The 55945-nt window shown below is 68.6% G+C and carries 49 protein-coding genes and 7 pseudogenes; 25 read left to right on the top strand and 31 right to left on the bottom strand.

The features are described 5' to 3' along the window. Positions 1-134: 134 nt before the first annotated feature. Positions 135-830: a L,D-transpeptidase gene (locus ACGF4C_RS24435; protein ID WP_393568942.1), complete on the top strand. Its 696-nt coding sequence runs from the start codon at positions 135-137 to the stop codon at positions 828-830. 164 nt (positions 831-994) lie between these two features. Here ACGF4C_RS24435 and ACGF4C_RS24430 read toward each other — a convergent pair whose 3' ends face one another. Then, positions 995-2113 carry a hypothetical protein gene (locus ACGF4C_RS24430; protein WP_393568941.1) on the bottom strand — a complete coding sequence of 373 codons (1119 nt, stop codon included), beginning with the start codon at positions 2111-2113 and terminating at the stop codon, positions 995-997. Between the two features lie 245 nt (positions 2114-2358). Here ACGF4C_RS24430 and ACGF4C_RS24425 point away from each other — a divergent pair, with 245 nt between their 5' ends. The 3 genes from ACGF4C_RS24425 to ACGF4C_RS24415 all read left to right on the top strand — a co-directional run bounded on the left by ACGF4C_RS24425 (position 2359) and on the right by ACGF4C_RS24415 (position 6880). Further along, positions 2359-2700, top strand: a complete 342-nt coding sequence (locus ACGF4C_RS24425) for a hypothetical protein (protein ID WP_393568940.1) — start codon at positions 2359-2361, stop codon at positions 2698-2700. A gap of 704 nt (positions 2701-3404) precedes the next feature. Further along, positions 3405-5864 (top strand): SdrD B-like domain-containing protein, encoded by a 2460-nt coding sequence (locus ACGF4C_RS24420; protein ID WP_393568939.1) that lies wholly within the window; start codon positions 3405-3407, stop codon positions 5862-5864. Positions 5865-6199: 335 nt separating this feature from the next. Next, positions 6200-6880, top strand: a complete 681-nt coding sequence (locus ACGF4C_RS24415; RefSeq protein ID WP_393568981.1) for a hypothetical protein — start codon at positions 6200-6202, stop codon at positions 6878-6880. Between the two features lie 7 nt (positions 6881-6887). Here ACGF4C_RS24415 and ACGF4C_RS24410 read toward each other — a convergent pair whose 3' ends face one another. Continuing rightward, complete coding sequence (locus ACGF4C_RS24410) at positions 6888-8099, bottom strand: right-handed parallel beta-helix repeat-containing protein (protein WP_393568938.1); 1212 nt, start codon at positions 8097-8099, stop codon at positions 6888-6890. Between the two features lie 252 nt (positions 8100-8351). Between ACGF4C_RS24410 and ACGF4C_RS24405 the strand changes: the two genes are divergently transcribed. Then, positions 8352-9503, top strand: a complete 1152-nt coding sequence (locus ACGF4C_RS24405; RefSeq protein ID WP_393568937.1) for a Dyp-type peroxidase — start codon at positions 8352-8354, stop codon at positions 9501-9503. A 153-nt stretch (positions 9504-9656) separates the two neighbouring features. On the opposite strand, the gene ACGF4C_RS24400 is transcribed toward ACGF4C_RS24405, so the two are convergent. Next, positions 9657-11207, bottom strand: a complete 1551-nt coding sequence (locus ACGF4C_RS24400; protein ID WP_393568936.1) for a hypothetical protein — start codon at positions 11205-11207, stop codon at positions 9657-9659. A gap of 189 nt (positions 11208-11396) precedes the next feature. Between ACGF4C_RS24400 and ACGF4C_RS24395 the strand changes: the two genes are divergently transcribed. From ACGF4C_RS24395 to ACGF4C_RS24385, 3 genes and pseudogenes are all read left to right on the top strand, one after another. Beyond that, complete coding sequence (locus ACGF4C_RS24395) at positions 11397-12815, top strand: PucR family transcriptional regulator (protein WP_393568935.1); 1419 nt, start codon at positions 11397-11399, stop codon at positions 12813-12815. Between the two features lie 568 nt (positions 12816-13383). Continuing rightward, a pseudogene (locus ACGF4C_RS24390) lies at positions 13384-13743 on the top strand (VOC family protein). Between the two features lie 122 nt (positions 13744-13865). Beyond that, the gene (locus ACGF4C_RS24385) at positions 13866-14237 is read left to right on the top strand and encodes a helix-turn-helix transcriptional regulator (RefSeq protein WP_393568934.1); all 372 of its coding nucleotides are present in this window, start codon (positions 13866-13868) and stop codon (positions 14235-14237) included. 121 nt (positions 14238-14358) lie between these two features. Here the strand turns inward: ACGF4C_RS24385 and ACGF4C_RS24380 are convergent, their stop codons facing one another. Further along, a complete protein-coding gene (locus ACGF4C_RS24380) occupies positions 14359-14502 on the bottom strand; it encodes a hypothetical protein (protein WP_393568933.1) in 144 nt (47 codons plus the stop codon). A gap of 81 nt (positions 14503-14583) precedes the next feature. On the opposite strand from ACGF4C_RS24380, the gene ACGF4C_RS24375 reads away from it, so the two are divergent. Continuing rightward, positions 14584-15069: an iron chaperone gene (locus tag ACGF4C_RS24375; protein ID WP_393568932.1), complete on the top strand. Its 486-nt coding sequence runs from the start codon at positions 14584-14586 to the stop codon at positions 15067-15069. A 411-nt stretch (positions 15070-15480) separates the two neighbouring features. Here ACGF4C_RS24375 and ACGF4C_RS24370 read toward each other — a convergent pair whose 3' ends face one another. Further along, complete coding sequence (locus tag ACGF4C_RS24370) at positions 15481-15771, bottom strand: isochorismatase family protein (protein WP_393568931.1); 291 nt, start codon at positions 15769-15771, stop codon at positions 15481-15483. Between the two features lie 100 nt (positions 15772-15871). Here ACGF4C_RS24370 and ACGF4C_RS24365 point away from each other — a divergent pair, with 100 nt between their 5' ends. Further along, complete coding sequence (locus ACGF4C_RS24365) at positions 15872-16138, top strand: hypothetical protein (RefSeq protein WP_393568930.1); 267 nt, start codon at positions 15872-15874, stop codon at positions 16136-16138. A gap of 35 nt (positions 16139-16173) precedes the next feature. Here the strand turns inward: ACGF4C_RS24365 and ACGF4C_RS24360 are convergent, their stop codons facing one another. Beyond that, on the bottom strand, positions 16174-16752 hold the full coding sequence (locus tag ACGF4C_RS24360; RefSeq protein ID WP_393568929.1) for a restriction endonuclease: 579 nt from the start codon (positions 16750-16752) through the stop codon (positions 16174-16176). A gap of 263 nt (positions 16753-17015) precedes the next feature. Between ACGF4C_RS24360 and ACGF4C_RS24355 the strand changes: the two genes are divergently transcribed. Then, positions 17016-17177 carry a hypothetical protein gene (locus ACGF4C_RS24355; protein ID WP_393568928.1) on the top strand — a complete coding sequence of 54 codons (162 nt, stop codon included), beginning with the start codon at positions 17016-17018 and terminating at the stop codon, positions 17175-17177. Positions 17178-17474: 297 nt separating this feature from the next. Here ACGF4C_RS24355 and ACGF4C_RS24350 read toward each other — a convergent pair whose 3' ends face one another. Continuing rightward, entirely contained in the window at positions 17475-18017 is a 543-nt protein-coding gene (locus tag ACGF4C_RS24350) for a DUF4265 domain-containing protein (RefSeq protein ID WP_393568927.1), read from the bottom strand. After that, positions 17989-18828, bottom strand: a complete 840-nt coding sequence (locus ACGF4C_RS24345; protein ID WP_393568926.1) for a polymorphic toxin-type HINT domain-containing protein — start codon at positions 18826-18828, stop codon at positions 17989-17991. Before ACGF4C_RS24345 ends, ACGF4C_RS24350 begins: the two co-directional genes overlap by 29 nt. Between ACGF4C_RS24345 and ACGF4C_RS24340 the strand changes: the two genes are divergently transcribed. Together ACGF4C_RS24340 and ACGF4C_RS24335 are read left to right on the top strand one after the other, a co-directional pair. After that, positions 18815-20059, top strand: coding sequence for a tetratricopeptide repeat protein (locus tag ACGF4C_RS24340; protein ID WP_393568925.1), 1245 nt, complete (start codon positions 18815-18817; stop codon positions 20057-20059). The genes ACGF4C_RS24345 and ACGF4C_RS24340 overlap by 14 nt on opposite strands. Positions 20060-20234: 175 nt before the next feature. Next, positions 20235-20642 carry an STAS domain-containing protein gene (locus ACGF4C_RS24335; RefSeq protein WP_393568924.1) on the top strand — a complete coding sequence of 136 codons (408 nt, stop codon included), beginning with the start codon at positions 20235-20237 and terminating at the stop codon, positions 20640-20642. Here ACGF4C_RS24335 and ACGF4C_RS24330 read toward each other — a convergent pair. From ACGF4C_RS24330 to ACGF4C_RS24315, 4 genes and pseudogenes are all read right to left on the bottom strand, one after another. Next, a pseudogene (locus ACGF4C_RS24330) lies at positions 20637-21568 on the bottom strand (IS481 family transposase). The gene ACGF4C_RS24335 and the pseudogene ACGF4C_RS24330 overlap by 6 nt on opposite strands. Before the next feature lie 392 nt (positions 21569-21960). Next, positions 21961-22300 (bottom strand): annotated as a pseudogene (locus ACGF4C_RS24325) (DNA polymerase III subunit alpha); the annotation flags it as partial. Positions 22301-22520: 220 nt separating this feature from the next. Beyond that, positions 22521-22808: a hypothetical protein gene (locus ACGF4C_RS24320; RefSeq protein ID WP_393568923.1), complete on the bottom strand. Its 288-nt coding sequence runs from the start codon at positions 22806-22808 to the stop codon at positions 22521-22523. A gap of 590 nt (positions 22809-23398) precedes the next feature. Further along, positions 23399-24595, bottom strand: coding sequence for a PP2C family protein-serine/threonine phosphatase (locus ACGF4C_RS24315; RefSeq protein ID WP_393568922.1), 1197 nt, complete (start codon positions 24593-24595; stop codon positions 23399-23401). Between the two features lie 756 nt (positions 24596-25351). Here ACGF4C_RS24315 and ACGF4C_RS24310 point away from each other — a divergent pair. Then, positions 25352-25519: a hypothetical protein gene (locus ACGF4C_RS24310; RefSeq protein WP_393568921.1), complete on the top strand. Its 168-nt coding sequence runs from the start codon at positions 25352-25354 to the stop codon at positions 25517-25519. A gap of 14 nt (positions 25520-25533) precedes the next feature. On the opposite strand, the gene ACGF4C_RS24305 is transcribed toward ACGF4C_RS24310, so the two are convergent. The 7 genes and pseudogenes from ACGF4C_RS24305 to ACGF4C_RS24275 form a co-directional block, all read right to left on the bottom strand. After that, complete coding sequence (locus ACGF4C_RS24305; protein ID WP_393568920.1) at positions 25534-26937, bottom strand: cytochrome P450; 1404 nt, start codon at positions 26935-26937, stop codon at positions 25534-25536. Then, positions 26934-27533: an ATP/GTP-binding protein gene (locus tag ACGF4C_RS24300; RefSeq protein WP_393568919.1), complete on the bottom strand. Its 600-nt coding sequence runs from the start codon at positions 27531-27533 to the stop codon at positions 26934-26936. The genes ACGF4C_RS24305 and ACGF4C_RS24300 overlap by 4 nt, the downstream gene beginning before the upstream one ends. Then, complete coding sequence (locus ACGF4C_RS24295; protein WP_393568918.1) at positions 27511-27873, bottom strand: DUF742 domain-containing protein; 363 nt, start codon at positions 27871-27873, stop codon at positions 27511-27513. Before ACGF4C_RS24295 ends, ACGF4C_RS24300 begins: the two co-directional genes overlap by 23 nt. Continuing rightward, the gene (locus ACGF4C_RS24290) at positions 27870-28304 is read right to left on the bottom strand and encodes a roadblock/LC7 domain-containing protein (RefSeq protein ID WP_393568917.1); all 435 of its coding nucleotides are present in this window, start codon (positions 28302-28304) and stop codon (positions 27870-27872) included. The genes ACGF4C_RS24295 and ACGF4C_RS24290 overlap by 4 nt, the downstream gene beginning before the upstream one ends. Then, positions 28301-29698, bottom strand: coding sequence for an ATP-binding protein (locus ACGF4C_RS24285; RefSeq protein WP_393568916.1), 1398 nt, complete (start codon positions 29696-29698; stop codon positions 28301-28303). The genes ACGF4C_RS24290 and ACGF4C_RS24285 overlap by 4 nt, the downstream gene beginning before the upstream one ends. Before the next feature lie 216 nt (positions 29699-29914). Next, positions 29915-30418: pseudogene (locus tag ACGF4C_RS24280) on the bottom strand (FGGY-family carbohydrate kinase); the annotation flags it as partial. 937 nt (positions 30419-31355) lie between these two features. Further along, positions 31356-31937: a TetR family transcriptional regulator gene (locus ACGF4C_RS24275; RefSeq protein WP_393568915.1), complete on the bottom strand. Its 582-nt coding sequence runs from the start codon at positions 31935-31937 to the stop codon at positions 31356-31358. A gap of 160 nt (positions 31938-32097) precedes the next feature. Between ACGF4C_RS24275 and ACGF4C_RS24270 the strand changes: the two genes are divergently transcribed. From ACGF4C_RS24270 to ACGF4C_RS24250, 5 genes and pseudogenes are all read left to right on the top strand, one after another. Then, the gene (locus tag ACGF4C_RS24270) at positions 32098-32448 is read left to right on the top strand and encodes an antibiotic biosynthesis monooxygenase family protein (protein ID WP_393568914.1); all 351 of its coding nucleotides are present in this window, start codon (positions 32098-32100) and stop codon (positions 32446-32448) included. 139 nt (positions 32449-32587) lie between these two features. Continuing rightward, positions 32588-33127: a hypothetical protein gene (locus ACGF4C_RS24265; RefSeq protein WP_393568913.1), complete on the top strand. Its 540-nt coding sequence runs from the start codon at positions 32588-32590 to the stop codon at positions 33125-33127. A gap of 34 nt (positions 33128-33161) precedes the next feature. Then, positions 33162-33590, top strand: a complete 429-nt coding sequence (locus ACGF4C_RS24260; protein ID WP_393568912.1) for a DUF4267 domain-containing protein — start codon at positions 33162-33164, stop codon at positions 33588-33590. Positions 33591-33622: 32 nt separating this feature from the next. Beyond that, positions 33623-33793, top strand: a pseudogene (locus ACGF4C_RS24255) (helix-turn-helix domain-containing protein); the annotation flags it as partial. A gap of 649 nt (positions 33794-34442) precedes the next feature. Then, positions 34443-36839, top strand: coding sequence for an Orn/Lys/Arg decarboxylase N-terminal domain-containing protein (locus tag ACGF4C_RS24250; RefSeq protein WP_393568911.1), 2397 nt, complete (start codon positions 34443-34445; stop codon positions 36837-36839). 459 nt (positions 36840-37298) lie between these two features. Here ACGF4C_RS24250 and ACGF4C_RS24245 read toward each other — a convergent pair whose 3' ends face one another. Next, positions 37299-38054, bottom strand: coding sequence for a helix-turn-helix domain-containing protein (locus ACGF4C_RS24245; RefSeq protein WP_393568910.1), 756 nt, complete (start codon positions 38052-38054; stop codon positions 37299-37301). A gap of 385 nt (positions 38055-38439) precedes the next feature. On the opposite strand from ACGF4C_RS24245, the gene ACGF4C_RS24240 reads away from it, so the two are divergent. Beyond that, positions 38440-38718: a hypothetical protein gene (locus ACGF4C_RS24240; RefSeq protein ID WP_393568909.1), complete on the top strand. Its 279-nt coding sequence runs from the start codon at positions 38440-38442 to the stop codon at positions 38716-38718. Positions 38719-39015: 297 nt separating this feature from the next. On the opposite strand, the gene ACGF4C_RS24235 is transcribed toward ACGF4C_RS24240, so the two are convergent. Beyond that, complete coding sequence (locus ACGF4C_RS24235) at positions 39016-40269, bottom strand: hypothetical protein (RefSeq protein ID WP_393568908.1); 1254 nt, start codon at positions 40267-40269, stop codon at positions 39016-39018. A gap of 566 nt (positions 40270-40835) precedes the next feature. On the opposite strand from ACGF4C_RS24235, the gene ACGF4C_RS24230 reads away from it, so the two are divergent. Further along, positions 40836-41747 carry a hypothetical protein gene (locus tag ACGF4C_RS24230; protein WP_393568907.1) on the top strand — a complete coding sequence of 304 codons (912 nt, stop codon included), beginning with the start codon at positions 40836-40838 and terminating at the stop codon, positions 41745-41747. Positions 41748-41774: 27 nt separating this feature from the next. Here the strand turns inward: ACGF4C_RS24230 and ACGF4C_RS24225 are convergent. From ACGF4C_RS24225 to ACGF4C_RS24215, 3 genes and pseudogenes are all read right to left on the bottom strand, one after another. Then, positions 41775-41936, bottom strand: a pseudogene (locus ACGF4C_RS24225) (IS982 family transposase); the annotation flags it as partial. Positions 41937-42159: 223 nt separating this feature from the next. Then, positions 42160-43383, bottom strand: a complete 1224-nt coding sequence (locus tag ACGF4C_RS24220; protein WP_393568906.1) for a hypothetical protein — start codon at positions 43381-43383, stop codon at positions 42160-42162. Beyond that, complete coding sequence (locus tag ACGF4C_RS24215) at positions 43368-44477, bottom strand: hypothetical protein (protein ID WP_393568905.1); 1110 nt, start codon at positions 44475-44477, stop codon at positions 43368-43370. The genes ACGF4C_RS24220 and ACGF4C_RS24215 overlap by 16 nt, the downstream gene beginning before the upstream one ends. Positions 44478-45112: 635 nt before the next feature. Here ACGF4C_RS24215 and ACGF4C_RS24210 point away from each other — a divergent pair. After that, positions 45113-46270, top strand: a complete 1158-nt coding sequence (locus ACGF4C_RS24210) for a protein-L-isoaspartate O-methyltransferase (protein WP_393568904.1) — start codon at positions 45113-45115, stop codon at positions 46268-46270. Between the two features lie 141 nt (positions 46271-46411). Here ACGF4C_RS24210 and ACGF4C_RS24205 read toward each other — a convergent pair. From ACGF4C_RS24205 to ACGF4C_RS24195, 3 genes and pseudogenes are all read right to left on the bottom strand, one after another. Beyond that, a pseudogene (locus tag ACGF4C_RS24205) lies at positions 46412-46597 on the bottom strand (transposase); the annotation flags it as partial. A 296-nt stretch (positions 46598-46893) separates the two neighbouring features. Continuing rightward, positions 46894-48309: a DEAD/DEAH box helicase gene (locus ACGF4C_RS24200; RefSeq protein WP_393568903.1), complete on the bottom strand. Its 1416-nt coding sequence runs from the start codon at positions 48307-48309 to the stop codon at positions 46894-46896. Between the two features lie 343 nt (positions 48310-48652). After that, complete coding sequence (locus tag ACGF4C_RS24195) at positions 48653-49654, bottom strand: ArsR/SmtB family transcription factor (protein ID WP_393568902.1); 1002 nt, start codon at positions 49652-49654, stop codon at positions 48653-48655. A gap of 160 nt (positions 49655-49814) precedes the next feature. On the opposite strand from ACGF4C_RS24195, the gene ACGF4C_RS24190 reads away from it, so the two are divergent. Beyond that, positions 49815-50381, top strand: coding sequence for an RICIN domain-containing protein (locus ACGF4C_RS24190; RefSeq protein ID WP_393568901.1), 567 nt, complete (start codon positions 49815-49817; stop codon positions 50379-50381). Between the two features lie 495 nt (positions 50382-50876). On the opposite strand, the gene ACGF4C_RS24185 is transcribed toward ACGF4C_RS24190, so the two are convergent. The 3 genes from ACGF4C_RS24185 to ACGF4C_RS24175 form a co-directional block, all read right to left on the bottom strand. Beyond that, entirely contained in the window at positions 50877-51143 is a 267-nt protein-coding gene (locus ACGF4C_RS24185; RefSeq protein ID WP_393568900.1) for a hypothetical protein, read from the bottom strand. Positions 51144-51184: 41 nt separating this feature from the next. Further along, positions 51185-51472: a hypothetical protein gene (locus ACGF4C_RS24180; RefSeq protein WP_393568899.1), complete on the bottom strand. Its 288-nt coding sequence runs from the start codon at positions 51470-51472 to the stop codon at positions 51185-51187. Between the two features lie 783 nt (positions 51473-52255). Beyond that, positions 52256-52993, bottom strand: a complete 738-nt coding sequence (locus ACGF4C_RS24175) for an SDR family oxidoreductase (RefSeq protein WP_393568898.1) — start codon at positions 52991-52993, stop codon at positions 52256-52258. 92 nt (positions 52994-53085) lie between these two features. Between ACGF4C_RS24175 and ACGF4C_RS24170 the strand changes: the two genes are divergently transcribed. Continuing rightward, on the top strand, positions 53086-53970 hold the full coding sequence (locus ACGF4C_RS24170) for a LysR family transcriptional regulator (protein ID WP_393568897.1): 885 nt from the start codon (positions 53086-53088) through the stop codon (positions 53968-53970). Positions 53971-54244: 274 nt separating this feature from the next. On the opposite strand, the gene ACGF4C_RS24165 is transcribed toward ACGF4C_RS24170, so the two are convergent. Beyond that, positions 54245-55234 (bottom strand): helix-turn-helix transcriptional regulator, encoded by a 990-nt coding sequence (locus ACGF4C_RS24165; protein WP_393568896.1) that lies wholly within the window; start codon positions 55232-55234, stop codon positions 54245-54247. Positions 55235-55326: 92 nt separating this feature from the next. On the opposite strand from ACGF4C_RS24165, the gene ACGF4C_RS24160 reads away from it, so the two are divergent. Then, positions 55327-55725, top strand: coding sequence for a VOC family protein (locus tag ACGF4C_RS24160; protein ID WP_393568895.1), 399 nt, complete (start codon positions 55327-55329; stop codon positions 55723-55725). The last annotated feature ends 220 nt before the right edge of the window (positions 55726-55945 follow it).

The following is a 55945-nucleotide window of genomic DNA, read 5'->3' as shown; positions in this document are numbered from 1 at the left end:
CTGGCCGCAGCGGCATGCCCGCACAGGCAGCCACCGACCAGCCCACTCGACGGCCTGCCCGGGCTGCCTCTTCCGCTGGCGCCCAGTAACTTCTGAGCAACCGTCCCTCCGTCCCTCTCCCTTCGGGGGTTGCCGTGGCCGTCGTACCTGCTGGCGTCGCGCTCTGCGCCGTCCTGTTCACCCTGACCTCGGACGGTAGCGGTCAGCCGCTGCCCGATCAGCTGGCCGACACCGGCGGAGGCGGCCAGCTGATCACCGCCGTCGCGCCCCGCCCCGGCGCCACGACGGGGACGCTGACCTGGTGGGACCGAAGGGACGGCAAGTGGGTCGTGGCCGGCACCGCGCCCGCCCGGTTCGGGGCGAAGGGGCTTGTCGAGGGCGGCAAGCGCAGACAGGGCACCGACACCACTCCCACCGGTCTGTACGACCTTCCCTACGGCTTCGGGATCAAGGCCGCGCCGAGCGGGACCTCGGCGTCGTACCGCCGGGTGAACCGGAACTCCTGGTGGTGCCAGGACAATCGTTCGCGTGCCTACAACCGCTGGGCCGAGCCACTGCCCGCCGACTGCCGCGCCGCCGAGTCCGAGCACCTCGCCGACTACGGCACCCAGTACGCGCACGCGCTCGTCATCGGCTTCAACTACCACAAGCCGGTACGCGGCCGGGGCGCGGGCATCTTTCTGCACGTCAACGGGCGGGCGGCAACGGCCGGTTGTGTCTCCGTGCCTGCGGATGCCATGCGCCGGATCCTGACCTGGGCAGAGCCCCGGCAGCGGCCGCACATCGCGATCGGGACCACTTCCGGGCCCACCGCGATCACTCGTTACTGAGGTTGTCCCGTAATCCCCGGCGGGGCGCGCGACGACGCTGCGGTGCCTGGCCGCGTTGTCGGGTCGCCGCCCGCATACGCCCAGTCTGACGATGTCCGTGCGCCTTGCGTTGCACCGCAGCTGACTTGGCGCCCTGTGGTCCACCGGGGACTGCAGGACGGCCCTTAGCCCAGAGCGCAGGTCCAGATCACGGGGTGCGGGGCGCCGGCGCCGTCGTACGGATCACCGTCGTAGGCCCAACCGCCCGCCCTGGCCTCGTCATTGATCGCCTCGGCGCCGGCCGGGCCGTCGGGGGCGAGGCTGGGGAGGGCTTGAACGGGGCCGGAGCCCGGCCAGATCTGGGCCTGGTCGATGGGGGTGGTCGGCGGGATGCCGTACGGGAACATCGCGGTGCCGACGGCGACGCCGCTGCTGGGGCTGATGTCGTTGAGCCAGCCCTTGCCCTCGTGAGCGGGGAGCCCCGGGATCTGGACGCCGTCCTTGGTGTAGGGGGCGTCCCAGTAGGTCTCGGCGGCCAGGTCCTGGTGGTGGTAGGTGCGTGCACCGACGACGCGCCCGTGGTTGTCGATGGCGGACGGGTACCAGTCCGTGTCGGTGTTGATCTCGATGGGTTTGAGATCCCGTCCCGGACCTGTGGTGCCACCGGGCCAGACCAGCCCGACGCTGCCGCTCACATCGCTCGTGCCGTCCCAGTACCAGGAGTATCCGATCACCGTGCCACGGGAGTTGATGCCACGTATGCGTACGCGGGTGTGGCCGGGTTTGACGGTGAGGGTGCGGGTGAGGGTGGCGCCGGTCCAGAGGTAGGCGGTGTCCGAACTGTCGTTGCCGCCCGCGACGGTCCCGAGGTCGTTGACGTCGGCGGCATAGGTGCCGCCGGGGAGGATACGGACCGCCGAGGCACCGGCCCGGTAGCTGAAGGCGGCGACACCCACCGGGCCCCGGATGCTGCCCACCATCAGGCCGCGGCGGTTGACGGCGGCGACCGAGCCGCTGTCGTACCCGGAGGGGAGTGGGACGCGGTGCACAGTGCTTCCCGTCCAGTAGGCGGGCAGCCCCGCGGACTGACCGACGGACAGGCCGCCGGAGCCGAAGTCGTTGACGCTCTCGCTGCCCCAGGACCCGGCGCCGGTGCCCGGCAGCCGGTCGAGGACATGAAGGGCAGGGGTGCAGCGGGAGATCGTGCCGGGGCCTTCCGCGGCGGTCGCCGGAAGAGCTGTGGTGATCAGTGCTCCCAGTGTGAGTGCGGTGGCGGCCATGGCTCTGCTGCGGCCTGGTCTCATGGAGGAGCCCCCTTCGTCGCGACGGGTTCGGTCCCGCCGGCCGCTCATCCTCGGCCGCCGGTACCGGCGGACGGGGAGGTTCCACGCGCAATGGCCTAATCAGGCCGAACTCAAGGGCCGCCGTCCTGTAATTCCCAGTCGATCAGCGTGCGGCGCCAGATCCGGCGCCTCGCAGGGCGGAAGGTGGTGCTCGTAGTCAGCGTATTCGGGCGATCCGGCAACGCGACGAGGTGTTGGGCTATGACGTGTACATCACGCGGCGTACGCCGTGGTGGGAGGAAGCGGGTGCGCTGATCGCCGCGCAGGAGTGGGAGGCGGTGGTCGCTGCCGACCCTGAACTGGAGACGGTCCAAGTAGCCCGGGCTTCTCCGCGCGGCCAGGACGCGGTGTGGGAGTACCGGTACAAGTGTCTGGCGCAGATGGCCACACACCCTGAACGGGACACTCATGGCGCCTGGTTGGACTGGCGAGAAGGTCGGGTCGTGGTGAAGAACCCGGACGAGATTCTGCTCAAAAAGATGCGGGAGATCGCTGGGTTGCTGGGGGCGCGTGTCCAGGGCGACGACTGTGACTACTTCGACGAGTGATCGCTGTCGGCCTGCAGCAGGAACAGCCACTGCGTGATCATCGGGGGTTGTGTGGGCGAAGATCATGCGCTGCCCGTGGGCCCTTAAATCGGCCACATCACCGTGTCACCGCAGGTAATTGGATCTACCTCCTGGCACGAGGCTTTTGCGTGATGTTCCAGACGCGTCATTCGGGCCCAGTCGCTCGCCGGGACCGGATTCGGCCGACACCGTCGCTGCCGCATTTCTTCCGTCTGCCATTCTCTGGGGACTTGGGGGCTATCGCGGGTCCTGTTGGATTTCAGGGTTCTGCTGGTGGCGGCGAGACTTCAGCGCATAGAATATCGCGCGCTGCTCGCGATGGCGGTCGGTGAGGTTGGCGGGGGGCGAGGATACCGTGGTTGAGCTGCAAAAACACTCAATGAACGGCGATGCCGCCCAGGGTCCTGAACGCACGTTCGTTTTTTCTGGCCTCCGCCACTTACGACTCATCGGTAATATCGCCAAAAGATCACCACGAGGCGGCCCACGCAACAGCAGTGGGCCCTTTTCCTTTTCCGTGGTGTGCGCGACAGGCTTCCGCTCCTGGGTCCGTGAAGTGGACGTGCAGCGAGAAGCGGGCGCTTCGTTTTCCTGACAAGAGAAGTGTGGAGTGTGATGCCGTGAATCGAGTCGGCAGAGACTCTCGCCGGTCGGCCTGCAGGCTTGCAGGGCCGCTGGCGCGCATGGGGTTATCCGTTCTGTTAGTGGCAGGCGGTGCCGTCGGGGCGACGGCTTCACCGGCCGACGCTTCGGCCGCCGACGGCACGTTGACGGTTGAGGTGCTGCGCGACTTCTTCGGCACCGGCGTGATCAACGCGACGATGGACGTGCCGCAGCGGGGCATGAAGGTGCAGATCTCCGACCCTGCTGGGCACGAGGTCACCGGCGTCACGGACGCCACGGGGAAGGTTGTGGTGTCGCGGTCGACCGTGCTGAGCGGCGGCCGATACCGCGTCGACGTCAGCGTCCCGGCGCCGTACAGCGGCTATCTGCGGGCGGCGCCTGCGTCGACGGCGGACAACCACTTCGACAGCTTCACCTCGTTCGTGGACGTGTCGGACGGAAAGAACGCCTCGGTGGTGACGGGGGTGTGGGACCCGGCCGACTACACACTGCCGGACTCCCGGTACTTCGTACCGGTCCACAACGGCGCCAACGGAACCGACACCCGGGCGTTGGTGGCGTTCGGGACGAAGGTCCGAGGCACGTGTCCTACCGGTGTGTCGTGTCCGGCCACGCTGGCCACCCAGGCCCAGGTGGGCACGACGTTCGGGTTGGCGTACGACAAGTTCCGCAGCCGGCTGTTCCAGAGCGCGTTCGCCCGCCGCTACGCCCCCTACGGGCCGAAGGGCGGTGGCGCGATCTACACGGTGCCGGTCAGCGGCTCGGGTGCGCCGGAGCTGTTCGCGCGGGTGCCGGGCGCTGCGGTGACGCCGCACGATGCCGCCAACCTGAACAAGGATCCCGGGTTCACCGACACCCCGGGCAAGGAGAGCATCGGTGGCCTGGCCCTGTCGGAGGACGGTTCCACGCTGTACGCGGTGAACCTGCGGACCCGCAGCCTGGTGAGCTTCCACGCGACAGGAGCCACCGCTTCGGAGCCCAAGGCGACGGTGCGTATTCCGGACCCGGGGTGTGCGAGCCCAGGCGACTGGCGGCCGTTCGGGCTCTCCGTCCACAACAACACGCTGTACGTCGGCGGGGTGTGCAACGCGGAGAGCACACAGCAGCGCGCGGATTTGAAAGCCGTCGTCTACACCTACGACGGCAAGCGGTTCACCACGGTGCTGACCCACTCGCTCACCGACAAGCGCGGTAGCGTCTTCGGTTCCGGCGACAAGGCCACCCACTGGAACCCGTGGAACACCAGCCTGGACACGTGGGACGACCGGAAGGCAGGCGGCGTCTTCATCGATCCGCAGCCGGAGTTGGCCTCCCTGGCCTTCGCCCGCGACGGCTCGATGATCCTGGGTTTCCGCGACCGGTTCATGGACGTGCTCAGTTGGGGAGGGCTGGACCCCCGCCCGGGGACCGACACGCCGGAAATGGGCATGTCCGGTGGTGACATCACCATGGTTTGCGCCACTCCCACCGGTGAGTACCAGTGGGAAGGCACGGGGAGCTGCCCCAACCACGCCACCCCCGCGAACAATGGCGGCCAGGCCGCCGATGTCGTCGAATACTTCCCGGGCGACTTTTACGCCAACGCACACCAGGAGACGGCGCTGGGGTCGGTGGCCTATATCCCGCAGCAGCAGTGGGTCGTCAGCACGGAGTTCGACCCGGTCGTCAACGTCGCGACCTCAGGGACCGGGTACCACGACATCACGAGCGGTCAGGGCCCGGGCAACAACCCGACCGCCAACGGGTTCCAGTTCGTCAGCCAGCAACAAGGCGGGTTCGGCAAGGCCGGCGGCCTCGGTGACATCGCGTACGCGGCGGCGAACGCGCCGATCCAGATCGGTAACCTCGTGTGGTTCGACGGCGACCACAACGGCATCCAGGACCCGGCGGAAGTGCTGCTGCCGGGAGCCACGATCAACCTGCTGGACGCGGGCGGCAAGCAGGTCGCCACGACCAGGACCGATGCCGCCGGCGAGTACTACTTCGGTGGTGTCGGCGCCGCGTACCAGCTCACACCCGGTGCCAAATACACGGTGCAGTTCGACGTGTGTACCGCGGACACCAGCAAGGTGCCCAGTCAACCTGCGGCGAGCGAGCTGCGGTTCACGCTCCCGCGGGCCGGTGCCAACCGTGCGCATGACTCCAATGTGAGCCCGCCGACCACCGGGCGGTTGTGCAACGGCTTCGCGCCCGTCACGGCGCCGGACAAGCCGGGCGGGGTCGATCACACCATCGACGCAGGGGTGTACATCCCCAAGGCAACCCCGACACCAACACCGACCCCGACCCCGACTCCGACGCCGAGCCCGAGTTCGCCGCCGGTCTCGCCGCCGGCTTCTATGCCGCCGTCGCCCGCGCCACCTGCCAACAAGCCGGGCCCGGACGGTGGGAGCACGGGCTCGCTGGCGCACACCGGTATGACCGGGCTGCCAGGCATGATCGCCCTGGTCGGCCTGCTGGTGGGTGCGGGCCTGGTCGTCACGGTCATGAGCCGGAAGCGTCGCGCTCGGAACCACTGAACGAACCGAACATCAACAGTCATCTGCCTGCCCGCGGTCCAAACCATGGTGCGGTCGGGCAGATCACCGTCCGGCCGGCCCGCAAGGGCCGGCCTTGGCGTCGTGTGTCACTGGACTGCCAAGTGTCGCCGCGACGGCGCGGCGGCCGGGCAGTGTGGTGGTGGAGAGGGTGAACCGGAAGAGTGCCACTGTCGAGCCGCGTGCGGAGCGGGAGAATCCAGCGAAATCAGCGAATCCAGCGAATCCAGCGAGCTCGACCGGGCCGTGCGGCCGGCCGGCGCCGATGGCTGCGGCCACGTTGGGTGGCAGCGGTCCTCGGCACAGCGGCCGTCGCGGTGGCCGCAGTCCTCCTTGTCGGTCACGGCTCCGGCTCCAGCGGTCCGCGCGCACTGACGCCGGATGAGGCGAACCGGCTGGCGATCACACGGTTCCGTAACTTCCAGGCGCACGGCCGCGCGGTGACGATCACTGTGCCTGGCACCGCCGGTGGGCTGAAGGTCACCGGGTCGGTCGACTACCAGAAGAAGGTCGGTTACGGCGTGGTGCACGGTACCGGGCGCGACACCTCCAGTGACGGGCTGATCGAGTGGAGCGCCACCTCGGTGTTCGTTCACCCCATGGGCAACGCCCCGGCGTACGCACCCGCCTCGCCGCCCCGCTCGGGCTGGTACAGCCGTCCGCTGCAGTTGTCCGGCAGCGCGCTGGACAGTTCGCTGGCCATCGCGCTCGGTCTGGGCAGTGACCGGCCGGACAACGCCGAACTGCTGCCGCAGAACGGCGCCGCCTGGTGGGGGCCGGACCAGGTGGACGGGCATCGGGTGGACGTCATGACCGGGCCGTCTTCCCGCGACCGCTCCGCCACGGCGGGCAACGTGCGCTACTGGGTCGGCTCGGACGGCACCATGTACCGGGTCCGTGTGAGGGTGGGTTCCCAGTCGCAGCCGGTAGTCATCGATTTCGACACTCACGAGTACGTGCCGGTCAGGCCGGTGCCTGGAGTCACCCCGACGCGATAGCCGCTGCTCAGGGTGTCTTCACTCGCGCGTTCGCGGCGAGCAGGGACGCGGACGGCAGTGGGATGCCTGCCGTATTCGGCAGGGTCGGAGCAGCCGGGACGGCGGTGGCGCCCGTAGTGGTGGCGTGGGGGAACTGCGGCTGTGGACCGGGTGCTGCGACCTCGGTGAACGGGATGCCGCCGGGCGCCGTCGGCATCGCCCACCTGCCGGCCGGCGAGGGCGAGTGGGCCGCAAGCGGGCAGGACGCGGTGGTGGCGAGGCGGGCGGGCACGGTGGTGCTCAGGTCGTTGCCGCGCAGGCAGTTGCCCCGTCCCCGCGTGGCGGTGGGGAACGTCCAGCCGATGTCGATGCCGTTGCCGGTGAACGTGTTGTCCACGATCTGGTTGCCGATCGCAGGCAGGTCGGCGGTTGCGGTGACGACCAGGCCGGCGTTGCGGTTGTCGGTGATGCGGTTGCGGAGGAAGTGGTTGTCGCTGCCGCCGTCGATGCCGATGCCGGTACCCCATCCGCCGTCGGCCTGGGCCGGGGTGGCCGTCTGCTGGTTGGCGGCGATCAGGTTGCCGGCGACGATGGCGCCCTGCTGGGGGAGTAGCTTCTCCTGGTGGTCGGAGTTGGTGGTCAGACCGACCCGGTTGCCGACCAGGCGATTGCCGATGACGTACATGTCGCCGCTGGCGTTGGTGCCTTCGTAACCGATCGCGTTGAGTTCGGCGACGTTGTTCCGCACCACGATGTGGCAGGGCTTGCACTGTCCGACGTAGATGCCTGAGTCGGCCCCGCCTGAGGTGTACGAGTGCTCGATGACGCCGTTCTGCGCGGAGAATGCGTAGATGCCGTACAGCCCGTTGCGGGTCGCGGTCACGTAGGAGACCAGGAACGACTTGAGGAAGGTGACGGGTTCATGGCCGGTGTCGTAGCCGCCGCTTTGCCCCGGTAGTCCGGCGGCTGCTTTCGCCGAACCGGTGATCAGGACGCCGTTTTGGGTGTTGTTCTTGACGGTCAGGTTCTGCACGGCCACGCCGGGCGCGGTGACGACGATGCCGTTGGGTTGCTGCAAGCGCCCGTTGATGACGACCTTGTCCCGGGACGCACCACGAAGAGTGACACGAGGTGTGGAGACCTTCACCGACTCGTGGTACACGCCCGATGAGACCAGCACCAGGTCACCGGGGTGGGCGAGAGCCACCGCGTCCGAGATTGTCGGGGCATCAGCGGGCACTGTGATTGTTACGTGCGCGCCGGTTGGGCGCCGGCCGTGGCTGGATGTGTCATCGCTGGGCCCGCAGCCCGCGAGTGCGCCTGTCAGTGTGCTCAATAACGCGACCATCATGCGAAGACGGAGACGAGGCATGGCCTCATCCTGGCATGAAGTCCTACCTGTCCGGAGGTCAACCAACTCGCCTTCGCCAAAAGGGATATGGCATTCGACGAACTCGCCCCGCGAGGGAAGGGATATGGCATTCTCCACACCGTGAGCCGAGCCGACTCCTCTCCATCACGCCGCGCGTTCATCGGTGCCACCGGGGCCGTGGCGGCCGCCGGGCTCACCGTCGGATGCGATTCGCCCGCACCGAAGCCGGACCGGCACCCTTCCCCCGCGTCCCCTACGCAGGTGTCGCCAACCGGCCGCCATCAGGCAGGCATCACGCTCCCGCAACCGGCTCAGCCTAACCTCCTGGCGGTGGTGGCCGACCTCGGCGACGCCGTGGCCGTCGGCCCGCTGCTGGCCGAACTCGGCCAGGCCGTCCGCACGCTCACCGCGGGGACCGATCCACGACTGCTGGGCCTGGCGCCGGGCGATCTGACCGTGACGATCGGGGTGGGCCCACGACTGGTGCGCATGGCCGATCCCGCCCTCCCCGGTGCGGCAGACCTCCCCCGCTTCTCCCGCGAGCAGATCGCCCCGCAGGCACGCGGCGGGGATTTGTTGATACAGATCTGCGCCGGCGACCCGTTGCTGTTACCGGTCGTGGCCGCCGCGCTTGTGCAGCAGGCCGGCCACCGGATACGTGAACGCTGGCGGCAGTCCGCACGCCGCGGTCCGAACGTCGCCGTCCACAAGGACATCTCCGCGCCACGAAACCTGCTCGGTTTCATCGACGGCATCGTGGGTCCGCGCACGGCGGCCGAACACCGACGCGATCTGTGGCTGGCCGGCCCGGATCCCGTCGCCGGCGGCACGATCGCCGTAGTACGGCGCATGGAACTCGACCTGCCGCGGTTCGCCGCGCTCTCCGTCGCCGACCAGGAGGCGGTCTTCGGCCGGCGCAGAGCCACCGGGGTGCCCCTCTCCGGCGGGACCGCAGCCGGGGACCCGAACCTCGGCGCCAAAACACCGGACGGGCGCTACCTCGTCCCGGCCGACGCCCACATCCGCCGGGCCAACCCCAACGTGGTCGGCGTCGGCCTGATGCTCCGCCGCTCCTACAGCACCGACGAGCCCCCTCCCGGCCTGCTCTTCATCAGCTTCCAGAACGACATCCGCACCTTCACCCACACCCTTGCGCGGATGGACGATTCCGACGCACTGCTGCGATTCACCACTACCACCGCCAGCGCCACATTCCTGATCCTCCCCGGATTCGACCAGCACCATCCGCTCGGCGCCCAGATGTTCCACTGAAAGGCCTCCGGGCGTGGGCCTCGGGAGGTGCCGTGGGGCTGCGAACCGACGCACCAGCCCAGCCCGTTGACCGTCGATACCGCCCCTTTGTGGGCAGGGGGCGTGTGTGGACTGGGGTTGGGCTGGGCTGGGCGAGGTGGGCCGGGCGGTGGCTCAGGCCGGCGGCAGCTTTCCGTGACCGAAGAGCTTGCGCTCATCGTGCAGGGCGAACGGCGTGGTCCTGAGGTCGACGATCTGGATGCCGAAGACCTTCAGTTGCAGCATCAGCTGGGTCTTGAGGTCGTAGCCCGCGCTGAGCGCCCACGCCGGGGCGCCACCGCCGGAGCCGGTGGCGGCTGCGGCCCGTCCGGTGAGGTGGACGGACAGGTCGCCGCCGACGCCTGCGGTGTCGTAGAGGAACACCTGGGCGTGTGCGCCGATGCGGGCCGTCGCGGTGGCCGCGCCTTCGACGTGGGGCGTGCCGCCCTTGGTCTGCTGGTGCGCCTCGTTCAGCGGCTGCCAGCCGTGGCCTCGGTCGTACTTCGCGCCGACGGCGAAGGAGCCGGTGGTGCGCTGGTCGGCGTCGAGGACGATGCGACCGCCGGCGGTGAAGCGGTAGTTGAAGGTGACCTCGGTGCTGACCACGACGGGGACCGGGCCGACCCAGAAGACGTGCCGGCCGGTGACAGCGGCCAGCGGCACCGAGACCTGTCCGGTGTCGGCGGTGCCGCGCACCTTGCCGTGCACCTGCCAGCCGTAGCTGTAGGAGCCGCCGAGCCCGATGGCCGCGCGCTCCGGCAGCAGGTTGATCCCGCCGCGCTTGTTGTACTGGAAGATCAGCTCCGGCCGGAACGTCACCTCGCCGGAGAGACGGGCCGGGGACTTGCTGGTGGCTTCAACGCCCTTGGGGAGCGGCACATTGATGCCCAGGCGCAGGGTGGTGAGCTTCTTCCGCGCCTCGGGCGACAGCGCCTCGCCCGGAGCGTTGGCGGCCGCACCGGCGCCGGTGAGTCCACTGCGCGGCGTTCGGGAGGCGGTGGCGGCGTCGGAGGCGGTGGCCGACGGGCTCGGCGAGGCTCCGGCCGATGCGTCCGGGCCGTTGTCGGGGGGCGTGCTCGACTCGCCGGAGGGCGTGCTCGCACCGTCGGACGGGGCGTCCGGGCCGCCGGTGCCGGGGGAGGGGTTGCGCACGCTGACGCCGGACGAGAGCGGCTTGACGGTGAGTTCGCCGGGCCGCAGCGCCGCGCGCCGGTCCACCTTCTGGTCGCCGAGCAGCTCCGGGAGGGTGGCCGGGACGGTGGTGACCTGGACCTCGCCGCCGTGGGAGCCGGTGACCTTGCCCACCTTGAACAGCGCCCCTGAGGGGGCGTGCCGGTTGGGCGCGGCGGCGATGACGTCGCCGGTGCGCACGCTCTTGCCGGCGGACGGCTTGAGCACGGCCTGCTTGCGCTGGGCGTCGTAGGACGCCAGCTGTACCGAGACCGAACGCCCGGTGCCGGCAGGCGCGTTGGACGGCTTGGCGACGACGGCGCCCTGCGGGCCGGCGGCTGCGGCACCGTCGTCCGCTGCGGCCTCCGGGTCGGCGGTCCCCGCGGCCTGTATGCCGGCCGGGGGTGTGCCGGGGACGTTGGAGTCGGTGAGCAGGGCATGGGTGCCGAGGGCGGCGGGGACGAGTACGCCGACCGCGGCGGCGGGCACCGCGATACGGCGCCAGGAAACAGCCATGAAAATCCTTGAAGGTGCGGGGGGTGTGGGAAAAGAGCGGGCCGCCTACCGGTCCCCGACGGATCCTGACGACGGCACAGAGGTCGTCCCCAGATCGAACGTCTGTAGGGGTTCGGGCGGCTTCCTCGTAGCATGGCGACGAATGATCGCTTTCGCCATGGGGAAATACATCGAGTCGGGAGGGGACGGGTGGAGACTTCCACAAGGGTGCCCAGGGCCGTTGCCGCACTGCATGCCGCAATCGACGCCCTGACCAACGAGGTCATCCACGCCCTGCGGGCCCAACTCCCCTCCTACGCGGCACTCTCGCCCGACCAGCTCCGGCCACGGGTGACGGTCTCGCTGCGCAACGGCCTGGCTCTGGTGCAGCACTGGTCCGGCCAGAGGCACCGGCCACTCCAGGGCGCGGTACACGGCAGCGGTCCGGCCCACGACCTCCCGGCGTATGATCTTCCGGGCTCCCACCTCCCGGGTTCCAACCTCCGGGCGCATGACCTCCCGGGTTCCAACCTCCCGGCGCATGACCTCCCGGCGTACGACCTTCCGGCCGGGCACCTCGCCGAAGTGACGGCCCTGGCGCGCTCTGTGCCCGTCGAGGACATCATCTCGGCCTACCGGATCGGCTCGGACATCGTCTGGCGGCGGTTCAGCGAGGAGATGGCAGCCCGGCAAGGCACCGCCGAAGACCTCCTGCCGATAGCCGAGACCCTCCGCGCCTGGACAGCGGCGACCACCTTGCGCATCGTCCGCAGTTGCCGGACCGACCTTCAGCGAAGAACGATGACCGACCGCCGGCGGGCGGCACTGGTCCGCGCGCTGCTGCTCGGCGAGACCCGGTGGGCCGACACCGGCACCGACGGCCGATCGCAGGACGGAGCGCCGTACGGAGAGTTGGGCGGGGAGCTGGACGGCGCCTTCGACCGCAACGCACTCCACCTTGCGTTCCGGGCCCGACTGCCTGCCCCTTCCGGGCCCGACGGCCCGGCCTGCCCCCCGACCCCCGGCCCCGCTCCGAGCGCACCCGGGCACCCCGACTCCGCCGACGGCACCCTGGCCCGCACCCTCGATCTGTTGCGCCCCTGGCTCGCCCGGGACACCTCGGGCAGACCCCTGGTCACGACGATGGACGGGGAGGTGGCGGGGCTGCTGGCGGCGCGTCCCGAGGGACTGTGCCGCACCCTGGTGGTGGGACTGGGGGCACCTGCGCCCGCGTCCAGACTCGCCCCGGAGTTCGTCCGGGCCACCCAGGCCCTGCGCGCAGCGGTCGGCTCCGGGCTGGTGGGGGTGTTCACCCACGAGGAACTGGGGCTGCGGGCCACGGTCGTGGCGCTGCCGGACGTGGGCGAACAGCTCGTCCGGCTGCGTCTGGCGCCGCTGACCGAACGGGGCGAGGACGGCGCCCAGTTGGAGGAGGCCGTCGCCGCCTACCTACGGCAGGGCATGCGGCTGGAGGCCGCCGCGCGCGCCCTGTACGTCCACGCCAACACGCTGCGCAACCGGCTCCGGCGCTTCGAAGAGATCACCGGAACCAGCCTGCGCGATCCGGCCGACCTGGCGGAGGTCTGGTGGGCGTTGACCCACCGCCGCATCCACGGCCCGACGAGCTGAGGCTGAGCTTGCGGCTGTGGACGGGGCGCTCGCTGCGGGGTGAGCCCGGCCGGCAGGCAACCACCGTGCAAGCATCGGGAAACCCTCGTGCAACCTTGTGGCACACGAGCGGGGGAGGCTCTCTGTTTGTGCAGAAGGCCCCCGGCAATCGGCCGTCAGGCACTCATCGCCCACACCAGCGCCCCGAGCCGCCAGCATGAGCCGCAGACAGACCTCGAGGACCCAACGGAATCCGTCGACGACCGTGTAGTGATCAACCGCCCGCTGCGAGGCCCGGCCAGCAGGCAGACACAACGCCGCTGCGACAGCTTTTCCCGGCACCACGATAGGGCGGTCCCGGGACGGAGCCACCCCACCTGCTCACCCCGACGACGAGAGCCGGCCAACCTAGGCTCCTCCCTCCTCCCTCTCTCCGTGGACGGCTGACGGGCTGACGGGCTGACGGGACGTCGGCGCATGCGCGGGAAACAAGCGCCTCCGCGCTCACCTGCCGGTGACGGTTCGAGCGTTTCCAGAGCGATCAGGAATCAAGAAGCACGGTCACACAGCCGCCTCTAACCTTCTGGTCATGGACATTTCCCTTCACACGAGTTCTCTCCCACCCGACGCCCCGGATGCCTCGTTCGCCTTCCATCGCGACGTCCTCGGCTTCGAAGCCCGCAAACGACCTCGGGCAGGCAGATGGCGCTGATCAGCCTCGGCCCGGCCAGTCAGCCCGACCCGTCGATTCTTGCGGTGCCACCGGACGTTGGCCAAGGGCGCCTACGGCTACATCACACTGACCACTGCGGCACCGCGCACCGCAGACCTCCACGCCACGTCCGAGCAGGCGCAGGCCAGAGATAGCGAGGTCGTGCAGCAGCCGTACGGCATCCGCGACTGCGCCTTGCGCGACCCTGCGGCAACCAGGAGCTGCGCTGATCGGTAAGCACCCAGATGCTCGCAGACGTCGACGAACCACGAACACGAACCACGAACACGAACCACGAACACGAACACGAACACGAACCACGAACGACGAACGATAGAAGAAAGGGGGGGAGTTGTCTCATGTGCCTGCCCGAGTGGGGGCGTGCGCGCGTCCAAGCGCAGCGCCTGGCTGATCTGACGCGACTGCGCCGTGTCCGCGACCGGATCGATGGGCAATACGCGCAGCCGTTGAACGTGGAGGCGCTTGCCCGCGAGGTGAACATGTCCGCCGGCCACCTCACCCGGCAATTCCGGGCCGCCTATGGTCAGTCGCCCTACGCGTACCTGCTGACGCGTCGCATCGAGGAAGCGAAGGCGCTGCTGCGGCGGGGCGACCTTGACGTCACCGAGGTCTGCTTCGCGGTCGGCTGCGCGTCGCTGGGCACGTTCATCTCCCGCTTCACCGAGCTGGTCGGTATGCCGCCGGGGGCATTCCGGTGCCAGGCGATGTAGGCGGCCCGCCATGCCGACACTGTGGACGCAACCCACGCAGTCCGCGCAGCCCACGATGCGACCTCTGCGATGACAGTCGCGGTGACACCTACCCGTGTGGCGAAGCAAAGGACAACACCCGTCAGGAAACGAGAAGCCCCGATCGCCAAGCAGCTTCCAACGTGATGGCCATCGAAACAATCACGGCTTCCACCGCATCCGTCATGCCGACCGCATCCGCTATGCCCACCTCATCCACCATGTCCCTCGCATCCGCCTCGCTCATCCCTACGCCGTCCTGATTCGGCAGCTCTTGGCACTACCGCCCCGTCCCACCCCACCCACCCCGTACGAGAGGAACCCCGCCATGCAGTCCACGAAGTCGTCCACCCAGACCTCCGCCACGACCGCCGAGCAGTACAACGGATTCACCGCCGAAGAGCGCGCCGCGATGAAGGACCACGCGCAGGAGCAGAAGAAGGCGGCCGCGCGGCGCGGTGCGTCGAGGAAGGAGAAGGAGGCGGCAGCGGAGCGGGACGTGCTCGCGAAGATCGCCGAGATGCCGGAAGCCGACCGCGTCCTGGCCGAGCGGATCCACGACATCATCACCACCGCCGCTCCCAGCCTCACGCCCAAGCTCTGGTACGGGATGCCCGCCTACGCCAAGGACGGCAAGGTGCTCTGCCACTTCCAGAGCGCGCAGAAGTTCAAGTCGAGGTACGCCACGCTCGGCTTCAGCGACCAGGCGGCACTCGACGACGGTGCCATGTGGCCGACCGCCTTCGCCCTGAAGCAGCTGACCGCAGCCGACGAACAGCGCATCAGCGAGCTCGTGAAGAAGGCGGTGGGCTGAGGCCGGCCGGACGAGTCACCCCTCGGCGGGACCGGCTTGCCTGTTCCCGGCCATCGAACACGGCGAGGCCTGCCTGTCCCACCTCGCCATCACCCCCGCCGGAACCATGTGGAGCCGGGCGGCCTGTCCTGAACAACGACCACCTCGCCGGTCGCCCCGCCAAAGCCCGAGCTGCGCCCACCGAGGAGCCCAACGCCCCACCCGAGCCACTCGAGCCACCCGTGAAATGCCAGGCGATCAGGGCGCAAACCACGCCGCCAACAGGCTCCGTACCTGATCCAGGACCTGGGAGGCACCGAAGTGCCATGCAAGGTGGCGCGAGCGCCCCGTGACCGGTTCGGAGAGCTATCTCACGATCGCCTCCCTCGCAGGAACACCTGCTTGCCGAGCTCTGAGACGCAGGCGGTGGTCTTACTGCGCTGCCTCGATCATGGCGAGGACCTCTGCCGTGGGGCGCACGTCACCGAAGGAGCGGTAGATCGTGGCGAGCGTGGCGTTGTGGTCCTGATCGCGACCTGTCGCGTTGGCGTCGGCCACCATGACCACCCGGTACCCAAGCGTGGATGCGTCGCGGGCCGAGGACTCACAGCACACCTGGGTGACCGTGCCGGTGATCAGGACGGTGTCGATGCGGTGCTCTTCGAGGATGTCCGGGAGCGAGCAGCGGCCCGGGAAGAAGGCGCTCGGTACGCCCTTCTCCACGAAGACGTCGCCGGGGCGGGTGGCGAGGCCACGGCCACAGCCGGCCAGGCAGCGGCCCGTTACCGCCGGAGTTACGGAACATCTCGGCCGCCTCGGGGCCGTGGAACTCGTCGCTGACCGGGGTGCGTTCGGTGCGCGCGGGCAGCACCCAGGCGACCGTCCCGCCGGCCGCACGCAGCCGGTCGGCGAGCCGCTGGATGTTCGGGACGATGCCACGCGCGTGTGGGTTGGCGTCGACGAAGAACGGCACCATGTCGACGACGACCAGCGCAGTGCGGGCGGGTGTGAGGTGGGGATAGGCGAAGCGGCGGCCGCGCCGTTGCTCCTGGCGCCGGTACTCCCGCTCTTCGATGCGCCACGCGTGTAAGCGGGGCTCGGTCTCCTGCACGGTGGGTGTCCTTGTCAGTCGGGGTCGGGGCTCAGCTTGCGGTTGTTGCCAGACCGACCGATGTCCAGTTCCACCAGGGAGCTGAGGGTGGTACCGCTGTTCCAGAAGCCGAGCAGGTCGACATCGATCAGGCACAGATCGTGCCGCGCGGCGAACTCCCGGGCCGGACGGGTGAAGACGCACGACGCCACGAACACCGGCACATCGGCGCTGTGTTCGGCGCGGGCGGTGCCGTTGAACGTCTGGATGTCGCGGCTGCCGACCGAGCGGTGCTTGGCGAAGCGTTTGCACTGCACGACGATTTTCCTGCCGTCCGGCAGGTAGCCGATCACGTCGGCCCCGAGGTCGCCCGAGCCACCCACGCGCTCCACCTTGGTACAGCGGTCGCGGCGGCACAGCTCGGCGATGTACTCCTCGAAGGCGCGGTCGTCCATCGCCCACACCGCAGCCAGGGAGCGGCGGGCTTGGAGCTGTGCGTCCTCGGCCAGTCGCCTCTTCTCGGCCCGGGCCTCGCGTCGTCCGGCGCGCACGAGCCCCGCGACGACGACTGCGACCGCGACCGCGGCCAACGCCGCCAACAGCACCGCCCCCATACCAGCTTCCCTCCTTGTGGCTGCGCCGCCTGGTCTCTCCCCATTCCGAGGCATGTCTATCCGCTGGATGCGGAGCGGTGGTGGCTGCGGGAGGGGGTGCGGTGCCGTACGGCCTCTGTCATGCGGAGGCGGCGGCTGGAGGGAGTCCGGCCGTCTCTATGGCCGACAGCGGGTGTTGGATGCCGCTGGGGGAGGGGGACGATGGCTGTCTCGATTGCTTCTTGGTCGAAGTGTGAGTGCTGACCGAAGGCGCGGGCGCGGGAATGGGTCGTCGCACCAGCCGCACGACTCCCACGGGCCTGTTCTCGACATGGACCCACGATGCCAACAACCAGCCGATCAGCCTCACCAACCCGTTCGGTCAGCTGCCTTTCGCCTACGACGCGGGCGGCCGGGAGACCTCCCGCCGCTGCGGCAGCGGGTAGTGCAGACACACTCCTGGGACGCCTGGAACCGGCTGGCCACCCAGGCCTCGTCGTCGCTACTCCGCCGGAGGCTCTCTCGACGCCACCAACCTCACCCGCCCCTTCCGTCGGTTCCTCCAGCGCGCGCAGCTCCGCCTGATCCGCTTCCACGACCGCCGCTTCCCCACCGGCGACGACCCCAACGCCCCACCCGCCACAGCCGTCGTCCGCTGACGTTGCCCTCACCGTTGTCGTCCAAAACCGCAGAATCCCTCCCCCCGCTGGAACGAAATCCAGCGGGGATTCTCGCGAGCTCAATTAACCATTAGGCTCCGGCAATCCGAGCCCATCGCGATGGGCCCTCGCAAGAGCAGCCTCTTCGATGCCGATTTTCCCTTCATTGGCAACGCGAAGGAGGGCATATCTCATGGAGGCATAGTCAACGTGCGGCGGCACATCGATTGCCCACAAGCTCCCTGTCGTATCAATCTCCCAGGAACACTCAAAGCTGCGAAGCATGGTGTCAACCATGTCCCTCGCGTCGTCATCCTTGACAATGATGCGAACCGTTGAATGCCCGGCCTCTGACACGAACTCCTCGAACACGAATTCTCTGCGCTCGTGATCAGCTCTGACTCGCACAATGTCTCCGAAGGAGATCCCCTTCACGTAGAAGGGAGTATTCCGAATCTGGACCTCCATCTGTACGGAGGTTTTCCCAGTCCAAAGCCGCTCCGTAGAGGCCTGGGCCCAATCGGCAGTATCGTCGGGGAGGTCGAAGGCGACCTTGTACAGCTTCTCAGGCTTACCGGCCGGCACCGACTCACCGCCGCTAAGGCCCGAGGAAGTCTCTGAGCTCATCATCCCAATCTTCCATGGTTTTCGTGGACTTATCTCTGTTGCACCGACGGCAGGCAACTGCGCCGTTGTGGGCGCCACCATGCCCACCACTGGCCCTCGGCTCTACGTGATCGATCTGGGCATCGTCGGGCCTCCCTTTGATGGCGTTTCCATTGGCATCTCGCGATGCGCGACGTTCCACCGTCTGTCCACAGTAGTCACACTGGTACTCGCCGCCATTTTTAGCGGAGTTGGCGTCGTAAACCTTCTGTCTCTCAGCATCAGTGAAATCCAAACCAGCTCTGTTGCAGTTGTGTACGAGTACTGGTGTGGCTCCTGCCAGTACATAGTACGTGTGGGTGCCTGCGAGGGTCAGATCGTGTGTCTGCTGCTTCTTGTGGAAGTGTCGGACTGCGATGATCTCGGCGATTGTGCCCTGGGGCGTGCGGAGTTGGGTTCCTGGGCGAAGGTCGCCGGCATTGATCCATTTCTTCTTGTCGGCGGACCAGAAGGGGTGGGTGTCGGTGGCGATGATGCTGGAGTCGCCGGTGGGGGTTTTGACTGTGAGGTCGGTGAAGTGTTTGTCGTCCTTGGTGACGATGGTGGCGACGACGGGGCGGGTGGTGGTCTTGCCGGTGGCAGGGTCGGTGGCTATGACCTGGTCGCCGGTCTTGACGTCTTCGATTTTCTTCTTTTGGCCGTCGGCGAGGGCAACTTCGGTGGCGGGTAGGAAGCTGTGGCACGGTCCGCCGCGACCTCCGCGGAGACCCATGCGAGCGCCGGGTCCCTCACCGCCGCCCATGAGCGCGCCTGCGGCCATGGAGTTGGCCATCAGCTCCAAGAGGCCCTGGGGGCAGTGGTCCTCCATTTCGGCGCAGGTGCTCAGCCTCAGCCCGTCCATTGCTGTCCTGCCGGAGAAGCCCGGACTGAACTTCGTGACCGCCCAGGCCTTCGATACGGCCGGCAACGGCAGCGAGATCCGCACTTATCAGTTCCTGGTCAAGGCCGGGCAGCCCGAGCGCGCCACCTGGCAGTTCGACGAGGGGGCCGACGCCACCGAGGCGAAGGGTTCGGCTGTACCGCGTCGCCGCCGACGGCGGAGGCATGGTTGCCCTGGTGACGCTGGCAGAGATACGCGAGCGGGCCGGGGACCGGGAGGAAGCCGAGCGGCTCGCCCACGCTACCGCCGACAGCGGCAGCACTTCGGCGCTGAAGTTCCTGGCGCTGGCGCGGTTGAGAGAGGAGGCCTGGGGCGCCGGGAGGAAGCCGAACGGCTGTACCGCGCCGCAGCCGACAGGGGAGACACCGACGCTCTGCTGCAGTTGGTGCGGTGGCGGGAGGAGAGTGGGAACTGGGAGGAAGCCGAACGGCTCGCCCGCGCCGCCGCCGCCGCCGACGGCGGAGACCCTTCCGCCCTGCTGTCACTGGCGCGGACGCGGGAGGCGTCCGAGGACAGGGAGGAAGCCGAACGGCTGTACCGCGCCGCCGCCGACAGCGGAGACACCTCGGCCATGGTGTATCTGGGCCAGATGCGGGAGAAGGCCGGGGATCGGGAAGAAGCCGAACGGCTGTACCGCGCCGCCGCCGACAGCGGTAACACCTCCACTGTGCTGTCTCTGGTCCGGCTACGAGAGGAGACGGGGGACCGGGAGGAAGCCGAGCGGCTCGCCCGCGCTGCCGCCCACGACGGAAACACCTCGGCCCTGGTGCTTCTGGCCCTGATACGGAAGGTCGGGAACCGGGAGGAGGCTGAACGACTCGCCCGCGCCGCCGCCGACAGCGGGGACCTCAACGGCGTGATGGAACTTGCGCAGATGCGAGAGGCGGCAGGGGACCTGAAGGAAGCCGAACGGCTGTACTGCACTATCGCTGACAGCGGATACAGCCTCGCCCTTGAGTATCTGGCTAAGCTACGGCCAGCGGTCGCGGAGGAATACGAGCGCTACGGCCTGGAGGACAAGGGAACGTTGGCCAAGCCGTGGGCATGGCCCGATCCGCACGTCACTGCCAAGCGAGAACCCAGTACCGGGTGCAAGGCACCTTGGCCGGAGCCGTCGCCGTAGCCGCGGTCGGCGAACAGCGAATCCGGTCTGCACATCATTGCCGCACTCGTTCTCGTATATACCCAGCCCCGACCGATGAGATAGACCTGCAGACCTGTCCTGAACTGGCCCAGGCCGCGGCCGTCATCCCGCTGGGCAGCAAGACCCTGTACTTGGACCTTTCGGGCGTGGCCTCATGGACTCCAGCGGCCTGAACCTACTGGTGCTGCTGCGCCGCCGCCTGCACGCCGAAGGCGGCCGCCTCGCCGTCACCGGGCTGCAACCCCAGCCCGCCCGTTTGCTGCAGATCACGGCCGCTACGAACTCTTCACCGACGATGCCACGGCCTCGGCGAGGCCCTGACCGCCTGACTGGCCCGAAGCAGCAGGTGATCCGACACCGATCGCTCCTGCAAAAGGCCCTTCGCCGCCGCGGCGGCGAAGGGCGACAAGGGGCTGCTGGTCCCAACCCTGCTCGGAGCGAGTGGCCAGCGTGGCACCGCCCACACCACCCTGACCGACTGCAGCGTGGGTCAGGTGGGTGTCGGCAGGGGCTCCGCCTGGGTCGTTGGCCAGCTAGATGTGCGACTGACGGACGCCTATGACAGTGGGTCTTGGGCTTTCTGGCGTAGGCGTTCGTAGGGAGTCTGGCCGGTGAGGGCTCCGTGGGGGCGATGGTAGTTGTAGTAGTCCTCCCACTCCTGCAGCTTGATGTTGAAGAGGTTGACGTCGTCGATGACCTGTCCCTCCAACAGGCGATAGAACTCCTCGGAGTCGATGCGGTGGGATCGTTCGACTTTGCCGTTCAGCCGTGGGGTACGCGGCTTGATGCGGATGTGGCCGATGCCCTTGTCGAGCAGGTGCCAGTGGAAGGACTGGCCGAATTCCTGACCGTTGTCGGTCTGGACCTGCTCGATGGCGAAGGGGAGCTTGGCCAGCACGTAGTCGATGAACTGGACGGCGGTCTTCTGGTCGTTGCGGGGGTAGGCGCGCAGGATGCGCAGCCTGGTGCAGTCGTCGATCGCGGTGTACTGGTAGTAGCGCTTCTTGCGGCCGCTTTGGCCGAGCGGCTCGATGAACTTGACGTCGACCTGCAGCTGGTGGCCGGGGCGCTGCTTCTCGTAGCGCTTCCAGCGGGTGGTGTGGCGCTTGTAGCGCTGCGAGGCCGGCAGCCGGTTCAGCCCGACCTTTTTCAGTATCCGCCAGACGCCGGAGGTGCTGATGGCCACGTCGTGGTAGCGCTGCAGGTACATGGCGATCTTGACTGGTCCGAAGTGGTACTGACGACGCAGCCACAAGATTTTCTCCACGACGTCGGCCCCGTGGCGGTGGGCATGTGGTGCGGGGCGCTGGAGCGGTCCTTAAGCCCTTCCAGGCCTTCGGCCTCGTACCGCCGCTGCCACCGGTAGTAGCACTGACGGCTGATCCCGTAATAGCGGCAAGTCGCCGCCACACTGCCGCTGACTTCCTCAACGTGCCGCAGCACCGCCAGCCGATGCCGAGCACGCCGTTGCAGTTCCCGTTCGGTCATGCAGGTCTCCTAGGAATCAGAGACCCATCTGTCAACAACCTCCGTCAGTTTTAGAGCTAGATCGCTGCGGTGATGCGCTTGCCCACCGGCCCCCGGTGGACGGCGAAGCTCTGGCAGATGGCCATCACGATCTCCAGGCCGTGTTGTTCGGGTCGGCCGCCAGGACCGACGGCAGTGTGGTGCTGCTGTCCCACACGATGACCTCGACGTGCCCTCGTCGAGCCAGCCGCGGCACAGAGCCGCCTGAGGAAAGTGCCAGCCGTTTCGCGCTCCTGCGGCTCCGACGGAAGCGGTGGCCTCCTCGATGCAGTCCGTGCAGTATGACCAACTGCCGTCCTCGAAAGGACCACGGCCGATCCCCTCGGGGTCGACACGCACAACTTGACAGGGAAGCGCAGCGCGTGGCGGGCGCGGTAGGTCTCGGGCATGCCGGTGACGGCCACGCGCTCGGTCCCGTAGCGTTCGAAGATCTTGTCGTAGACCTTCAGCCGGCGCGCGGATTCGACATCGATGTCGATGTCTGGCTGCGAGGTGCGTCGAAGGGACATGAAGCGCTCGAAGAGGAGGTGGTGATCAAGAGGGTTCGCTGTCGCTATGAAGAGGCTGTGGTTGACCATGGAGCCGGCGCCCGAGCCGCGGGCGGCGACGCGGATGCCCATGGCCCGCACATCGGCGACGACCTGGGCGACGGCGAGGGTAGGGCTCGAAGCACAGCTTGCCGATCACGTCGAGGCAGTTCCGTCCACTGCTTCACGCCCTGGTCGACCAGGACCGCCGGATCGGCCCAGACCGGAGCCCCGGCGCCGCCCGTCTCGGCCACGCACGCATTCAGGAAGGCGCGGAACGAGATGCCCTCCAGATGGGCGACGTTGAAACCACCGTGCTCCGAGCCGGCGGCCTGGTCGAGGGCGAACCGGGCCACGTCGCGCACGTCGACCGGCTGGATGCGCTGTTAGGCGGGGGCCGGGGCGCGGATGCGCCCGCCCCGCTCGGCCCGCTCCAGCCACCAGGGCAGCCGGCCCACGTACTCACCGGGACCGAGGATGACGCCCGGGCGAAGGAACACCGCGGCTTCGCCGAAGGCTTGGGCCAGGGCACGCTCACCGCCGGCCTTCTGAAATCCGTAGTGGGTGGGCGAGCCGTCGGCGCCGGTGTATCCATACGATTCGTCGGCGTCCGCAGGGCACTGGAGGAGCGACGAGTCGTCACCAAGCCGCTGGTGAGGCCAACCCTCGTACACGGACAGGGTGGAGATGTGTACCCAGCGGTGCGGGGGTGCACGACCGGACGCAGGGCAGTCGCGGCGGCCAGAACGTCCTGAGGTGAGAGATCGGAGCTTGAGGTGTCGATCGCCGCATCCCAAGTACCGTGCTGGGCAAGGAGCTCCAGGTCGGAGTGGCTCGTGCGGTCGCCGTGCACGGCTTCCACGCCTGCCGCGTCTCGGCCCGAGAGCCCTCGGTTGAAGGTGGTCACCTCCCCCCTCGACAGTGCGCCCTCCACGATGGGCTTCCCCAGGAACCAGTCCCGCCCATGACCAGAATCCCCATGGGGTGATCCTGCCGTGCAGCCAGGGGGCAAGGAAGCGCCCTCGGCTGCACGACATGCAGAGCCCCGCACCAGAGGTGCCGGCGTACCACTCCCGCCCCTGCTGATACGAGGCTGGCAGATGCGCCGGGGCACCCTTACGGCACACTCAGATCCGACGACGAAGCCGGCTGCTCCCTCTGCCGCTCGCTCCGACGAAGCGGTCATCGATCGGGTATGCCTGCACATTCAGGCATACCGCGAACATCTGGTCCAGGGGTGGACCTTTTCTTCTACTGCCCTGCATCACCTTGACGGTGGAGGTCCGGCAGCAATTGCGTCTTCAGCCGCTTCGGACTCCGCGTCGTCCCTGAATCGATCGATGACGAGTACCGCCACGTCGTCTGTCAGCTGCCCCCGGGTGTGGCGGACCAACGCCTGATGCAGCCACTCCAGGAAGTCCGGGGGCGTACAGGCAGGAGCTGCTTCCAGCGCTTCGGGGAGAGGGAAGAAGTCGTTGTCGATGTTGCGTGCTTCGACCACTCCATCGGTATACAGCAGGAGGCGGTCACCCGGTGCGAAGACATAGCTGTCCGGCCCAGCGGTAGAGCCGTTCATGATGTCTTCAAGGCCCAGGGGCGGCCGTGGTGAGGCAGGGTGCAGCGCTTCGATCTTGCCCTGGCGCAGCACCAGCGGAGGAGGGTGCCCGCAATTGACCACCTGGAGCACTGATCCGTGCACCACCTGAGCCGCCAGCGCGGTGACGAAGTCCTCCCCTATGTCTGCCTCCTCTTCTTGGCCGAGCGCGGTCGGCACGGCGCAGTCCCGATTAAGCGCTGCGGAGCAGTGGTTCATCACCTCCACCAGGTCGTTCTCGTAGTGCACTGCTTCCCGGAATGCGCCCAAAACGGCTGCTGCCGAGCGCACGGCTGGCAGCCCCTTGCCTCGGACATCCCCCACGATCATCCGGACCCCGTACCGCGTGGAAACGGCCTCGTACAAGTCGCCGCCGATCTGTGCCCCCGCCTCGGCGGCCAGGTACATGCTGGCGACTTGCACTTGGTCCAGACGGGCCGATACGGGACGGAGCAGGGCTCGTTGTGCTGCTGCGGCAATGCGATGGATCCGGTCGAGTTCGCTCTGCCTGCGCGTGCGCACAGCGTTACTGGTCATGACACTGGCGGCGGACACCACGACCAGAGCCAGGAGGTTGCTGTAGATCTGCTGGTCACCCCAGGCCTGGTGCAGGGTCGTGGTCGTCACGCTCACGATCAGAGCCCCACCGGCTGCCGCGAGCGTGCCCTTCGGGCCCATCGTCAGGGACGCCAGTGCCGGCATGGCGATGAGGAGAGGGCCGGTGTACACGACGTGCGCGGGCGAGAGCTCGATGCCAAGCCCGAGCAGTACGATCAGGAAAGGTACGCACTGTGCGAGTCTGAAGAGAAACCGACTGTGACCGCCCACTGCTGAGAGAGGTGTCCTCGGGCGGAAGAGTGTCCGCATGGATACAGCCTCCCTCGGCGAGGTCGAGGCTTCCACTCAATCGTCCGCGGGCTGCCACGCCGGGACCCTCGGATCTTTTGTGGCCGTCCCTCGCTGGCGAATCTGCCGAGCGCCGGACGGCCTACGAGAGCGGGTGGCAGAGGCTGAGGCACTCTGTCGATGTGGTGGGCCGCTGACCACGGATGTTGCACACAAGCCCGTGCCGGCACATGCCGCTGCTGTCGCGCCCCTGGCGTTGTCGAGGTTCCCGTGGAAGGCGTCCCCGCCAGTCCCCAGATCCGCGAGTTCGCTGCCACTTCGTGGCCGGCCCCGACCGTCGACCGCGACTGGCTGAAGCTGTCCCCGTTTGCTGGCGCTCCGCCGACCTGGGGCAAACGGCTCGCTCACCGTGACGGCCTGAGGGGCTTGGCACCACCCGTCGGTCGGGGTATCTGCTGGGCCCAGGACCGACGGGCCGCCCACCTTCGCATGGATGGTGTCGTGAGACAGGCCAAGTGTGCCCCACAAAGACTCGCTGCGCCGCCGACTGCTGGTCGGTCCCTGTGGATCGGTCAGGTCCTCAGGGCCGTTCGCCCGATCGGCATAGCCGAGCAGCGCACGTCAGAACCGCACCACATCCGGGCCGGCAAGGGCATCGACGGTGACCTGGACGGTCGGCACGGCGGACGGTCCGCCGGGATTCTGAGGGTGGCGTGCCACGGCCGGGATCTGCGGGCGAGTTCGACGTCCCGCTCGCTCAGCCCGTAGAAGTCCTCGGTGAGCGTGATCAGCCGCACGAAAAAAACCACCCGGATTTCTCGACACCAGGGCGGCCCGGGACCGCCCGCCCGCATCTACGAGGCGCCGGAAGAGATACGCAGGCATGCCGCCGGGGTCGCGGAAGCCGGACTCCTCCAGCCGGTGACCGGTTCAGCCGCCGCATGAGCGCGGGCGGTGGCTTATTGCCCATGCCACCACCGTGTCAGGGCGCTCCACCGGAGCTGCCGGTCCGTGTCCGCGGATTCCGGTTGCCTGGCCGGGGATGTCGGTGCCTGAGGGATCGATGACGGCAGAGCCGGGTTCGTGTTCCCTTCGTCGCGTCGAGAAGGGCGGTCGGCGGAGCTGATCGGCGGGAAGCGCACGGGCAGGGCGGCGAGGGCACGGTGGAAGGGTCCCTGCCGCCACTCCAACTGCTCGACGGGGAGGTCCAGTTCGATGTCGGGGAGCCGGTCGAGGAGCTTTTCCAACGCGATCGTGGCGATCAGGCGGGCGGGGCCCTTCGCCGGGCAGGTGTGCGGTCCCGCGCTCCAGGCCAGGTGCGCGCGGTTGCCGGCCCGGTGGTCGCCGGTGAGGGCGGGGTCGGTGTTCGCGGCGGCCAGGCTGATCAGAACGGGCTCGCCCTCGGGGAGGAGGGTTCCGTCGAGCTCGACGTCCTGGATCGGATAGTGAATGGCGTAGTTGGCGATTGGCGGGTCGGTCCACAGCACCTCGTCGATGGCGTCCTCGACGGGCATGCTGCCGCCTGCGAGATCACCGGCGAACCGGTCGTCGCACAGCAGCAGTCGCAGCCCGTTGCAGATCAGGTTCTGCTGGGGCTCGGTGCCCGCGCCCATGAGAACCACGAGTTGGTGCCTCATCTCCTCGTCGGTGAGCCTCGCTGGATGGGCCATGAGCCAGGACGTCACGTCCGGCCCCGGCTGTCTCCGCTTGAGTGCGACCAGCTCGGTGACGCCCTCGGTCAGCACGGCGTTCGCCTTCTCGGAGTCGGCATCGGCGTCGAAGATCCCGGATATGCCCTCGACCAGCTTGTTCCCGGTGCCGTGCGGGCAGCCGAACAGCTGGTTGAAGACCAGCAGGGGCAGGACGGCGCCGTACTCGCCCAGCAGATCCGCCCGCCCCCTGCCTCCGAACCGGTCGATGAGGATGTCGGCGCTGTGTTCCACGTAACCCCGGAGCGCGCCTGGGTCCACGCGGTCGAGGCTGTCGGTGATGGCGCCGCGCAACCGGCTGTGCTCGTTCCCGTCGGTCCACAGGGCGTTCGGTCGGTACATCATCATCGGCACGACCGGGCTGTCCGCCGGCACCGTCCCGTCGGCGAGAGCCCGCCATCGGCGCGGGTCCTTGGAGAAGCGCTCCGGACTGCGCAGCACCTCCAGAGCGCTCTCGTAGCGGGTGACCAGCCAGGCACGTACGCCGGGGGCTATCTCCACGGGAGCGGCGGAGCCGTGGGCGCGCAGTCGGGTGTACGAGGCCATGGGGTCAGCGGCGAACTCCGGGCCGTACAGCCGCTCGACCGCGGGCGCAACGGCGTTCGCCGGGCAGCCGGGAGGAGCTACCGCGCGCGTGGGGCGGGGGGTCGTCATCCGTGCTCCTGAGGGGTGCGGGTCCGGAGGTATTCGACGAGCGAGATCAGTGCTCTGGAGGACGACGCGGCTTCCCGCGCGTCGCAGGTGATCAGGGGAGTTTCGGGGAGCAGGTCGAGCGCCTCGCGGATCTCCGTCTCGGGGTGGACCGGGGCGCCGTCGAACTGGTTGACGGCGACCGCGTACGGCATGCCGTGCTCTTCCAGCAGATCCATGACGTCGAAGGACTGGTCGAGCCTTCGGGTGTCCGTCAGCACCAGTGCGCCGAGCGCTCCTTGCAGCATGTCCCTCCACAGCTGGGTGAAGCGTTTCTGTTCGGGGGCGCCGAAGAGATAGAGCACCAGGGACTCACTGAGTGTGAGGCGGCCGAAGTCCATGGCCACGGTCGTCGTGGTCTTGTCGGGGGTCCCCGTAAGGTCGTCGACGAGTTCGCCGGCCTGTGTCATCGTTTCTTCGGTGCGCAGCGGCCGGATCTCGGAGAGGGTGCCGACGAACGTGGTCTTGCCGACGGCGAAGTGGCCGACGACGAGGATCTTGACCGTGGTCGTGACCGTGTCCGCGACGTAGACCGGGTCAGAAGCGGGAGCGGAGCCCATCCAGTACCTCCTGCAGGAGTCGGGCGTCGGGCAGTTGGGCCTTGGGGACGGGCGGCCGGGCGAGGACGTGGCCGCTGTCGATGAGGTCGCTGAGCAGCACCTTGGTGACGCTCACCGCCAGGCAGAGGTGCCCGGCCACTTCGGCGACCGACAGGGCTCCACCTCGGCACAGTTCCATGACCCGCCGCTTCTCCGGGCTCAGACCGTTGAGGGGACGGTCGTGCACAGCCATCACCAGCGTCGCCATGTCCAGTGTGTTGCGCGTCGGATGGGCGCGGCCCTGCGTGACGACGTACGGCCGTACGAGTCCTCTCTCGCGTCCGGGGCGAGCCGGGGTCATGCCGTACCGGAGCCGTCTGGCGAGCCGGGTGCGTAGTTCAGCCGCGGCGGGCTGGTCAGCTCCTTGCCGAGCCGGTCGACCAGCTTGTGCATGCTGTAGGTGACGGCTTCCATGTCGACTTCCTGCCCCGCTGAGACGGCCAGATAGGCGCCGGCTCCGGCGGCCACCAGGAAGACGTACCCGTCGACGAACTCGACCAGGGTCTGCTGCCACGGGGAGGTCTCCCGTGCGCAGAACTCGGCGGTGCTACGACTGATGGACTGCAGTCCGGACAACGCCGCCGCCTGCCGGTCGGCCTCGTCGCGCTCGATGCCCTGGGAGTGGGCGCGGAGCATGCCGTCCGCGGAAAGCAGGATCGCGTGGCGGGCTTTCGGGACCTTCAGGACCTCGTCGAGCATCCAGCCGAGCTCGTTTGCCGTATGGCCGTTCATTCCTGGGCATTCCCTTCGCTGTCGGGAGAGGCGTCGCGGCCAAAGCGGGTGCCGCGGGCGAACGCGCTCATGCGTGAGGCGGCCTCGGCGGCGGGGCGGACCAGCGCGGGATCGGAGCCGGTCGGCGCCGCGGGATCGCCGGCCGCCTGGTGCTGCGGTGTGCGGCGACGGCGCTTGGGCAGGCCTCCCGCGGTGGTCGACGGCGCCGCCTCCGCTTCGGGGAGGGGTGACGATTCCACGGACGGCCGGGCAGTCGCTTTGCCCGGACCCGGCTGGGCTGCCGCGTCCCCGACCGCTTCGGCCTCGGGCGTCGGGGGGGAGGCGGGTTCCGGAGCGGGCGGCCGCTCAGAACCCTGCGTGGGGATCGGCGGGCCCATGAAACGCACCCGGTTCAGGAGCGCGTTGGGGAGGAAGAGCACGGCCCGCACACCGCCGTACGGGGACTGGGTATTGACCGAGACGCTGAATCCGTACCGGGCGGCGAGCATGCCGATGACGGCGAACCCGAACTGCGGTGGCACGCCGAGCCGGTTGATGTCGATTTCCTCGTGGCCGGACAGGCGCCGCGCGGCTTCCTCGGCCTCTCGTGCGTCCATGCCGACGCCGGCGTCGTCGACGACGATGCTGACGCCGTTGTGGGCGGGCTGAATGCCGACTTCGACAGTGGTGTTGGGTTGGGAGTGCCGCGCCGCGTTGTCCAGCAGCTCGGCGACCGCGAGGACGACGGGCTCGACAGCTCGGCTCGCCACGTCCATGTCGACCCGCGAGTGGACCTGTACGCGTCGGTAGTCCCGGATCCTCGACGTCGCACCGCGTACGACGTCGAGCACCGGTGACGCGGCCCGCTGCCGTCCGATCCAGGAGCCGCAGAGCACGGTGATGGCCTGCGCCCTCCGGCCGAACTGCGCGTTGGCGTGGTCGATCTCCAGGAGGTCCTGGAGCACGTCCGGGTCGTCGTGCCGGTCCTGCATGTCTGAGATCGCCAGCTGCTGCTCATTGGCCAGGGCCTGCAGGGCGCGCATCGCCGCCTTCAGTGCCGCTTTCGCCGACGTGTCCGCCCGGGCCTGTGCGGCCTGCATCACCTCGGTGAACTGCTCGGTGATCCTCTGTAGGTTCCTTCCGTACGTCGCTCCGGCCAGTCCCGGGTCGAGCGGTCCCGGTACGGGCGCGGGCGCGGTACGCGCCGTATCGAGCGATGCCTCGGCCAGAGCGGGCAGCCGAGCCTCTACGAGGTGCCGGACCTCCTCCTCACGGGCGAGCAGGCCGGCATCGCGGCTCGTCAGGTGACGGCGCAGAGTGGCGGTGATTCGGTGCTGGCGTATCAGCAGCGGCAGCGCGGGGAGTGTGACCGCGGTAATGCACCAGGACACCGCCTCCGTTATGTGATGTGTCATCAGGTCCTCATGGCGGTGGGAGTGCGGCAGGCCCGTGGGAGGCGGGACAGGTCGAGGGTTTCGTGGGGTGCGACGGTGAGTGCCGTGCTGCGGCGGTCGATGCCGTCCTGCTCCCCACAAGGCAGCCGCCACGTGCCGACGGCCCGCAGCTCGTGCGGGACGGCCAACAGCGGCGCCGGGCAGTCGCGAGCGCTGCCGCAGCCGGGACAGCAGAACTCATACCTTCCGGTGCTCCTCGTCGATCCAGCCAGTGGCTCGCCCGACTGCCTTGGACCAGTGCTCGTGTTCGCGGTTGCGGGTGTCCGCGTCCACGCGGGGGGTCCATTCGGCGGCGCGGTGCCAGTTGGCGCGCAGTGTGTCGGTGTCCGGCCAGAAGCCGACGGCCAGGCCGGCCGCGTAGGCAGCGCCGAGGCAGGTGGTCTCGGTGACCATCGGGCGCACCACCGGCGCGTCGAGAACATCGGAAATGGTCTGCATCAGCAGGTTGTTGGAGGTCATTCCGCCGTCAACCTTCAGTGCGATCAGGGCGACGCCGGAGTCCTTGTGCATCGCGTCGACGATCTCGCGGGTCTGCCACGCGGTGGCTTCGAGCCCCGCGCGGGCGATATGCCCCTTGGTGACGTAGCGGGTCAAGCCGGTGATCATGCCGCGGGCGTCGGAGCGCCAGTAGGGGGCGAACAGGCCGGAGAAGGCCGGGACGAGGTAGGCGGTGCCCTGGTCGGTTGCGGCGGTGAACGGGCCGGCGGTATTCGCGTCGGTCACGGTGTGTGCTCCTGGAGCGGCTCAATACGGTGCGGGGACTGCGGGTGCTCGATGTCCAGAGGCCGCTCGTACAGGCAGCGCCGATTGTTCGTCGACTCCACCCAGGCATGGCCCATCGGGGCGACGCTGCCCCAACTCGCGTTCCCTGTTCGACAATGTCGACCGGTGGGCGGCAGTTTCGCCCGCCCACGAGAATGACGTCAAGAGGTTGCCGACCGGTAACTTCGACGTGGCAAAGATCTGGAACGGCACCTCCAGAGCTTTCCGTCAGCACGGGACAGCGGGATGGCGCGGACCCTGAGGCTCAGGTCCGTGCGTTCAAACCAACGCCTTGGCCTCGCTGCCACCCGCGGCATCACCGTCTCTGTCACCTCGGGCGACCAGCTGAACGACGACGGAGCCCCGTTGACTTCGCCGGGCCAAGTCTGTTCGTACTGAGCGTCGGCGTCGACATGATCGCCATGAGGCCCGTGCTCTCGTGGAGGAGGGTCGGCTGCCCGTCGCAGCTGGGCCACGCTGATCCATGGGGAATCGGGCATGGCTGGAGGGCGGCCGCAATATCGATAGCGACCAACTCAAGTCTGCCGCTCCCACGTTGCGCCGGGACCGTCCACCTCGACGAGGACGACGAGGGCACCGGCGAATGACGCGGCGTTAGGCGTGTGTCGGGTCGTGAACGACGACCATCGCAGTTCCCGGGGCGGGCGCCCGTCTGGGATGCGGGGCCCGGCGATCTGCGGCTGCGCCGTGTAGGCCTCCGGCTGCGTGCCCGCCGGCGTCATGATGCTCGGCGACAAGTCCCGCAAGCCGCAGAAGGAGGGCTGATCCTTTCAGCTTTCCCTTTGAGGGCACCCGCCGTGACCGAGGGCGCGGTGGGTGCCCTTCGACGCGTTCTTCAGGGCGTGGGTGCGGTGAGATACCGCTGGACCGTGGGCCCGAGCCAGTCCACGATCTCGTCGCGGTCCAGCGCCACGCTCGCCGGGAACCGCAGCACGTAGCGCGTCAGTGCGAGCCCCAGCACGGTCGAGGCGCACAGTGCCGCCCGTGCCGGCGCCTGCTCCGGATCGGGGCCCACCTGGCGGGCCAACGGGATCAACTGCTCGCGCAGCACGCTCTGCATGCGATCGGCGGCGGCCAGGTCGGTGGCTGCGACCCGCATCAGTGCGGTGAGCTCCCCGTTCCCCTCCCACAGGGTGAGGAAGTGGCTCACCAGCGTACGGCCGATCGCCTCGCGCGGTTCGACGGGCAGGTCGGGTAGTCCGGGGTCGATCGCGACGGCAGCTGCGAACAGGCCCGCCTTGCTGTCGTAGTAGCGCATCACCATCGACGGGTCGATCTTCGCGTCGCGCGCGATGGCCCGGATGGTCGCCTTCTCGTAGCCGTCCGCCGCGAACCGCTCGCGGGCCGCGGTGAGGATCGCTGCGCGTGTTGCGTCGGAACGCCGTACGGCCTGCTGGTTCTCCGTGGTGCCGGTCATGCCTACAAATGTAGGCCAACGGCTGTTGACAGTCCAGGATCGCACCCCTACGTTTGCCAACACACGTTGCCAACACGCGTTGACGCCGAGTGGTGCCAAGCGTGTTGTCTAGATCGCGATGTCTCTGAGTGGACAACCGATAGCGAGAGGACGTACCGAAATGGCCAAGCTCCAGAGCCTCGACCCGAGCACGCCGATGTTCGCGCAGTTCCAGGAGAAGACCGGGCCCATCGTCCTGGCCAACACCTTCGTCGTCCCGAAGGAGAGGTACGCGTCGTTCCTGCTTCTCTTCCGGCGGCAGGCCGAGTTCATGAAGGCTCAGCCGGGATTCGTCTCCCTGCAAATGCACAAGGGGACGGCGGACAGTCAACTCCTGATGAACGTCGCGGTCTGGGAGTCGACCGAAGCGCTCGCGACAGCGTTGGGCAGCCCGGAGTTCCAGCGCATGGCGGCCGAGTTCCCCGACGACATCGTGTCGTACCCGCACATCTTCGAGCAGATCGACGTATGACGCGGCAGCTGTAGCCAGGGGAGGCGGCCGGAGAAGCCATGCCCTCCCCTGGGTATCCACCCACCCCCGCCATGTCGCGGGGTCGCCAAGACCGCCAACCAACCCACCACGCGCAGCCCGTCCCTGACATGAAGTCCCCATGACTGTGGAACTGAAGCACGCCATCGCCCCCACCCGTGACCCGCAAGCCTCGGCGCAGTTCCTGGCGGAAGCCCTCGGCCTGACTGTCGATCCGCCGGTGGCGCACTTCACGCCGGTCACGCCGGCCAACAAGGTCAGCCTGGACTACGACCAGATGGACGTCTTTGAGCCGCACCACTACGCGTTCATGGCCGGCGAACGGGAGTTGGACGCCGCACTCGCCCGCCTCCAGCACGGTGGAATCACCCACTACGACGATCCCGCATGCCGAGAGACCGGACAGATCTTTCGCAGTAAGCGCACCGAAGACCGCAGGGGCACCTGGTTCCACGACCCCGACGGACATCCCATGGAGATCCTCCCCCCTGGGCAGCACAGGGTCGTGAGGCCGACGGCGGCCCAGGGGACACGGCTGCGCTGGTGGTGGCGGGATCGAGTTCGTGATCGCGGGCGATGCGGCGATGCGCGATCAGTCACGCCAGTGCCCGTCATCTCGCACGTCAGCGGCCGCCCGGCTACGGCCGCCGCTGAACCCTGACCCGTCCCGGGCTGAACATCGAAGGAGAAGCACCATGTCACTGAAGAACGTCAACACCGTCCTGGCCACTGCCTGCGCCCTGTTCGTCCTCTACCTCGGGCTGTCCTTCATCCTGGCCCCGGAGGTGTCCACTCAAGGCGTTGGCCTACCGAACTGGCCCGCCGGCAACGGCGATGGCTTCCTCATCATGAAGGGCACCCGCGAATTCTCGATGGGCCTGGTCATCGGCATCCTGCTGGTGACGGGCCACCGCCGCGCCCTGGGCTGGGTTCTGCTGATGGAGGCCGTCGCCCCGTTCGGCGACATGATCAACGTCTTGGCCCATCACGGCTCAATCGCCGCCGCGTTCGGCATCCACGGCCAGACCTCTGCGCTGATCGCGACCACCGGCCTGCTGACCCTCCGCGAGACCAGCAAGGCCCATCAGGCCCCTGCCCTGGCGCCCGCCGCGCAGCCCGCCTGACAGCTACAAGCCCCGAAGGGGTGGCCCGGCCGTGGGGACGGGCCACCCTTCCTGGCCTCACCCCACTGCGCTATCAGCAAACCCTCCGTCTAGAACGCGCCGAGCACCTCATCAGCCACGGCGCCACGGTCGATGCCGCCGCCCGTGCGGTCGGCTTCGAGAACCCCCGCATGCTGCGCCGCCTGCGAGCTCGAGAGCACTGACCAGTAGCAGCGCACGCCAAGCGAAATGCAAACCACTCCTAGCGGCAACGGGAAGGCTAAGGAGGCGAGTTCCGCTGCCTCGCGGTGTTCATCCTTCGAACCCGGCGCAGCCCTCGCCGTAGCACGATGTCCGTATGCACTGCGCGACCCCGCTACGGCGTCGAGCCGGCAGTAGGCCGGTTCGACGCACGATGGGCCACGACCGCCGGGTGAGGTCGGGCCGTCCGGCACTCTGCCGGGTCGCCGTGACGCGAACTCCCTCTGCAGTACGGGTACGACCTCCCCGTCGAGGGTGTCGAGCTGCTCCAGCATCGGCAAGCCGCGATGAGGAAGAGGAAGACGGCTCAGCTACCGGTGCAGCAGTGGACGGGACGTCGGCAAGTCGACCAGCCGACTGTCACCGGTTCGCCCCCGGCTCAGTCGGCCTGCCGCGGATTCGTAGCGCTCGACAGCCGGCGGACCCACCGGACTTCGCTGCCACATGCGTTCACATGGCGCGGTCAGGGACGTGATTTCCCATCTCCCTCATGGGAGTGGTTTCGACCGGTCAACGAGCCGCTGCCGGTGATCTTCCGGTTGTCTCTCGGCCAGCAGGCAGGGCACGCATCAGCAGACCATGCGTCGACACGCGCAGAACAGAGGGGCCACTATGACCGACGGGACGGTTCTGTTCGCGGTACACGAGTTGCCGGAGAGCCAAGGCGCCGCCGCCGAGCAACTGCGCAGAATCCGCGACGAGTTGGAGGCCCGAGGTTTCGACGTGCGCTGGGCCACGACAGCTGACGATGCCCAGGCGGTGCTGCGCACCGAGGCAGGCATGGCCGTCGCCGTGGTCGACTGGGACCTTCCCCGGGCCACCGGAGACGGCGGTGAAACAGGCGGCGCCGAGGTACTGCGCCACGCCGCCGGGCGCTTCCAGAATCTCCCCGTCTTCCTGGTCACGGCGGGCGAAGACCTCGAACACCTGCCCCTGTGGGTGGCCGAAACGGTGATCGGCTACATCTGGCCGCTGGAGGACACCGCACCCTTCATCGCCGGCCGCATCGCCAGCGCCGCCCGCGGTTATCAGCACAACCTGCTGCCACCGTTCTTCAAGGCACTGCGCCGCTTCGACCACGCGCACGAGTACTCCTGGCACACCCCTGCCCACTCCGGCGGTGTCGCCTTCCTCAAGTCCCCCGTCGGCCGGGCCTTCCACGACTACTTCGGAGAACGGCTGCTGCGCAGCGACCTGTCGATCTCCGTCGAGGAACTCGGTTCCCTCTTCGAACACACCGGCCCGGTCGGTGCGGCGGAACGCAACGCCGCCCGCGTCTTCGGCGCCGACCGCACCTACTTCGTACTCCACGGTGATTCCACGTGCGACCGGATGGTGGGTCACTTCAGCGTCACCCAGGACGAGATCGCCCTGGTGGACCGCAACTGCCACAAGTCGGTCCTGCACGGCCTGGTCCTCTCCGGAGCCCGGCCGGTCTACCTGGTCCCCACCCGCAACGGCTACGGACTGGCAGGCCCCCTGCCGCCCGCCGAGATCCAGGCACCGTCGGTTGCCTCCCGGACCAGCCGAAACCCCCTCACCCAGGGCGCCGTCTCGCCCGAGGCCCAGTACGCGGTGCTGACGAACTCCACCTACGACGGCCTGTGCTACGACACTCTCCAGGTCGCCCAGGCCCTCGCACCCAGTACCCCCCGGCTCCACTTCGACGAAGCCTGGTTCGCCTACGCCCGCTTCCACCCCTTGTACGCCGGCCGCTACGGCATGGCGGTGGGCCCCGACACCTTCCCCGGCCCCGAACGCCCCACCGTCTTCGCCACCCAATCCACCCACAAGCTGCTGGCCGCCCTGTCACAGAGCGCCATGGTGCACATCAAACCCGCACCCCGGGCGCCGGTGGAGCACGACCGGTTCAACGAGGTGTTCATGATGCACGGCACCACCTCACCGCTGTATCCGATGATCGCCTCCCTCGACGTGGCCACCGCGATGATGGACGGCCCCCAGGGCCGCTGCCTCATCGACGAAGCGGTGACCGAAGCCATCCGCTTCCGCCAGACGGTCGTACGCGTCGCCCGGCGCATCGCCGCCGCCGGCGACCGGCCCGACTGGTTCTTCGGCGTCTGGCAACCCGAGACCGTGACCGACCCGGCCACCGGCGAGCGTCTGCCCTTCGCCGACGCACCGCCCGAACTGCTGCGCACCGAACCGTCCTGCTGGCAACTGGCGCCCGACGCCGACTGGCACGGTTTCACCGGCCTGACCGAGGGCTACTGCCTGCTCGACCCCATCAAGGTCACCCTCACCTGCCCCGGCATCGACGCCACCGGACAGATGTCCCAGTGGGGCATCCCCGCCCGCGTCCTCACCGCCTACCTGGCCACCAGGAACATCGTGGTGGAGAAGACCGACAGCTACACCACGCTCATCCTCTTCTCCATGGGGATCACCAAGGGCAAGTGGGGAACCCTGATGGACGCCCTGATGGACTTCAAAACGCTCTACGACCACAACACGCCTCTGGAGCGGGTGCTGCCCGAGCTGGTCGCCGCCCACCCCCACCGCTACACCGGCCAGACCCTGCGCGAACTGTGCCAGGAGATGCACCACCACCTGCGCGATGCCCGCCTGGTCGAGCTGCTCGACACCGCCTTCCAGGACCTGCCCGAGCCCGTCACCCCGCCCCAGCACTGCTACCAGCGCCTCATTCGCGGCGGCACCGAGCGGGTAAGGCTGGCCGACGCGGCCGACCGGGTGGCCGCCGCCATGGTCACTGTCACCCCGCCGGGCATCCCCGTCCTGATGCCCGGCGAAAACACCGGGGCCCCTGACGGCCCGCTGCTGCGCTACCTGACCGCTCTGGAATCCTTCGACCGGCGCTTCCCCGGCTTTCGCAGCGAGACCCACGGCGTCACCCTCGCCCCGGACACCGGCGACTACCTCATCGAATGCGTCCGCCAGATCCCCGCCCAGCAAACCGGCCGCACAGCCGGAGAACACCGCAAGACACCGACGCCGCACCCGCTCAGCCCCCAACTGCCCCCAGGCTGAAGCCAAGGCATTGGGTACGCCCCGCCCCACCGTAGCCGTGGCCACGAGGGATCGACGGGCCATGATCGTGGCGTACCTCCGCTATGCCTACGGCCACGCCACCGTCCCTTCATGACGCTGTCCGTCGGACCCTTGCGCGATGCGGATTGCAGCGCCTGGTGCGCAGCGAGCGGTACGCCTACGTCCTCACCGAAGCAGGCCGTGAACTGGCCGACGTGTAAGACCAGGCCGCCGGCTCGTCCCGCGCCCACAACTACCCGCCTGCGGCCAACTACCCGTGTGCGGTCGCCGACTTCGTCATGGGCATCCAACGCATCCTCGTCCTGCTGGCCGATCAACCGCGCTTCGGGCCGCTAAGCCTTTTCAGCGTTGATCCTCCAGGGTGAGGATGGCTGCGGTCGTGAGCCCTGGGCTTCTCGGTTGCTGCCTGGTCATCGTCTGGGCAAGTGAGGTCGCCTACTACTCCGTCGAGGTGTGGATCGTCGGGGTGTGCTTCTCGACCCCGTCACCAACCATGTCACGCCAGTGCTTTTCAGCGGAGCGGATGAGGTCGTCGCCGAGGCGTTCGAGGAATCGGCCTGCCAGGGCCAGCCGGGCTCCGGCAGCGGTCTGGGCTCCGAAGACTTCGGCGCCGCGCAGCGCGGTGGCGGCGAGCCGCTGATTGGCGGCGGCGCTGGCCACGACGGTCCGCAAGCCCGCGTTGTCGTCGAGGAAATACCGGTGGCGGCGGGTCCGGTCGTCGCGGCCGCGACGGATCAGATCCTGTCGTTCCAGCAGGCGGACCGCCTGCGAGATGGTCGCGGCGCTGACGTGCAAGTGCTGCGTCATCTCGATGACGGTGCGACTGCCGGTCTCGGAGGCGAACAGGCAGGCCATGACGCGGGCGGCGGTGCGCGGGAGGCCGGTTTCGACGAGTACCGCGGTGAGGTCGGTGACGAACGCAGCCGTTGCGTAGGGGTCGGGGTCGGGGCCGAGGTGCTCGATGGTCCGCTGCGCCGACGCGGGCGGCTGCGGCCTGCGTTGGGCTCGGTGGGTGGTCGCGAGCTGTGCAAGTTCCGCGCGGTAGCGGGCGGGTCTGCCGTTGCGCGCGACCTCGCGGCTGACCGTCGAGGTGGGACGGCCCAGGCGCCGGGCGATGTCGGCGTAATTCAGGCGCTGTGCCAACCCGGCGGCGATCTGCTGCCGGTCGGCTCTGGTCAGCCTGCGTCCAGGCATCGGGTTCCGTTCCTCTGATCGGGGAGTCTCGGCCACAGTGTGCACTGATCGCCGATCGTTGCAACATCCCCTCGTTCGGCGTGCATTGACCCTCACTGTCATTGCAATCACCAGTTACATGGCTGACCAGCACAAACAGCACGGTTCAGAGGAGAGCGCCGTTGACCGGCTTTTCGACTCGTACCTAACGTTCGGCTCGGATCACCGAGCACGGTATGAGGCGATCTCCGGGGAGAAGAGCGAGGTGCCAGCGTGGCCGAGACCGCCGTCGAGCTGCCCCACCGGACGCACCCTGAGCCGTCCATGTGATCCACCTGCCGAACCGACCCGCATCAGCGCCCGGTGAGACGCAACAACAGGTCTCGATCGACTGTCAGGAGCATCCATGCGAGCCAAAGGCATCACCTACGACACCTGCTTCACTCCGGGCGGCAAGAGTTCTCGGCCCGTCTTCGACGCCGGCGCGGTACGACGCGAGATCCGCATGATCGCGGACGACCTGCACTGTGACGCAGTACGGATCACCGGTGACGACCCCGGGCGACTGGCCCTCGCGGCGCGGCACGCCGCCGACGCCGGGCTGAAGGTCTGGTTCAACGTGGGAACAGATCGACTGGACGCCCTTCGACATCGTCAGTGCCGACGCCTACGGCGATGCCAGTGACGCCTTCCGTCAGGGCCTGCGCGAGTATCTCCGGCACGGCAAGCCGATCGGGGCGACCGGATTCGGCAGCTGCACCCACCGAGGTGCCGCCGCCCGCGGAGGCCTCGGCCGGTGGGCCGTCGTCGACCACGATGCGGACCCGCCCCGCCTCGCCGGCGACTGCATCCGCGAGAAAGACGAACCGGAATCAGCGCGGTGCGGTCCCCAAGGCCGGACTCGGAGTAGGCACGCGGAGGGCCCCGAACGAAACCGGGAGGTCGGGGTTCACGTGCGGGGCCGCTCACGGGGTGTGGGCCGTCAGACTCCGATCAGGGTGTACGTACCCGTACCGTCCTGCCTGCCGCTGGAGTACTGGCGTATGAACTCCCCGTCCGCGTACCGGTCGTGGCCCATCATGGAGCCGGTGTACTTGTTCTGCACACCGATCTTGGAGCTGCCGGGTACGTCGCGGTAGATGTAGAACCGCTGGAGGTCGTCCTCCGTGCAGGGGGCCGTCTGCACGACCGCCTGTTCGGTGGCCGCGTTCTCCGCGGCGACGGTCGCGCACCCGCCGTTGCCCCAGTTCCACAGGGACGCCTCAAGGACCCCGTGGTTCTCCGTCACGTTGCACAGGCGCCAGTTGTCCAGGTGGGCGCTGAAGATCGTCGAGGGCCGCAGGCGGACACCGTCGGCCGCCAAGAGCGGCGCGCCCCAGGACAGGGGTTTGTCAGGCACGGCGATCTTGTAGGCGCCGGGCTCGCAGTTGAGCTCGGCCCGCGCGATATGCCTGGTGGCTTTGTGGTGTTCGGCGGACGTGCTGCTGGTGGGAGCCGGGCGTTGCGCGAGGTGGTCCCGCTTCTGCTTCGCCGTCGGCGCCACCGCACCCGCCGGGTGCTTGGCCTTCGCGGTGGCCGAGCCGCAGTCGAGGAGTTCTTGTGCCTTGGCCATGATGCTTCCTGCGGGCACCTTGTCCTGGCAGCGCACCGCGCCTTCCTCAAGGGTGGTGTAGGTGGTGAAGCTGCCGCTGCCGGGCCCCTCGATCCACTTCAACGCCCAGCTGCCGTCGCCCTGTTGGACGCGGTTGCAGTTGAGGCTTCCGTACGTACCGGTGACCTTCTTGGTGCCCTTGTAGACGCCGTAGTAGCCGGGCTGGTTGAAGTTCCACGTGACCGTACTCGACACGCTGCTGGTGGAGGAGTAGTCGACCTGTACGTTCAGGCCCAGCGTCGCGCCGACGGTGCCGAGGGTCTCGACGGCGAAGCTGCCCTGGACGTTGCCGTTGAGGCCGACGGACACCGAGATGGTGGTCTGGGTGCTGGTGGTGACGCTCTGGTAGCCGGTCGTGCCCTGGGTGACGTACCAGCCCTTGAAGTGGGTGATCGTCGGAGACACTTCGCTGGTCTTGATGTACGGGTGGCGTGTACCGAGGTCGGCCGCCGTACACGTGCCGCCGGGCGCGGGTGTCTGCGCCGTGGTGGTGGGTGTCGCGGCAGCCACCGTGGTGGTGGGTGTCGCGGCAGCCGGGGAGACGGCAAGACTCATGGCGGCGACCGCCGCAGCGGTCACCGCCATGAGTGATCTACCGACCCCACTAACAGGTCCTATAGGGCGCATCGTTGCCTATTTCCCCCTCTTCGCATATGTGTCCGCTCGCGGGGTGAATGTAGCGGCCACAGGGCTGGTGGCGTGAGACCGCAACCGGCCACGAACGATCACGGAGGAGCCGATTCCGCCCCTGGCGCAGACCGTTGCCGCGCCGGTTCGATCCTCGGTGAACCCGTACGCCACCGAACAGGGGGACCACCCTTTGAAACGCGCCAGACACCTGCTCGCGGCACTGGCCGCACTCGCCCTGACCGCAGCCCTCCTCGCCCTGCGCACCTCACCGGCCGCCGCCGCACCGTCGACGGCCGGCCGGTCGGCTCCCAAGGGCCACGGCACGTGCACCGCCACCGCCCCCGGCTCCGGGCCCGCACGCCGCGGCGCGGCGTGGACCTGCACCCAACAGGGCCCCCGTCTCCGCCCAGGACCTGGCCCGCATCCGCGCCCACGTCACGGCCGCCCCTCGGGACGGCGCGGGTGCCCTGTGCGCCTCCTCCGAACCGGTGGATGTCGTCTCCTCCCGTCACGCGTACTGCGTGCGGCACAACATCGTGTACGCGCTCGTCAGCCCCGACGGCCAGGTGATCGGCACCGCCGCTCTCACGGTCGTGGCCGCGTCCGAGCCGAGCCCCACAAGTACGCGGTGGCAGGAGAGCATCTCCCTCCTCGCCGGCGCGATGTCACCCACCATTCCCGCGATGAAAGTCTCCCTTCGATCGGACTGCACCCAGTGCATCGCGGGCCCGCCCGCCTGGGGCGGCGGGTACATCGAGCTGTACCAGGGCGAGGAGGACCACACCGGGACGCTGTCCTACGACTCCACCGTCCGGGGCGGCGGCCTCAGTCAGCGCACACAGATCTCCTACCGGTCCGAGGTGGTGAGCACCGGAGCGAACCCCGTCACCAGCCCCCAGAACTGGGCGGGACCCTCACTGCGCTGTGACGGACAGGTCGGCCTGTACCCCGGCTGCATCGTCACGGGCCACCTGGCCCAGGTGACCATTGGCAAGTCCCTCTACGGGGCCGCCGCGGTGGCCTACGAGTGGGCGCAGAACAACCTGACCAACGGCAGGCTCGGCACCGAGAAGAAGCCGCTCACGCGTGACGCCGACGACAAGAGGACGGACAAGAGGCGCTACTACAGCTGCGAGGCTCCCCCGAGGCCCTTCGTGGGGGACCCCAGTGTCCGGGACGATTCCTGTGACGAGTTCCCCTTCGCCAAATCCCGCGAGGGCGGAACGATCGGTTCCATGTGCACGGAGATCATCCCCCGCAACGTGGGCGGTGTGTGGAGCGTAACGGTCGTACGCGACGAGCCGGTGGCACCCTGCATCAGGGCCCATGTCCCCAAGGACGAGAACACGGGCGCGGGGGGACAGCTGGGCCGTGACGTTCAGTCCGAGCGCATCCTCGACGGCGAGGCGTACCAGGTGGTCATTACCCCCTAGATGAGTAAGTCCGAAGTCTTGGTCAGTGGTCAAGATCAGGTACGGCCGCAGGCCCCGGAAGAACCGTGAGTGCGAGGGGCGGTAGGAGTAGGCGGCCCAGCCGGCCAGGTCCGAGCGTTTGGCGGTGGGGCGGGAGCGGTCGCACCCCACCGGGGTGGAGTCCACGATCCACACGTCGTCGTGCCACAGGCGGTCGCCCCGGCCGCCCGCGTTCCTGCCAGAGCGTCATCGACCTTCACGTACAGTGCTGTCGCGGGGGTTTCGAGATCTGTCGTCACAAACGGATCAACGAGACCCTCGCTTCATGCACCCGAGTCGGTCCCGCAGACTCGGACTTACTCATCCAGGTGATCGCTGGGCGGGCCTGATCCCAGCCACAGCCACAGTCATCGCGCGGAAGCCGCACGCGGCCTCACAACCAATCCAGGAACACCGTGTCCGTGCTCAGGCGATCGTTGGGGATGCTGATCGCCGGCCCTCCGGGCGTGGTCGGCACCACCCTGAAATCGGGATCCTCGAACCCCGCCACCTCCCTCTGCCGGCCGTTGGGCAGGTGAACGGAGACGATGAACTTCTTCCCGTCCGCCGACACCACCATCCCCTCCGCGACACGTCCGTCGTGCCGACCGACCACGCCGATCGGGGCACCTGCGGCGCGACCGGTGCGGGCGTTCATGGCCCGAAAGGAGCCGGACGAGGTGCGGCACAGCACCCGATCGTCGCCGATCCAGCCGACGACGCCGACACATCCACTGAGCAGAGTGACGCCGCGGGCCGACGCCCCCGTGAGCGGCCCCGAGGAGTTCCAGGTGTCGAAGACGTTCCCGAAAACCTTCGGCGCGTTCGCCGTGAGCCGGCGGCCGTTCGGTGCGAGGTGGACCATGTTTCCCTGGACGGCCCGCGCGGGCTTACCCGAGACGGTCAAGGGGAGCTTGTGGCCGGTGGCGGGGCCCTCGTCCGACAGACGGTGGTTCCCCTCCACGGACCGCGAACCGGTCCTCTGCTTGCCGCCAGCCGTGTACGTGAACCACACACTGCGCCCGTCGGGTGACATCACCGCGTTCTGCTCGTCGTCACCCGCCACCCCGCCCAGGCGGACGACATCGTCCTGGTTGGCGCCGCTCATCACAAAGCCGACGTGACTGGTGGTCTTGCTTCCAGGATCCCGGAGGACCACCGCCATACGCGTGAATGCCAGGTCGAAGAGGGCACGCGCCCGCGGAGCCGTGTACTCCAAGCTGTCCACGGGATAGGGGGACGGTGCGTCCGGGCTCACCCCGCAGAGGTCCACGAGAGGGCTGTTGACCGCTTTGGCGCCCGGATAGTTCGTGAACGCGGCGTCGCTCGGAATGGGGAACTGCCGCTCCGCACGCGGTTGCCATGTCTCGGGATCCCACGCCTGCACCGAAACGCCGGCATAGCGCGCCCCCATGCTGCACGTGGCGGTGACGACCGTGTCCTTGCGGGTGAACGGGCTGTCCGGAAGGGCGTATCCGCGGTTGCCCAGGTAGGGCGCCGACGGGGCCGACGACCTGGAGTCCGGTTTCTCGTTGCTCGGTTGTGAGCTGCACGCCTGGACGCACAGGAGAGCCAGGACGACGAGGGCCACGGCCTTGCCGGCTAGAGAAGGTCGCACATCGGCTCCTTGGGCTTCTCGTGGCACGCTGTCCAGGGAACGGAGCCGAAGACCCACTGCTGCCGGGGGTTCACGGGGACGGACTCCGTACGCATGCGCAGCGGCTTGCCCTTGCCGTCCCTGAGCTGGACCCACCGCCCCTTCTGGTAGGAGTCGTTGTAGTGGATGCTGATGCCCCACTCGCACGACTGACCCGGTGGCGCGATCGCCTCCGCGCGGATCCCGCCCGAGGGCTGGCCGCCTCCGACCTCGATGTAGTGGGTGCCGAAGTAGGGCTCACCCTGTCCCTGGGTGTCGTCGGTCAGCACCGGTTCGTCGGCACGGGGTGGAATGTGCAGCCGGATTCCCTGGTAGGCGGCTCCGCCCTGCGGTGGATAGGCGACGACCGTCTGCGCGGTGCTCTTCCGGCACGTGACGTCGGTGACTTTCCAGTCGTCGATGATCACGGCGGAGGACCGGGTGCTCAGCACGATCATCTTGAACGTGTCGGAGAGTTCCATGCGTCCGGTCGACGTCTGCCGCTGCGTGTACCGCTTGGGGGCGTGTTCCAGCAAGGGCGCGTACGAGAGCGGATGGCCACCCAGTGCCGTCAGGTAGGAGAAGGCGGTCGCACTGTCCTTGCTGGACGTGAGCTTCCGCGTCTCGTCGGCGGTCAGTTCCCGGTCGAGAACCACGGCCCATTGACGGGGTTCGCTGTTCTCGGGCCGCACGGACACCGTGAAAGGAAGTTGGGAGGCGTCGTACTCCTTGTGGGAATCGTTCTCTCTGGTCACGTTCGGCTTGATCATGACGTAGTCAATCAGCGTGTCACGGAAAACGACCAAGAGGCCGATCGCCATCGTCACCAGCAACAACACCACTTTCCTGCGCCGTGAGGCTCCGGGGGCCAGGCCCATCGCGTCGGCGGCGATCGCCCAGATGCTCTCCCGGGATCCGCCCTCCGTGTCGGCGGAGCTCTGCTGCGGTAACTGCGCGGGAGCGGACGACGGGGCGCCGCCCGAGCCCCCGCTCTGTCCCGTGGGCTCAGCAGGGGCGCCGCCGTCACCGGCCGGCTGCGGCTCCGGTGGCCCGTCCGATGACGCGGTCGTCGTCATGCCCGCCCCTCCACAACGTGATACATCCAGCCTCCCGCTCGACACCTGACATCTGACACCTGGCTACACGATGCTCCTACAGAATCCGGCCGTACGGGGGGCAGACCGTGTCTTGCGGCCCACGAGCCATGCGGCTGTACTGGCACGGCTGGTGCCCTGACCGGAAGGTTCGCCGGCTCCGGCGGATCGTCTCTCCACCTCGGCACAGCGAGGATCTACCAGACCAACCCGAAGTCTTGAGGCACCGCCTGAAACCCGCCGTCCGAGAAGACCCGTTCATCTCGCGACGCCGGCGAGACCCGGGGCAGTTCGTGCGGCCCGCGCTGGCCCGCGCTGGCCCGGGCGGCCTTGCGGAGCTCGGGCTCCACTCGGGCTCCAACGGGTCCGCAGGGCACCGCGCTCGAACCCCACCGGTGAGCCCACAGCGCCCACCACCAGGCGCCCTCCACACGGCCGCCGATCTTGTCTACGGTGGGTGCCGCAATTCGCACCTGAGACACGGAGGGCCCGTGGACGCATTACCGGCCTCTCAGGCCAAGCACCGCAGTCCCATCGGGGACGACGGACATCAGCCCCACCGCCCCGTTCCGGTGCCACCGCCCCCGCCGCCGGCACCGGACCAGAAGTAACCCGCCGTGCGCGCCCCCGCGGCACCTGCCGCCCATGCTCAGCAACTCCTGGCCCAGGTAGAGCAGTTCCTCGGCCATCCCGTACCGCCTGTCCTTGCGCAGGCGCTGCGCACGGTGCCTCGCCACCTGTTCCTCCCGGACCGCATCTGGCGCGGCGACGGGCAAGGTGGCTACGAACTCTGTGACCGCACCGTCGAGCCCGACCGCTGGCTGGAGGCGGCGTACACCGACGTCTCCTTGGTCACCCAGTTCACCGAGGGCCTGCCCACGTCCTCGGCCTCCATGCCGTCGATGGTGCTGCGCACGCTGCTGCTCGCCAGCCTGCACACCCTCCCCAGCCCGCTCAGCGTCGTCGAGATGGGCACAGCGACCGGATTCAACGCTGCCCTGCTGTGCACCCTCCTCGGTGACCAGGCCGTCACCACCATCGAGTCGGATGCGGCGCTCGCCAAGGTGGGGGAGCGAAACCTCCACATGGCGGGCTACACGCCGACGGTGGTCCGCGGCGACGGGGCGGCCGGCTGGCCTGACCGCGCCCCCTACGACCTCATCCTCTCGACGTTCTCGGTCGACCATCTCCCCCCGGCATGGACAGCGCAGACCGCTCAGGGTGGACGCATCCTCACTCCCTGGAACTCGGCATGGTGCTGCTACGGCACCCTGGAGGCGACGACGCGCGACGGCAGCGCACAGGGACGCTTCCACCCCTTCGCGGCCTACATGCCCATGCGCCGCCCACGCCCAACAACCCCGGGCCCCACCACCGCCGACCACTCCACGCAGCACGCGACCACCAAGCTCTCGCCGTGGGCAGTCGCCGGCGGCGATCTGAACACCGAATTCCACATCGGCCTCACCGTCCCAGGCGCCCGCTTCGCCTGGAATGCCAGCGGCTCCCACGCCCCGGTGCGCCTGGAGGTAGCCGACACCACCGGACCCTCCTGGGCCACCATCGACTACGACGGGCACCACGGCGACAGGTTCGCCGTCACCCAGGCCGGCCCACGGCCACTGTGGGAGGAGATCACCGCCGCATACGACCGGTGGTTGAGGCTCGGCCGTCCCAGCGTTGAGCAACATGGCCTGACCGTGGCCCCCGCGGGTGCGCACACCCACTGGGTAGAGGTAGCTGGACGACGGCACACTGTGCGTGTCAGCCGATGAGAGGTGCCAAGCGGAGCCCCCTTTTCGGGCCCCGGCCGAGTGCTGGTGGGCGCGGACAACGGTGGAGTCGACCGACACCAGCCATTCGACGTCCCCCGCCGCGTCCGCCCTCGCCAGCGCGGCCCGCAGCATCCGCTCGAACGTGCCGTCCAAAGCCCACCGGCGGAAGCGAGTGTGCAGCGTCGCCCACGGGCCGTACCGCTCGGGCACATCCCGCCAGGCCACCCCGGTCCGGAACTTCCACACGATCCTGTTGAGCACCGTGCGGTCGTCCAGCCGTTTCCGCCCTCGCAAGGGCTCGGGCAACAGCTGCCGGACAACTCCCACTCCGCGCCCGACGGTTCATGACGACGAATCACCCGACCGTGATCCACTACTCAAGATCATTTGAAGACACTGCCTAGGACGGATTCACGACCAGTCTCACTTCATTGCCGGCTGCGTCCTTGACCACGCACTCCTGGGAGCCGTCCCTCCTCGGCTCTTGCCTCGGCGGGTACCCACTCGCGACCGGGCACGCCCCGAGGGCGTTCCTCTCGTAGGCGTACTCACAGGAGGGCTTCAGGCAGGGCTGGTGGCTCTCGATCATGTGATCAGGAGTATCCGGCTATCAGGGCTGGCTCTCAGCCGCCGCGGCGCACCCGGGCTGCCTTGCGGGCCTCGGCGAGCATACGGGCCTCGCTGGCCTTGCGGGACTTGCCGCCGGTTCTGCGGGAGGCATCCTTGCTGGTGCCCAGGCCACGGAAGGGGACATTGGTGTTCTTGGCCCGGCCTGCGGCGGGCCCACCGTCGAGCGGGGTGCCGGAGGGGGCCTTGGCCCCGGTGATCCGGCTCAGCTCCGCCTCGCCCGAGCGCACCTTGGTGGTCGTCGGCGCGATGCCGGCCTCTCCCAGCAGGCGGCTCATCTCGCTGCGCTGGCCCGGAAGGACCAGCGTGACGACGCGGCCGGACTCACCGGCCCGGGCGGTGCGGCCCGCGCGGTGCACATAGTCCTTGGGATCGGTGGGCGGGTCGACGTTGACCACGAGGTCGAGGTCGTCGACGTGCAGGCCACGGGCCGCGACATTGGTCGCCACCAGGACGGTGATCTGGCCGTCCTTGAACTGCGCGAGGGTCCGGGTGCGCTGCGGCTGGGACTTCCCGCTGTGCAGGGCGGCGGCATGCACCCCGCTGGCCCGCAGGTGCCGGGTGAGCTGGTCGACCGCGTGCTTGGTGTCCAGGAACAGCAGTACGCGGCCGTCGCGGGCGGCGATCTCGGTGGCGACGGCATAACGGTCGGGGCCATGAACGACCAGCACATGGTGGTCCATGGTCGTGACCGCGCCCGCGGACGGGTCGACCGAGTGGACGACGGGATCGTGGAGGTAGCGCCGGACCAGGTGGTCGACGTCGCGGTCCAGGGTGGCGGAGAACAGCATCCGCTGGCCGTCGCGGTGCACCTGGTCGAGCACCTCGGTGACCTGCGGCAGGAAGCCCATGTCGCACATCTGGTCAGCCTCGTCGAGGACGGTGATCCGTACCCGCCCCAGGCGGCAGGCCCCGCGCTCGATGAGGTCGTGCAGGCGGCCGGGGGTGGCGACGACGACCTCGGCCCCGTCGCGCAGCGCAGCGGCCTGCCGGCCGATCGACATGCCGCCGACGACCGCAGCCATCCGCAGTCGGAGCGCGTCGGCGTACGGCGCGAGTGCTTCGGTGACCTGCTGGGCCAGCTCCCGGGTAGGCACCAGGATCAGGGCGAGGGGCTGCTTCGGCTCGGCGCGCCGCCCGGCCGTCCGTGCCAGCAGTGGCAGGCCGAAGGCGAGGGTTTTGCCCGATCCGGTGCGCCCGCGCCCCAGGACGTCGCGTCCCGCGAGGGCGTTGGGCAACGTGGCTGCCTGGATCGGGAAGGGCTCACGCACGCCGAGCTCGGTGAGCGTTCGCAGTACCTCGGCCGGCAATTCCAGGTCAGCGAAGGAGGCGACCGGGGGCACCGTCGGGGGAAGGGTCACGGACTGGTCGAGGTTGCCGTGCGAGGTGGCGAGGTGGTCCGGGTGGTTCATGAAGAGCCTTCCGTATGCGGAACGTTCCGAGGAAGGCCCGGCAGGAAATGAGCAGCCGACGAATAACTGGAACCGGACTGGCGGAATTGCCAGCCGTCACAGCCATCCAAAAGTTTGAGGCTAACACAAAGTGAGAGTACGCCCCGGTCCTGTGGTGCTGATCGCTCCGCCGGCTCCCACCCGGCACCTCGGCGTTGCCACGATCCCCCGCCGCAGCCACCCCCAGGTCAGGACACTGATACAGGCCCTCCAGGGGCAGGCGGCAGCGCTGGCCAAGACCTGATCCACCGAAGTTCGACAGGGGGGCGGGGCGGTGGGGAGTCGGTGGGCGACCCCATCGTGGTCATTCGAGATCGTCGGCGAGGCGAGGCTTCGTCGCGAGCCTCTGGTAGAGGACGGTTCGGGATCGGCGGGTGCGTTGCACGAGCCCTGCGCGGTGGAGGATCTGCAGGTGGTAGGAGACGGTCGCAGGACTGAGGTAAAGACGCTGGGCGAGCTCTCCGGTGGTGCGGGGCTGGGCGAGCTCGGCCAGCACCTTTATGCGTGTCGTGCCGATCAGCTCGTCACCGCGCGAGGGCGGAAGACAGTCGTTCTGCGCAGCCGGATAGACGATCAGTGGTGTGCGGGGAGCCGGCGCGCCCGGGGGCTCGGCGGCACAGAAGACCGCCCGCCCCGCGAAGAGGCTGGGTACGAGGATCGCGGCGTCGGCATCGAGACTCAGACGGTGGGAACTGGCGGCGAGTGAATGGACTTTCAAGGTGCCGTCGTGCCACTCCAGGTTGGGTGCCAACTGGTTGACGGTGTCCGCGATTCCGTGGCGGGCGATCACGGAGGCCCAGGCGGCGACATCGCCTTCCAACCGGGCCCGCATGCTGGGCCAGTGGGGCGCCAGGACGGCACACCAGAACTGCTCCAGCTCCACAGCGATACGCTGCGCCACATACTCCTCGCCCCGGTCCATAGCCGTCAGGAGCAGCTGAGGCGGCCTCTGGCCCACGGTGTGGCCCCATGAGTGGCCGCCGATGGCCGCCGTCAATTCGTAACGGATCCGCTCGCTCGGAGTAGTGGCCACCTGATGCAAGGCACTGTCCAGGTCCACCTGAAATCCCGCGGGCTCTGGCCGCAGGAAGTCGGGAGCGTAACCGCCCGGCCCCCCGCCGGCGACAACAGCCAGGAGCCCTAACTGTCGTTCCGACAGGGCGTCTACCGCCTGCGTCCGCCAGCCCGCGCCGAGCACACGCGGGGACCGGGCGAGGGCGAAGAGCAGATCCTTGGCCGCGTCCAGAGGCGACATGGCGAACCGGACTCTGCCCAAACCATGCGCGCCCAGATTTATCCGGATCATGAACAGCCCCCGTAACGCGATCGTCTTCGAAAAAAATCGAATCATTCGACCGCGGACATGCCATCCGATTCCCTGGATTCCGTGCCCGACGCCACTCGGCGGACCAGGGGCAGCAGCATCCCGGAACCTGACGGACAGCCGGTCGATAGGAGAAGCTACCGTGAAGACCAAGATCAAGTCCGCGCTCACCGCAGCGGTCGTCGCGACCATAGCCTTGGCCGCAAGCACCGGCACCGCGCACGCGAACACCTACCAGCGCAATGTCCAGCTCATCAACCACCACACCGGTCTGTGCCTGCAAGGTGGCGGCGCCAACGTCGCCGTCGGTCTCGGATCCTGCAACGGCAGCTCGAACCAGCGATGGAACGTGCTCTCCTACGACTCCGATGTGAACAACTACTACGCGCGGGTGCAGATCCAGTCCGTAGCGACCGGCCAGTGCATGAGGTGGAACCACTACACGGCGGGGGACGGACAGAGCTGGGACCAGCTGCGGACTGGCTCCTGTGACTACACGAAACCCGATGACCAGTGGAACTTGACCTGGGTCGGCAACACTGCCCCCAACCCCGGCAACAGCTTCCAGTTCTTCAACCCATACGGGGTGAGCAACGATCCCGCCTGTCTCGACGCCGGTCAGGGAAGCCTGATGTTCGGCTACGGCCGCGGCACTGTCACCTGCCCCTGGCACACCGACGACTGGCAGATCTGGAGCATGCAGGGCTGACAGAGGGCGCTCCTGAACGAGGTCGGGGACCGGGCAGCGGCAGGCGGGGCATCCGCGGGTGCCGCAGATGCCCGGGCCACCGCCGTACACGGGCAGGGTGAGGGCCTCCAGCACCGGGGCACCCGCCGCGTCTACCTGATCGACGCCGCCACCCACCGCGCCGGCATCGACGACCCGTACGCCCTCGCTCCCGTCGTCTGCGCCGAACTCCTCCTGGACGGCCTGGACCGCTACGCCGCCGCGCACCACGTCCTGGACCGCATCGCCCTGGAATTTCTCCATGAGTTCGACGTCACCACCGAGCTGCGCGGGATGCTCGGCGACAAAAACGACGCCGCGCTCGACGGGGAGTAGAAGACCGATGTGGGCCCCGTGCCGCTACGGTGATCGGCAGCAGCCTTTGGCCCTCATCGTCACCGATCTCCCGCACCCGCGCCCGTTCGGCCATGCGCAGATCCTGGCAGCGGCCGGGCGGGGGAGGGCGCTGTGGCTTTTTCACTTCGCTCGGTGTTTCCTCAGTTCAGCGAGCCATGCCCGAACCTGTTCGTCGTCGTGCAGGTAATCGCCGTTCTTGCCTGCGGGGAGATCGATTCCGTAGAGCAGGTTCAGCGCCCACCAGGATAGGTCGTCCCGGGCGATCCCGTCCTCCATCACCCGCCTCGCCGCCCAACGGTCGGCGTCATCCCGGGACAGCCGACCCGCGACGAGCTCAACGAAGCGGTCTTCGATCTCGTCAAGAGTGGGCTGACCGCTGGCATCCATGTCCTGACCGTACAGGCAGGGCGAACGTTGCTTGATACGGCCTAGTGATGCACCGCGGTCAGACACAGCGTGGTGTCGCCCTGCCGGCCTCCCCGCTCGGTGTACTCGTCGAATTCCGGTGGGCATTTTCCCTGGGCGGTGGCGCTGAACATGACTTTGTAGTCGGCTTTGGTGTCACTGCAGGCGATGGTGAACATGACCGGGTCCGCGTGGGTTCCGCGGTTCTCCAGACAGTCCCCGGCGCCCGCGTAACGGGCCTCCTGCGCTGGAGGCTTGCCGTCGTCGACCACCGTGTTCAATACCCAAAACCCTGCAGCGACCACGCTCACGATGCCGAGCGCGATGAGCGGCCGGAGCCAAGGACGTCGTGCGGGTCCCGTCGGCGTGAACATCGGGACGCTTGGCTGCGGGAGCGGCGGATGCCCGTATGCAGGCTGCTGACTGTGGAAGGGCGGACCGGCGGCGGGCGGCCCGTAGGGGGCCGGACCGCCGTGATGGCCTGCGGGCGGCCCGTATGAAGCCGGGCCCGGTTGCCGGCCGTAGGGAGTTGGCCCCTGTGGCGGTGGTGAGTACGCAGTCATACGGTCCCCCTGGCGTGATGCTGCCGGCCTGGCACGCCAGGCCGAGTTCGTTCACCAGGCTATGAGGTCCTCTCACCATGCCGCACACCGGGCCACTTCTCGGCCCGCTCGCCGGGGCCCGCGTCTGGTGCGCGGGTCGGCCAGGGGAGGACCTGGAGCGTCGGCCCTTCAGAGGAGGAGCTCGCCGGTGTACCCGAAGACAACGAGTAGAAGGGGTTCGCCTCTGGACCGAGGTGGACATCGGCAAGAAAGAGGGCTTGCCGGATCGACCGCGGCTGACCGAAATGGATGACAGCCGCGGGGCCGGGTCGGTTGGCGGGATGAAGACCATGCCTTCAAGGTCCCCATCTGCCCGGCCCCTTGGAACACGACGCGCTCAGCCCGACCCGGAGTGCGGTGAGAACTGTCCTGTCGCGTTGGGCTTGTCTGTGGATCTTGTGTTGAGCTGCGGGGTTGCCAGGTTCGATGAGAACGCTCGGCCCGGGATTCTCAGTGCATGTGGTTTCTGCGGAATCCACGGCGGGTTCGTGATCACCAGGGGACGACGCCGTCGTCCTCGAAGAAGGAACCGGTCGGGCCGCCGTCGGGGAGGGTGGCGAGCCGGATCGGGGTGGCTGCGCCCTGTGCGGGGGTGCGGGGTCCGTGGAAGTCTGTGAAGTCGGTTGCGACCAGGCCCGGGCAGGCGGCGTTGATGAGGATGTTGGTGCCGGCGAACTGTCGGGCGTACTGCAGGGTGAGGGCGTTGAGGAAGGATTTCGACGGTGCGTAGGCCGCCATGATGGGGCCGATCTCGGTGTCCGGGTCCGCCTGTCGGGTCAGGGAGCCGACGCTGCTGGAGACGTTGACGATGCGTGGGGAGGCGGAGCGCTGCAGCAGTGGCAGCATGGCATTGGTGACCCGGACGACGCCCATGACGTTGGTGTCCACGACGGTGCGGAGCACTTCCAGGTCGAGCGTGGTCGGCTCCTGTAGCCATCCCGGGCCCATTTCGCCCGGGATGCCGGCATTGTTGACCAGGGCGTCCAGGCGTCCGGCCAGTCGTTCGATCAGTTCCGCGGCGGCGGTGACGCTGCGGTCGTCGGTCACGTCCAGTGGCACCCCGAACGCGTCCACGCCGGCGGCGCGCAGTTTGCCGACGGCGGTTTCGCGTCGGGTCGCGTCGCGGGCTCCCACACCGACGCGGTAGCCCAGGCTGCCCAGTCCGGCCGCGATCTCGTAGCCGATGCCCTTGTTCGCGCCGGTCACCAGCGCGGTGGTCGTTTCGCTCATGCCGATGATGTTGGCCCGTGGGCGGGTCGTGCGGCCAACACCGGTACGGTGCCCTGTCATACCCGGCAGGTATCACCGCGTATGCTGCGGCCGTGGACACCCTGGAGACCCGCGAGTTGAGGTACTTCGTGGCTGTGGCCGAGGAGTTGCACTTCGGGCGCGCCGCCGAGCGTCTCGGCATGGCCCAGCCGCCGCTGTCGCGGGCGATCCAGCAGCTCGAACGGCGCCTGGGGGTCTGTCTGCTGGAGCGCAACCGCCGTGGTGTCCGCCTGACCGGTGCCGGGGAGGTGCTGTTGCAGGAGGGCCGGGCGGCTCTCGACGCGGCCGCTGCCGCCGTCCGCCGCACCCGGCGTGCCGGGGGTGCCGACAGTCCCGGCGGCCCCCGCCGGCTGGTCCTCGCGGTGAAGGCCGCCGCGTCCCACGAACTGCTGCGGAAGCTTCTCGACGCCTACGCTGCCGAGCCTGACAGTGCCGAGATCGAGGTACTGCCGTGCGGCATTCGCGAGCAGGAAGAGCTGCTGCGCGACGGACGCGCCGATGTCGCGCTCATGCACACGCCGTGGAACTCCCTCACCGGGTTCGACAGCGAGGCGCTGGCGGCCGAAGGGCAGGTCGCCGTCCTGCCTGCCGGGCACCCCCTCGCCGCCCGCGAGACCTTGTCCCTGGCCGATGTCAGGGACGTCCCCGGTCTGCCGCTCGCCCGCTGGCCCACCCGCGGCACCTACGCACCCGGCCCTGGCCCCGAGATCCACAACCAGACACAACTGGCCCAGCTGATCGCCCTCGGACGCACGGTGGCGGTCGTCCCCGACTCCGCCCGCTCCTGGCTGTGGGCCGAGCACGCGGCCGTTCCCTTGGCCGACGCACCCTCCGTCGTGACCCACATCGCCTGGCCCGCGCACAGCCGCTCCCTCGCCCTGGCCGGCCTGGTCCGCACGGCCGCACGGCTATGGCCAGGCCAGAACGCGAAACAGTGAGAATCCGACGACACGGATGAGATCCGCTGAGAATTCGTCAGCTTCGGTGCGACAGGACAAGAACGGCCAACCTTCCGTGCGCCCACGTCATCGCCGGTGACAACAAGCCTGCCTATGTGACAACTAGCGTGCTTCGGCTCACCCGTTCTTTGTACAGACCCGCTGGTCACGGTGGGGGTCAGAACGACATGTCGATGTAGTCGATGCCGGTGAGGTGGCCCTTCAGGTCCGCGGTGCCCTAGGTGTGCCGTCTCGTGGCATTGGTTCCTCGCTGTCAGGCTTGGCGGGCGTAGGACGTGAGGCGGTCGGCGAGCGCGATGACGAGGTCGCGTAGTTCGTCGGGGCGCTCGATGACGAACGGCCGGTCGAGTGAGGCGAGTATCCGAGGCAACCAGTTGAGCTGCTGCGCCCTTAGCTCGACGCGCAGCCAGTGCTCGGCCGCCGGGTCCTGGCCGGCTGCGGGCTCGTGCTCCTCCAGGCTCGCGACGCTGGCGGGGAGGTGCGCGCGGATCTGCTCAACCGTCCCGTGGATCCGCAAGGTCACCTCATGCCGGTACCGGGCCGTGGCGAATCCTGACAACACGCGCTCTGCCGGACCGGGACCCACGGGCGTTTCGAATGAGCCGGGCAGGGCCCTTGCGGCTGTGATGCGATCGAGTCGGAAGGTTCGGTCCTCGCCGGCCTGGGTGTCCTTGCCCGTCACGTACCAGCGGCCCGCATGGGCGACGATCCCGTACGCGTGCAGTGTGCGTTCGCTGCGCCGTCCGTCGCGGTCGGTGTAGCGGATCGAGACCGGCCGGCGGTGGCGCACCGCATCGGCGATCGTGAGCAGGAGCCCGGCGTCCGGGGGGTCCAACTCGCCGGGCTGATCCGTGAAGGCGAGAGCGTCCAGGAGTGCGTCGAGCCGGCGGGCGAGGTGCTTGGGCAGCACCCGCCGGATCTTCGCCGACGCCGTCTCGTTCGCCGTGCGCTCCGTCGTCGTCAGCCCGGCCCGGCGGCCGGCGACCAGGCCCAGCAGTACGGCCAGCGCCTCGTCGTCGCTGAGCATGAGCGGAGGCAAACGGTACCCGGGGGCGAGCCGGTACCCGCCGTAGCGGCCGCGCACCGATTCCACGGGCACGTCGAGGTCGATCAGCTGGTCCACATACCGCCGCACGGTGCGCCCTTCGACGCCGAGCCGGTCGGCGAGTTCGGCCACCGTCCGGGTGCCGCCCGACTGCAGCAGCTCCAGCAGTGTCAGCACGCGGCCGGTGGGTCGTGGCATGTTCGCAGCCTAACGCCAATACAGGACCGATTCTGTCCACTATTTCTCCTAGCCTGCGGCGTGCACGCCTCCAGCACAGCCAAGGAGATTCCATGGACTTCGTTTCGATCCGCATCATCACCAGCGACGTCGCACGTCTCGTCGAGTTCTACGAGCGAGCCACAGGGACGCAGGCGATATGGGCCACCGAGGACTTCGCCGAAATCAAGACCGCGGGCGCAACCCTCGCGATCGCCAGCACCCGCACCGTCGCGCTGTTCGCCCCGGGCTCCGCCCGCCCGGCGGACAACCACAGCGTGATCACCGAGTTCCTCGTCGACGACGTGGACCGCGTTCACCAGAACCTGACCGGCTTCGTCACCGACTTCGTCAACGGGCCCACCACGATGCCCTGGGGTAACCGGTCGCTGTTGTTCCGCGACCCCGACGGCAACCTCGTCAACTTCTTCACCCCCGTCACCCCGGAGGCCATCGAAAAGTTCGCACGCTGACGCCACGCACAGCCGCTCACCGGGAGCCCCGAGACCCCAGGGCTCCCGGTGAACGCGGCCGCCGAGTCCAGGAGCGCCACCAGCAGGGACATCGGAACGCACCGCCGACCCCCGAAGCACGTCTGCGCTTGTGTCTGCAGGTCGACGTCCGGACGTCCGATCGCACACGACGCTGCGCAAGCAGGAATCTCCCGCCGCTGCCTGGCCAAGCGGCACGCCC

Origin of the sequence: Streptomyces sp. NPDC048197 (genome assembly GCF_043202395.1) — a bacterium.
Classification (GTDB): Bacteria; Actinomycetota; Actinomycetes; order Streptomycetales; family Streptomycetaceae; genus Streptomyces; species Streptomyces siderophoricus.
This window is presented reverse-complemented; position numbering and strand designations above follow the sequence as displayed.

What these genes read in the sequence shown, in the direction of transcription:
- ACGF4C_RS24260 (WP_393568912.1), top strand. Translation starts at nt 33,162, where the DNA reads ATGTCACTGAAGAACGTCAACACCGTCCTGGCCACTGCCTGCGCCCTG.
- ACGF4C_RS24420 (WP_393568939.1), top strand. Translation starts at nt 3,405, where the DNA reads ATGGGGTTATCCGTTCTGTTAGTGGCAGGCGGTGCCGTCGGGGCGACG.
- ACGF4C_RS24350 (WP_393568927.1), bottom strand. Translation starts at nt 18,017, where the DNA reads ATGAGCTCAGAGACTTCCTCGGGCCTTAGCGGCGGTGAGTCGGTGCCG.
- ACGF4C_RS24195 (WP_393568902.1), bottom strand. Translation starts at nt 49,654, where the DNA reads ATGATCCGGATAAATCTGGGCGCGCATGGTTTGGGCAGAGTCCGGTTC.
- ACGF4C_RS24385 (WP_393568934.1), top strand. Translation starts at nt 13,866, where the DNA reads ATGTGCCTGCCCGAGTGGGGGCGTGCGCGCGTCCAAGCGCAGCGCCTG.
- ACGF4C_RS24375 (WP_393568932.1), top strand. Translation starts at nt 14,584, where the DNA reads ATGCAGTCCACGAAGTCGTCCACCCAGACCTCCGCCACGACCGCCGAG.
- ACGF4C_RS24215 (WP_393568905.1), bottom strand. Translation starts at nt 44,477, where the DNA reads ATGACGACGACCGCGTCATCGGACGGGCCACCGGAGCCGCAGCCGGCC.
- ACGF4C_RS24270 (WP_393568914.1), top strand. Translation starts at nt 32,098, where the DNA reads ATGGCCAAGCTCCAGAGCCTCGACCCGAGCACGCCGATGTTCGCGCAG.
- ACGF4C_RS24285 (WP_393568916.1), bottom strand. Translation starts at nt 29,698, where the DNA reads ATGACACATCACATAACGGAGGCGGTGTCCTGGTGCATTACCGCGGTC.
- ACGF4C_RS24185 (WP_393568900.1), bottom strand. Translation starts at nt 51,143, where the DNA reads ATGGATGCCAGCGGTCAGCCCACTCTTGACGAGATCGAAGACCGCTTC.
- ACGF4C_RS24235 (WP_393568908.1), bottom strand. Translation starts at nt 40,269, where the DNA reads ATGGCGGTGACCGCTGCGGCGGTCGCCGCCATGAGTCTTGCCGTCTCC.
- ACGF4C_RS24200 (WP_393568903.1), bottom strand. Translation starts at nt 48,309, where the DNA reads ATGAACCACCCGGACCACCTCGCCACCTCGCACGGCAACCTCGACCAG.
- ACGF4C_RS24165 (WP_393568896.1), bottom strand. Translation starts at nt 55,234, where the DNA reads ATGCCACGACCCACCGGCCGCGTGCTGACACTGCTGGAGCTGCTGCAG.
- ACGF4C_RS24250 (WP_393568911.1), top strand. Translation starts at nt 34,443, where the DNA reads ATGACCGACGGGACGGTTCTGTTCGCGGTACACGAGTTGCCGGAGAGC.
- ACGF4C_RS24345 (WP_393568926.1), bottom strand. Translation starts at nt 18,828, where the DNA reads ATGGCCAACTCCATGGCCGCAGGCGCGCTCATGGGCGGCGGTGAGGGA.
- ACGF4C_RS24290 (WP_393568917.1), bottom strand. Translation starts at nt 28,304, where the DNA reads ATGAACGGCCATACGGCAAACGAGCTCGGCTGGATGCTCGACGAGGTC.
- ACGF4C_RS24160 (WP_393568895.1), top strand. Translation starts at nt 55,327, where the DNA reads ATGGACTTCGTTTCGATCCGCATCATCACCAGCGACGTCGCACGTCTC.
- ACGF4C_RS24265 (WP_393568913.1), top strand. Translation starts at nt 32,588, where the DNA reads ATGACTGTGGAACTGAAGCACGCCATCGCCCCCACCCGTGACCCGCAA.
- ACGF4C_RS24430 (WP_393568941.1), bottom strand. Translation starts at nt 2,113, where the DNA reads ATGAGACCAGGCCGCAGCAGAGCCATGGCCGCCACCGCACTCACACTG.
- ACGF4C_RS24295 (WP_393568918.1), bottom strand. Translation starts at nt 27,873, where the DNA reads ATGACCCCGGCTCGCCCCGGACGCGAGAGAGGACTCGTACGGCCGTAC.
- ACGF4C_RS24355 (WP_393568928.1), top strand. Translation starts at nt 17,016, where the DNA reads ATGGGTCGTCGCACCAGCCGCACGACTCCCACGGGCCTGTTCTCGACA.
- ACGF4C_RS24245 (WP_393568910.1), bottom strand. Translation starts at nt 38,054, where the DNA reads ATGCCTGGACGCAGGCTGACCAGAGCCGACCGGCAGCAGATCGCCGCC.
- ACGF4C_RS24300 (WP_393568919.1), bottom strand. Translation starts at nt 27,533, where the DNA reads ATGGGCTCCGCTCCCGCTTCTGACCCGGTCTACGTCGCGGACACGGTC.
- ACGF4C_RS24340 (WP_393568925.1), top strand. Translation starts at nt 18,815, where the DNA reads ATGGAGTTGGCCATCAGCTCCAAGAGGCCCTGGGGGCAGTGGTCCTCC.
- ACGF4C_RS24360 (WP_393568929.1), bottom strand. Translation starts at nt 16,752, where the DNA reads ATGGGGGCGGTGCTGTTGGCGGCGTTGGCCGCGGTCGCGGTCGCAGTC.
- ACGF4C_RS24380 (WP_393568933.1), bottom strand. Translation starts at nt 14,502, where the DNA reads ATGAGCGAGGCGGATGCGAGGGACATGGTGGATGAGGTGGGCATAGCG.
- ACGF4C_RS24305 (WP_393568920.1), bottom strand. Translation starts at nt 26,937, where the DNA reads ATGACGACCCCCCGCCCCACGCGCGCGGTAGCTCCTCCCGGCTGCCCG.
- ACGF4C_RS24275 (WP_393568915.1), bottom strand. Translation starts at nt 31,937, where the DNA reads ATGACCGGCACCACGGAGAACCAGCAGGCCGTACGGCGTTCCGACGCA.
- ACGF4C_RS24315 (WP_393568922.1), bottom strand. Translation starts at nt 24,595, where the DNA reads ATGCGGACACTCTTCCGCCCGAGGACACCTCTCTCAGCAGTGGGCGGT.
- ACGF4C_RS24400 (WP_393568936.1), bottom strand. Translation starts at nt 11,207, where the DNA reads ATGGCTGTTTCCTGGCGCCGTATCGCGGTGCCCGCCGCCGCGGTCGGC.
- ACGF4C_RS24335 (WP_393568924.1), top strand. Translation starts at nt 20,235, where the DNA reads ATGGACTCCAGCGGCCTGAACCTACTGGTGCTGCTGCGCCGCCGCCTG.
- ACGF4C_RS24175 (WP_393568898.1), bottom strand. Translation starts at nt 52,993, where the DNA reads ATGAGCGAAACGACCACCGCGCTGGTGACCGGCGCGAACAAGGGCATC.
- ACGF4C_RS24240 (WP_393568909.1), top strand. Translation starts at nt 38,440, where the DNA reads ATGCGAGCCAAAGGCATCACCTACGACACCTGCTTCACTCCGGGCGGC.